Origin of the sequence: Neorhizobium lilium, assembly GCF_004053875.1 — a bacterium.
Lineage (GTDB): Bacteria > Pseudomonadota > Alphaproteobacteria > Rhizobiales > Rhizobiaceae > Neorhizobium > Neorhizobium lilii.
The window spans coordinates 112,658-169,105 of sequence record NZ_SBIP01000003.1 but is presented as its reverse complement, the minus strand read 5'-3'; the positions used below and the strand labels follow the sequence as shown (position 1 = coordinate 169,105).

The 56,448-nt window shown below is 61.3% G+C and carries 59 protein-coding genes and 1 tRNA gene (1 of these 60 running past the window's edge); 33 read left to right on the top strand and 27 right to left on the bottom strand.

Annotated elements, in window-relative coordinates:
* From cpaB to EPK99_RS13350, 3 genes are all read right to left on the bottom strand, one after another.
* Nucleotides 1–671, bottom strand: the 5' portion of a protein-coding gene (cpaB, locus tag EPK99_RS13360; RefSeq protein ID WP_128443584.1) for a Flp pilus assembly protein CpaB. The gene continues 136 nt to the left of window position 1, outside the view; 671 of the gene's 807 nt are visible here — the first part of the coding sequence; the start codon lies at nt 669–671; its stop codon lies beyond the left edge, outside the window.
* Nucleotides 672–797: 126 nt separating this feature from the next.
* Nucleotides 798–1,322, bottom strand: a complete 525-nt coding sequence (locus tag EPK99_RS13355; RefSeq protein ID WP_128443583.1) for an A24 family peptidase — start codon at nt 1,320–1,322, stop codon at nt 798–800.
* 88 nt (nt 1,323–1,410) lie between these two features.
* The gene (locus EPK99_RS13350) at nt 1,411–1,596 is read right to left on the bottom strand and encodes a Flp family type IVb pilin (protein ID WP_128443582.1); all 186 of its coding nucleotides are present in this window, start codon (nt 1,594–1,596) and stop codon (nt 1,411–1,413) included.
* Between the two features lie 440 nt (nt 1,597–2,036).
* Between EPK99_RS13350 and EPK99_RS13345 the strand changes: the two genes are divergently transcribed.
* The 7 genes from EPK99_RS13345 (at nt 2,037) to EPK99_RS13315 (ending at nt 7,383) form a co-directional block, all read left to right on the top strand.
* The gene (locus EPK99_RS13345) at nt 2,037–2,405 is read left to right on the top strand and encodes a pilus assembly protein N-terminal domain-containing protein (RefSeq protein WP_245582455.1); all 369 of its coding nucleotides are present in this window, start codon (nt 2,037–2,039) and stop codon (nt 2,403–2,405) included.
* A 114-nt stretch (nt 2,406–2,519) separates the two neighbouring features.
* Complete coding sequence (locus EPK99_RS13340; RefSeq protein ID WP_128443580.1) at nt 2,520–3,158, top strand: TadE/TadG family type IV pilus assembly protein; 639 nt, start codon at nt 2,520–2,522, stop codon at nt 3,156–3,158.
* Entirely contained in the window at nt 3,158–3,742 is a 585-nt protein-coding gene (locus tag EPK99_RS13335; protein WP_425374201.1) for a TadE/TadG family type IV pilus assembly protein, read from the top strand. Before EPK99_RS13340 ends, EPK99_RS13335 begins: the two co-directional genes overlap by 1 nt.
* Nucleotides 3,743–3,835: 93 nt before the next feature.
* Entirely contained in the window at nt 3,836–5,056 is a 1,221-nt protein-coding gene (locus EPK99_RS13330) for a phosphopentomutase (RefSeq protein ID WP_128443579.1), read from the top strand.
* Nucleotides 5,053–6,057: an adenosine deaminase gene (locus EPK99_RS13325; protein ID WP_128443578.1), complete on the top strand. Its 1,005-nt coding sequence runs from the start codon at nt 5,053–5,055 to the stop codon at nt 6,055–6,057. Before EPK99_RS13330 ends, EPK99_RS13325 begins: the two co-directional genes overlap by 4 nt.
* 59 nt (nt 6,058–6,116) lie before the next feature.
* Nucleotides 6,117–6,746, top strand: coding sequence for a uracil phosphoribosyltransferase (upp, locus tag EPK99_RS13320; RefSeq protein ID WP_128443577.1), 630 nt, complete (start codon nt 6,117–6,119; stop codon nt 6,744–6,746).
* Between the two features lie 118 nt (nt 6,747–6,864).
* Nucleotides 6,865–7,383, top strand: coding sequence for a TIGR02281 family clan AA aspartic protease (locus EPK99_RS13315; protein WP_128443576.1), 519 nt, complete (start codon nt 6,865–6,867; stop codon nt 7,381–7,383).
* Here EPK99_RS13315 and deoA read toward each other — a convergent pair whose 3' ends face one another.
* The 10 genes from deoA to EPK99_RS13265 all read right to left on the bottom strand — a co-directional run bounded on the left by deoA (nt 7,384) and on the right by EPK99_RS13265 (nt 16,890).
* Nucleotides 7,384–8,694 carry a thymidine phosphorylase gene (gene deoA / locus EPK99_RS13310; protein WP_128443575.1) on the bottom strand — a complete coding sequence of 437 codons (1,311 nt, stop codon included), beginning with the start codon at nt 8,692–8,694 and terminating at the stop codon, nt 7,384–7,386.
* Between the two features lie 4 nt (nt 8,695–8,698).
* On the bottom strand, nt 8,699–9,469 hold the full coding sequence (deoC, locus tag EPK99_RS13305; protein WP_128443574.1) for a deoxyribose-phosphate aldolase: 771 nt from the start codon (nt 9,467–9,469) through the stop codon (nt 8,699–8,701).
* A gap of 118 nt (nt 9,470–9,587) precedes the next feature.
* Nucleotides 9,588–10,376, bottom strand: a complete 789-nt coding sequence (locus tag EPK99_RS13300) for a purine-nucleoside phosphorylase (RefSeq protein WP_128443573.1) — start codon at nt 10,374–10,376, stop codon at nt 9,588–9,590.
* Nucleotides 10,373–10,780, bottom strand: coding sequence for a cytidine deaminase (locus tag EPK99_RS13295; RefSeq protein WP_128443572.1), 408 nt, complete (start codon nt 10,778–10,780; stop codon nt 10,373–10,375). The genes EPK99_RS13300 and EPK99_RS13295 overlap by 4 nt, the downstream gene beginning before the upstream one ends.
* Nucleotides 10,781–10,783: 3 nt before the next feature.
* Complete coding sequence (locus tag EPK99_RS13290; RefSeq protein ID WP_128443571.1) at nt 10,784–11,755, bottom strand: ABC transporter permease; 972 nt, start codon at nt 11,753–11,755, stop codon at nt 10,784–10,786.
* A gap of 3 nt (nt 11,756–11,758) precedes the next feature.
* On the bottom strand, nt 11,759–12,865 hold the full coding sequence (locus EPK99_RS13285) for an ABC transporter permease (RefSeq protein ID WP_128443570.1): 1,107 nt from the start codon (nt 12,863–12,865) through the stop codon (nt 11,759–11,761).
* Nucleotides 12,866–12,941: 76 nt separating this feature from the next.
* Nucleotides 12,942–14,465, bottom strand: a complete 1,524-nt coding sequence (locus tag EPK99_RS13280; protein WP_128443569.1) for an ABC transporter ATP-binding protein — start codon at nt 14,463–14,465, stop codon at nt 12,942–12,944.
* A 76-nt stretch (nt 14,466–14,541) separates the two neighbouring features.
* Nucleotides 14,542–15,534 (bottom strand): BMP family lipoprotein, encoded by a 993-nt coding sequence (locus EPK99_RS13275; RefSeq protein ID WP_128443568.1) that lies wholly within the window; start codon nt 15,532–15,534, stop codon nt 14,542–14,544.
* Nucleotides 15,535–15,772: 238 nt separating this feature from the next.
* Nucleotides 15,773–16,423: a peptide-methionine (S)-S-oxide reductase MsrA gene (gene msrA / locus EPK99_RS13270; RefSeq protein WP_128443567.1), complete on the bottom strand. Its 651-nt coding sequence runs from the start codon at nt 16,421–16,423 to the stop codon at nt 15,773–15,775.
* Nucleotides 16,424–16,563: 140 nt separating this feature from the next.
* A complete protein-coding gene (locus EPK99_RS13265) occupies nt 16,564–16,890 on the bottom strand; it encodes a hypothetical protein (RefSeq protein WP_128443566.1) in 327 nt (108 codons plus the stop codon).
* Between the two features lie 206 nt (nt 16,891–17,096).
* On the opposite strand from EPK99_RS13265, the gene EPK99_RS13260 reads away from it, so the two are divergent.
* Nucleotides 17,097–17,186, top strand: a tRNA-Ser gene (locus EPK99_RS13260).
* A 228-nt stretch (nt 17,187–17,414) separates the two neighbouring features.
* Here EPK99_RS13260 and EPK99_RS13255 read toward each other — a convergent pair.
* A complete protein-coding gene (locus tag EPK99_RS13255; RefSeq protein ID WP_128443565.1) occupies nt 17,415–17,648 on the bottom strand; it encodes a hypothetical protein in 234 nt (77 codons plus the stop codon).
* A gap of 461 nt (nt 17,649–18,109) precedes the next feature.
* Between EPK99_RS13255 and EPK99_RS13250 the strand changes: the two genes are divergently transcribed.
* Together EPK99_RS13250 and EPK99_RS13245 are read left to right on the top strand one after the other, a co-directional pair.
* Nucleotides 18,110–18,370: a hypothetical protein gene (locus EPK99_RS13250; RefSeq protein WP_128443564.1), complete on the top strand. Its 261-nt coding sequence runs from the start codon at nt 18,110–18,112 to the stop codon at nt 18,368–18,370.
* A 572-nt stretch (nt 18,371–18,942) separates the two neighbouring features.
* Entirely contained in the window at nt 18,943–19,638 is a 696-nt protein-coding gene (locus EPK99_RS13245; RefSeq protein WP_164901774.1) for a Crp/Fnr family transcriptional regulator, read from the top strand.
* Between the two features lie 14 nt (nt 19,639–19,652).
* Here EPK99_RS13245 and EPK99_RS13240 read toward each other — a convergent pair whose 3' ends face one another.
* The 9 genes from EPK99_RS13240 to EPK99_RS13200 form a co-directional block, all read right to left on the bottom strand.
* On the bottom strand, nt 19,653–20,660 hold the full coding sequence (locus tag EPK99_RS13240) for an NAD-dependent epimerase/dehydratase family protein (RefSeq protein ID WP_128443562.1): 1,008 nt from the start codon (nt 20,658–20,660) through the stop codon (nt 19,653–19,655).
* A 93-nt stretch (nt 20,661–20,753) separates the two neighbouring features.
* Nucleotides 20,754–21,149, bottom strand: a complete 396-nt coding sequence (locus EPK99_RS13235) for a response regulator (RefSeq protein ID WP_164901773.1) — start codon at nt 21,147–21,149, stop codon at nt 20,754–20,756.
* Nucleotides 21,150–21,551: 402 nt separating this feature from the next.
* Nucleotides 21,552–22,856, bottom strand: coding sequence for a nicotinate phosphoribosyltransferase (pncB, locus tag EPK99_RS13230; RefSeq protein WP_128443560.1), 1,305 nt, complete (start codon nt 22,854–22,856; stop codon nt 21,552–21,554).
* A gap of 276 nt (nt 22,857–23,132) precedes the next feature.
* Entirely contained in the window at nt 23,133–23,462 is a 330-nt protein-coding gene (locus EPK99_RS13225) for a flagellar basal body-associated FliL family protein (RefSeq protein ID WP_425374200.1), read from the bottom strand.
* A gap of 95 nt (nt 23,463–23,557) precedes the next feature.
* Complete coding sequence (locus tag EPK99_RS13220) at nt 23,558–24,508, bottom strand: 2-hydroxyacid dehydrogenase (protein ID WP_128443559.1); 951 nt, start codon at nt 24,506–24,508, stop codon at nt 23,558–23,560.
* A gap of 17 nt (nt 24,509–24,525) precedes the next feature.
* Entirely contained in the window at nt 24,526–26,154 is a 1,629-nt protein-coding gene (locus tag EPK99_RS13215) for an ABC transporter ATP-binding protein (RefSeq protein WP_128443558.1), read from the bottom strand.
* Nucleotides 26,155–26,158: 4 nt separating this feature from the next.
* Complete coding sequence (locus tag EPK99_RS13210; RefSeq protein WP_128443557.1) at nt 26,159–27,304, bottom strand: ABC transporter permease; 1,146 nt, start codon at nt 27,302–27,304, stop codon at nt 26,159–26,161.
* Nucleotides 27,304–28,383 carry a microcin C ABC transporter permease YejB gene (locus EPK99_RS13205; protein WP_128443556.1) on the bottom strand — a complete coding sequence of 360 codons (1,080 nt, stop codon included), beginning with the start codon at nt 28,381–28,383 and terminating at the stop codon, nt 27,304–27,306. Before EPK99_RS13205 ends, EPK99_RS13210 begins: the two co-directional genes overlap by 1 nt.
* A 154-nt stretch (nt 28,384–28,537) precedes the next feature.
* Nucleotides 28,538–30,376: an extracellular solute-binding protein gene (locus EPK99_RS13200; RefSeq protein ID WP_128443555.1), complete on the bottom strand. Its 1,839-nt coding sequence runs from the start codon at nt 30,374–30,376 to the stop codon at nt 28,538–28,540.
* 162 nt (nt 30,377–30,538) lie between these two features.
* Between EPK99_RS13200 and mepA the strand changes: the two genes are divergently transcribed.
* The 6 genes from mepA (at nt 30,539) to EPK99_RS13170 (ending at nt 36,502) form a co-directional block, all read left to right on the top strand.
* Complete coding sequence (gene mepA / locus EPK99_RS13195) at nt 30,539–31,591, top strand: penicillin-insensitive murein endopeptidase (RefSeq protein ID WP_128443554.1); 1,053 nt, start codon at nt 30,539–30,541, stop codon at nt 31,589–31,591.
* A 102-nt stretch (nt 31,592–31,693) separates the two neighbouring features.
* On the top strand, nt 31,694–32,068 hold the full coding sequence (locus EPK99_RS13190) for a methylglyoxal synthase (protein WP_128443553.1): 375 nt from the start codon (nt 31,694–31,696) through the stop codon (nt 32,066–32,068).
* 19 nt (nt 32,069–32,087) lie between these two features.
* A complete protein-coding gene (locus EPK99_RS13185; protein ID WP_128443552.1) occupies nt 32,088–33,113 on the top strand; it encodes a glucokinase in 1,026 nt (341 codons plus the stop codon).
* 113 nt (nt 33,114–33,226) lie between these two features.
* Complete coding sequence (locus EPK99_RS13180) at nt 33,227–35,008, top strand: ABC transporter ATP-binding protein (protein WP_128443551.1); 1,782 nt, start codon at nt 33,227–33,229, stop codon at nt 35,006–35,008.
* An 18-nt stretch (nt 35,009–35,026) separates the two neighbouring features.
* Entirely contained in the window at nt 35,027–35,845 is an 819-nt protein-coding gene (gene dapB / locus EPK99_RS13175) for a 4-hydroxy-tetrahydrodipicolinate reductase (protein ID WP_128443550.1), read from the top strand.
* A 21-nt stretch (nt 35,846–35,866) separates the two neighbouring features.
* Nucleotides 35,867–36,502: a 2,3-bisphosphoglycerate-dependent phosphoglycerate mutase gene (locus tag EPK99_RS13170; protein WP_128443549.1), complete on the top strand. Its 636-nt coding sequence runs from the start codon at nt 35,867–35,869 to the stop codon at nt 36,500–36,502.
* A gap of 11 nt (nt 36,503–36,513) precedes the next feature.
* Here the strand turns inward: EPK99_RS13170 and EPK99_RS13165 are convergent, their stop codons facing one another.
* From EPK99_RS13165 to phnF, 3 genes are read right to left on the bottom strand one after another with little or no spacing between them, the layout of a single operon-like run.
* A complete protein-coding gene (locus EPK99_RS13165) occupies nt 36,514–36,849 on the bottom strand; it encodes a BrnA antitoxin family protein (protein WP_128443548.1) in 336 nt (111 codons plus the stop codon).
* Nucleotides 36,850–36,897: 48 nt separating this feature from the next.
* Nucleotides 36,898–37,140, bottom strand: a complete 243-nt coding sequence (locus EPK99_RS13160) for a BrnT family toxin (protein ID WP_342633741.1) — start codon at nt 37,138–37,140, stop codon at nt 36,898–36,900.
* Nucleotides 37,141–37,184: 44 nt separating this feature from the next.
* Nucleotides 37,185–37,904, bottom strand: a complete 720-nt coding sequence (gene phnF / locus EPK99_RS13155; protein ID WP_128443547.1) for a phosphonate metabolism transcriptional regulator PhnF — start codon at nt 37,902–37,904, stop codon at nt 37,185–37,187.
* 103 nt (nt 37,905–38,007) lie between these two features.
* On the opposite strand from phnF, the gene phnG reads away from it, so the two are divergent.
* The 15 genes from phnG (at nt 38,008) to EPK99_RS13080 (ending at nt 50,550) form a co-directional block, all read left to right on the top strand.
* Nucleotides 38,008–38,481 (top strand): phosphonate C-P lyase system protein PhnG, encoded by a 474-nt coding sequence (gene phnG, locus EPK99_RS13150; RefSeq protein WP_128443546.1) that lies wholly within the window; start codon nt 38,008–38,010, stop codon nt 38,479–38,481.
* Nucleotides 38,478–39,089, top strand: coding sequence for a phosphonate C-P lyase system protein PhnH (phnH, locus tag EPK99_RS13145; RefSeq protein WP_128444222.1), 612 nt, complete (start codon nt 38,478–38,480; stop codon nt 39,087–39,089). Before phnG ends, phnH begins: the two co-directional genes overlap by 4 nt.
* 61 nt (nt 39,090–39,150) lie before the next feature.
* Nucleotides 39,151–40,254, top strand: a complete 1,104-nt coding sequence (locus tag EPK99_RS13140; RefSeq protein WP_128443545.1) for a carbon-phosphorus lyase complex subunit — start codon at nt 39,151–39,153, stop codon at nt 40,252–40,254.
* A complete protein-coding gene (locus EPK99_RS13135; RefSeq protein ID WP_128443544.1) occupies nt 40,251–41,144 on the top strand; it encodes an alpha-D-ribose 1-methylphosphonate 5-phosphate C-P-lyase PhnJ in 894 nt (297 codons plus the stop codon). Before EPK99_RS13140 ends, EPK99_RS13135 begins: the two co-directional genes overlap by 4 nt.
* Nucleotides 41,141–41,917 (top strand): phosphonate C-P lyase system protein PhnK, encoded by a 777-nt coding sequence (gene phnK, locus EPK99_RS13130; RefSeq protein WP_128443543.1) that lies wholly within the window; start codon nt 41,141–41,143, stop codon nt 41,915–41,917. The genes EPK99_RS13135 and phnK overlap by 4 nt, the downstream gene beginning before the upstream one ends.
* Before the next feature lie 10 nt (nt 41,918–41,927).
* Complete coding sequence (gene phnL / locus EPK99_RS13125; RefSeq protein ID WP_128443542.1) at nt 41,928–42,635, top strand: phosphonate C-P lyase system protein PhnL; 708 nt, start codon at nt 41,928–41,930, stop codon at nt 42,633–42,635.
* Nucleotides 42,632–43,249 (top strand): DapH/DapD/GlmU-related protein, encoded by a 618-nt coding sequence (locus EPK99_RS13120; RefSeq protein ID WP_128443541.1) that lies wholly within the window; start codon nt 42,632–42,634, stop codon nt 43,247–43,249. The genes phnL and EPK99_RS13120 overlap by 4 nt, the downstream gene beginning before the upstream one ends.
* A 113-nt stretch (nt 43,250–43,362) precedes the next feature.
* A complete protein-coding gene (phnC, locus tag EPK99_RS13115) occupies nt 43,363–44,220 on the top strand; it encodes a phosphonate ABC transporter ATP-binding protein (protein ID WP_128443540.1) in 858 nt (285 codons plus the stop codon).
* Between the two features lie 88 nt (nt 44,221–44,308).
* The gene (gene phnD / locus EPK99_RS13110) at nt 44,309–45,220 is read left to right on the top strand and encodes a phosphonate ABC transporter substrate-binding protein (protein WP_128443539.1); all 912 of its coding nucleotides are present in this window, start codon (nt 44,309–44,311) and stop codon (nt 45,218–45,220) included.
* A gap of 80 nt (nt 45,221–45,300) precedes the next feature.
* Nucleotides 45,301–46,251 (top strand): phosphonate ABC transporter, permease protein PhnE, encoded by a 951-nt coding sequence (gene phnE, locus EPK99_RS13105; protein WP_128443538.1) that lies wholly within the window; start codon nt 45,301–45,303, stop codon nt 46,249–46,251.
* 18 nt (nt 46,252–46,269) lie between these two features.
* Nucleotides 46,270–47,631 (top strand): phosphonate ABC transporter, permease protein PhnE, encoded by a 1,362-nt coding sequence (gene phnE, locus EPK99_RS13100; RefSeq protein ID WP_425374199.1) that lies wholly within the window; start codon nt 46,270–46,272, stop codon nt 47,629–47,631.
* Between the two features lie 106 nt (nt 47,632–47,737).
* Nucleotides 47,738–48,451: a DUF1045 domain-containing protein gene (locus EPK99_RS13095; protein WP_128443537.1), complete on the top strand. Its 714-nt coding sequence runs from the start codon at nt 47,738–47,740 to the stop codon at nt 48,449–48,451.
* Nucleotides 48,448–49,587 (top strand): alpha-D-ribose 1-methylphosphonate 5-triphosphate diphosphatase, encoded by a 1,140-nt coding sequence (locus tag EPK99_RS13090; protein WP_128443536.1) that lies wholly within the window; start codon nt 48,448–48,450, stop codon nt 49,585–49,587. Before EPK99_RS13095 ends, EPK99_RS13090 begins: the two co-directional genes overlap by 4 nt.
* A 3-nt stretch (nt 49,588–49,590) precedes the next feature.
* Nucleotides 49,591–50,178: a phosphonate metabolism protein/1,5-bisphosphokinase (PRPP-forming) PhnN gene (gene phnN / locus EPK99_RS13085; protein WP_128443535.1), complete on the top strand. Its 588-nt coding sequence runs from the start codon at nt 49,591–49,593 to the stop codon at nt 50,176–50,178.
* A gap of 81 nt (nt 50,179–50,259) precedes the next feature.
* Nucleotides 50,260–50,550, top strand: coding sequence for a hypothetical protein (locus EPK99_RS13080; RefSeq protein WP_128443534.1), 291 nt, complete (start codon nt 50,260–50,262; stop codon nt 50,548–50,550).
* 14 nt (nt 50,551–50,564) lie between these two features.
* Here EPK99_RS13080 and polA read toward each other — a convergent pair whose 3' ends face one another.
* Nucleotides 50,565–53,549 carry a DNA polymerase I gene (polA, locus tag EPK99_RS13075; protein WP_128443533.1) on the bottom strand — a complete coding sequence of 995 codons (2,985 nt, stop codon included), beginning with the start codon at nt 53,547–53,549 and terminating at the stop codon, nt 50,565–50,567.
* A gap of 396 nt (nt 53,550–53,945) precedes the next feature.
* On the opposite strand from polA, the gene EPK99_RS13070 reads away from it, so the two are divergent.
* Both EPK99_RS13070 and EPK99_RS13065 read left to right on the top strand, forming a co-directional pair.
* Entirely contained in the window at nt 53,946–54,377 is a 432-nt protein-coding gene (locus EPK99_RS13070) for a MarR family winged helix-turn-helix transcriptional regulator (protein ID WP_128443532.1), read from the top strand.
* 185 nt (nt 54,378–54,562) lie between these two features.
* Entirely contained in the window at nt 54,563–55,954 is a 1,392-nt protein-coding gene (locus tag EPK99_RS13065; RefSeq protein ID WP_128443531.1) for a M20/M25/M40 family metallo-hydrolase, read from the top strand.
* Nucleotides 55,955–56,448: the final 494 nt, after the last annotated feature.

Below are 56,448 nucleotides of genomic sequence, written 5' to 3'. Positions count from 1 at the left end.
AGCGCCAGCGTCAGGCGTTGCGCCATCTGCTGGGCGACGGTTATGACCTTGGCTTGGTCCGGCGTGAGTTCGAGCGTGGCAGTCGTGCCTACGACCGACTTGCTTCCGTCTGCCGCTTCCTGGATCTGCTGGTCGATCGCCAGCACCCGCACGTTGTTCAAGACGTTTTCGGTAAGGGGATTGCTGCCATCCTTGGGGTCGCGCACCATGATCACATCGACCCGATCGTTCGGTAGCACGAAGCCGCCGGCGCCGGTTGCAACGGAGATTTCCGTCGCGACGGCGCGCTTGCCGGATGGCAGCAGGGAAGACATGATGCGGCTGGATGAGTCCGCGATCTTTTCGGCCCGGATCGGTTCGCCCTTGAAGATCGGCATGCGCACGATCGAGCCGGCCAGCTGCTGGACGGCCTCCGGGCGGGCGTCATTGGTGATGAAACCTTCGGCTATGCCGCCCTTCGGCCACTCCATCCATTCGACGGACTTGTCGTTGAGGCGGCTGCCGACAGGAAGGCTCTCGGCGGACACCAGGACCTTTACCGTCGCCTCTTTCTCGACAATGGTTTCCACCACGCCCGGGGCTTTGACCCCGGAAATGCGCATCGCCAGCAGGCCGGCAAGGCCGGCTGCCACCACAGCGACTGCGAGGATGATTATGCGAGCGGGTTTCATTACCTTCCCCGGAGGATTCTAGTCTCTCCGAAGGATGGGCTGCAAAGGTGTAATTAAGGTTAATAACCTGCTTACGTTTCTGGTTAACGAAACGTTACTTTCCGCTGCGCATCTTGCCAGATCTGATCAACTCAGCATCTGCATGGCAAGCCCGACGATCGGCGCGTCCTGGAAGCTGAGGAAGCCGCCAATGGCGATGGCGATGGCGTAGGGGATCTTCTTTTCGCTCACAACGGAGGCAGGCAACGGAATGCCCATGGCCATCACCGTGAAAGCCTGCGCGCGCAAAAACAGGAACAGCAAAGTCAAGCCGCCGCCGACAAAGGCGATCGCGACCAGGAACACGAGCAGCGAATGGTCGAAGCCGAACCAGAGCGCCGCCGCGGTCATGAGTTTCGCATCGCCGCCACCCATGATGTTGAAGGCGAAAAGCGCAAAGCAGACGGAAAAGACGATAAGGCCAGCGACGATATTCATCCCGATTGCAGACCAGGCAAGACCGGAAAGGGGTGCAAGCAGCAGGAAAGCGATGACGATCACGGCCGAAACGCGGTTCGGAATGATCATCGTGAACAGGTCGCTGATCGCGGCCACGGCCAACGCAAGAGGCAGAACCGTCAAGATCAGTCCAGCAATGACAAAATCGGCCATTAGTTAAGCCCTCAGGACATTTCTTGTCCTCAAACGAAAAGCCGCCACTCGGGCGGCTCAACGCGGTATGAATTCGGCCGCTATAGGATCAAGGATGAGCTGCGCCGGCGGTGTTCATCTTGGTAGAGATGTTATTGAATGTGCTGCTCAGCGAATTCCCAAGCGTGGTAGCGCCAGCAATGAGGGCAACGGAAATCAAGGCAGCGATCAGGCCATATTCAATGGCAGTCGCGCCGGACTCATCTTTAATGAAACGAGCAAAAATCTTAGACATGGAACTCCTACTCCACACGGTGTTGTACAGCACTCCCCGACAACTGTTTCCGCTGTTCGGATGAGGCGAAATCTACAGCGCAAGGATTGCCAGTGGCTTAACGGAAGGGGTTACCAAGATCTTAACGAAAGCAGCAGCTTAGTTTCGGTAAACAAGTTTATAAGTAAAATATTACAATTATACTTATCGGGATTTCCGGGCGAACAGGGCTCGAAGTCCTTCCTCTTCAGCCTTTCATTGGACAGGAACCATCGACAACCTCCGGCAAGACGCCGGAAAGCGACCATTGCGCCAGCGCCAAAACGGGACGCCGGTTGTGAAGCCCAACGCGCTTAAGCTTTGATTCACCATTGCGCTGCATGCTGTCGAAAAATGATCGATCGAAGGCCGCCCTGATGGTGTTGCGCACATTCCTCGTCACACTCGCCACCCTATGCGCTATGGGCCTGGGCGGAAGCCTTCCCGCGGCCGCAGCGGACGAGCAGCTGTTGCGGGTCTTCATGAACCACGCCCGCGTGCTCAAGCTGGACCGCCCCGTGGCGAAGGTTATCGTCGGCAATGCCGAAGTCGCCGACGCGACGGTTGCCGATCCGACGACCATCGTTCTAACCGGACGCGCTTTCGGAACGACAAATCTCGTGCTGCTCGACAGCGACGGCAATGCGATCGCCGACGAGCGCATCCTTGTTTCGATCGACGAAGGCAACACGGTCCGCGTCTACCGGCAGACCTCGCGTTCCGTGCTCTCCTGCACACCCAATTGCGAGCAACACGCGACCTTCACCAATTCTGCCAGCCCATCGCCCTGACAGGCAGAGCCAAGGCCTATCGACGTCAAGGTTAAATTGCCCCCGGCACCGGAAACGGAATCTCAATAAACCCTCTCTAGGTTCCCATGCTGGAACGCATAGAGACAGGACCGCATGCGCCGGGATCATCAAGACACGTCCAACGGCTCTCCGGCACGCCAAACCGGCTGCGGGCAGATGCGCCGGTTCCTGCGCTCGCGGGACGGCGCCGCGGCTATCGAATTCGCCATCCTCGCCATTCCCTATTTCCTGATCGTCTTTGCGATCATTGAAACCTTCATCGCCTATACGGGCGAACAGCTAGTGGGCAATGCTGTCGATACCATGGCGCGCAAGCTGCGGACCGGCAACATTACCTATGCTCACAACCCGGGCACGGACAAGGACCGCACGGCCTTCCGCCAGGAATTCTGCGACGAAATTTCCATCCTGATCAAATGCAGCGCCTCGGAGGCCGCCACGCCGGACAAGCTCTGGCTCGACGTACGGAGTTTCACCAGCTTCGCTTCCATTCCCACCACCGTCCCCCGAACGCCGCCCAATTCCGCCTATGGCGAACTCGACACCTCTTCCATGGGGTATGCGCCGGGTGGTCCAAAGACCATCAACATGCTGCGCGCCTACTACAAGTGGGACGTCATCACCGACCTGATCCGGCCATACATCACCAATGTCCGCCCGGGTGACGGCTCGCGGCCCTACTACTTCCTGATCGTGGAAACTGCCGCCTTCCAGAACGAGGATTACCCGTGATGGGCAAGAGCGATCGGCGCCCGGTCCGCATGATCCTTCGTCGTTTCAAGGCGCTGTGGACGGACCGCCGCGGCGTGGGGGGCGTGGAATTCGCGCTCATCGCCCCGCTTCTGCTGTGCCTCTACATCACCGCCTTCGAGCTCACGATCGGGCTCAGTATCTCCAAGCGCACGACCCGCACCGCCAGCACGATTGCGGACCTGGTGACGCAGCAGTCTTCCGTGACGCCGACCGTGCTTTCGACGATGAAGGATGTGGCAAACAGCATCTTCGCGCCCTATTCGCCGAAGAACCTCACCCTGAAGATTACAGGCGTCACGATCGATGCCAATGGCAACCCGACGGTCGCCTGGTCCTGGGACCAGTTGAACGGCCGGCCCTATGCCGTCGGAACGGCCGTCAACGTACCGACGGACATGCGAACCCCCGACACGTTCCTGGTGCGCGCCGAAGTATCCGTCACGCATCAGCTGCTGATGGTCATGCCCGGGCTTATGCCGAGCCAGATGCAGACTATCACCATGAGCCGGCAGTATTTCTACCGGCAACGCGTCGGTTCCAGCATCACCTGCAACGGCTGCTGAGCTTCCCTTTGCCAAGCGCTCGTCGCGGCTGTATCTAGATCGGTTCGCAGCCGCTGAACCATGGCGGGCAACAACCAGATTTCAGGATCACCGATGGCCCGGGCATTCTTGTTCGTTCTCGATTCTTTCGGCGTCGGCGGCGCTTCGGATGCGGAGGACTATGGCGATCTCGGCGCAAACACGCTGGGCCATATCGCCGAATTCTGCGCCGCCGGCGCGGGCGACCGGGCTGGACTGAGACAGGGTCCGCTCAATCTCCCCAACATGTCGTCGCTCGGCCTCCTGGAGATCGCCAAGCTCGCCAGCGGCGACTATCCCCTCGGCATGCCGCTGCCCGAGCGGATCTTCGGCCTGCATGGCGCGGCGAACGAAATATCCCATGGCAAGGACACACCTTCCGGCCATTGGGAGATCGCGGGCACACCCGTCTTGTTCGACTGGGGTTATTTCCCGGCTGAAGGCGATGCCTTTGCTCCCGAGCTTGTAGAGGCCATATGCCGCGAAGGCGATATCCCCGGCATACTCGGCAATTGCCACGCATCGGGGACGGAGATCATCGCGCGGCTCGGCGCCGAGCATATTCGCAGCGGGAAGCCGATCTGCTACACATCGACCGATTCCGTTTTCCAGATCGCCGCTCACGAAACCTATTTCGGGCTGGACCGTCTGATGCAGCTTTCGCAAACGGTGCGCGGCCTGCTTGACCCGCTCAACATCGGACGCGTCATCGCCCGGCCCTTCCTGGGCGAAACACCTGAAACATTTGCGCGCACCGGCAATCGGCGCGATTTTTCCGTGCCGCCGCCGGAGCCGACGCTGCTCGACCGTCTGGTCGATGCCGGGCACGGCGTGCATGCAGTCGGCAAGATCGGCGATATCTTCGCCCATCAGGGTGTCAGCCGGGTCATCAAGGCTGGTGGCAACGAGGCCCTGATGCAGGTGACGCTGACCGCCATGGGGGACGCCGCAGACGGCGACCTCGTCTTCACCAATTTCGTGGATTTCGACATGGTCTATGGTCATCGCCGTGACGTGCCCGGCTATGCCGCCGCACTTGAAGCCTTCGATCTCGGCCTGCCCGAAGTGCACCGCCGCCTGGAGCCGGGCGATCTCGTCATCCTGACGGCCGATCACGGTTGCGATCCGACCTGGCGCGGCACGGACCATACGCGCGAGCGCGTGCCGATCATGGCGTTTGGCCCCGGTATTCGCTCCCGCGACATCGGGCTCAGGTCCACCTATGCCGATATTGGCGAAACGATTGCGGCACATCTGGGGATCGCGGCCGGCACCCATGGCAGGAGCTTCCTGTGACAGCGCATCTCCTCAAGGCCGAGATCCACTGCCATCTGGAAGGCGCTGCGCAGCCGGATCTGGCGCGCGCCCAGGCGCAGAAGTATGGCGTCGATATCAGCGGCATCCTGAACGAACGCGGCTATATCTGGTCGGACTTTTCCGAGTTCATCATCTGCTACGATGCGGTGGCGAGCCTGTTCCGGACAGCGGATGACTACGCGCTGCTGACCAGCACCTATCTTGCCGAACTTGCTGCGGCAAATACGATCTACAGCGAGCTCATCGTCTCGCCGGATCACGGCGACCGCATCGGCCTCGGCGCGGATGCCTATCTTGCGGGTATCTGCGACGGCATAGAGGCGGCTCGGGAAAGCACCGGTATCGAGGCGCGCATCATCGTGACGGGCGAGCGGCATTTCGGGCCGGACCGGGTGGTCGCCGCTGCGGACTATGCCGTGCGTTCGAGAAATCCGCTGATCACCGGCTTTAACATGGCTGGCGAAGAGCGCATGGGCCGTGTGGCCGACTATGCCCGCGCGTTCGACATCGCACGAGATGCCGGGCTGGGGCTCACCATCCATGCGGGCGAGGTCTGCGGTGCCTTCAGCGTATCCGATGCGCTCGACCTCGTGCACCCTTCGCGGATCGGGCATGGCGTGCGTGCCATCGAGGATGCGGCCCTGGTGGAGCGACTGGCCGAGCTTGGCACCGTGCTTGAGGTTTGCCCTGGTTCCAATATCGCGCTCAAGGTCTTCCCCGATTTCGAAAGCCATCCGCTACGGGCTCTGAAGGAGGCCGGGGTGCGTGTCTGTCTCAATTCCGACGACCCGCCCTTCTTCCACACATCGCTTGCGCGGGAATACGAAAACGCCTGCCGCACTATCGGCCTTGGCGAGGCGGAGATCAATGCAATGACCCGCACCGCGCTGGAAGCGGCCTTCGTGGATGAAGACACGCGTTTCCGCTTGCTGTCCCGGTTCGACGCCGAGACTGGGGAAGACGTGTCAAAACCTGCCTGAACGCTTGCGAAGCCGAGATTTTTCCCGGATGAAGAGAGAAACAACGACGAGGAAAGCTCATGGACGGCGTCACTGTCATCGATCATCCGCTGGTGCAGCACAAGTTGACGATCATGCGCAAGAAGGAGACGTCGACGGCCGGGTTCCGGCGTCTGCTGCGCGAAATCTCCATGCTGCTCTGCTACGAGGTGACGCGCGACCTCGAACTGACCATGGAAACGATCGAAACCCCGCTGGTCGAAATGCAGGCGCCGATCGTGGAAGGCAAGAAGCTGGTGTTCGCGTCCATCCTGCGCGCTGGCAACGGGCTGCTGGAAGGCATGCTCGAACTCGTGCCTTCAGCGCGTGTCTCGCATATCGGCGTCTACCGCGACCACGAAACGCTGAAGCCCGTGGAATACTACTTCAAGGCACCGGAAGACATTGCCGAGCGGCTGATCATCATCGTCGACCCCATGCTGGCGACTGGCAATTCCTCGATTGCCGCGGTCGACAAGCTCAAGGAGCGCGGCGCTCACAATATCCGCTTCCTTTGCCTGCTGGCAGCTCCGGAAGGCATCAAGAACTTCCAGAGCGTTCATCCGGACGTGCGCATCTACACCGCGTCGATCGACAGCCATCTCAACGAGCTTGGCTATATCGTGCCCGGTCTCGGCGATGCGGGCGACCGCATGTACGGCACGAAGTAATCCTTCAGGAATTGCTTACCAAGACCGAAATTTAAGCGGCCCGTTCCGGCAGAACGGGCCGCTTTCGTTATCGGCCTGCGATAGTCTCGACGAGTTTCATGAAGCCGAGAAAACTTTCATGCTCCTGCGCACCGTCATATTCGCGGCTTTTGTCGCCTTGCTCGCGACCCAGATCCCGGCCCTGATCACGTCGCAGGAGGTTGCAGCTCCTGCTATCTCCAGCGTAGACGCCGTCGCGCCCAAGCCGCAGCTGGTTGCGTCCGCCAATGGCCGGGTCCGGCTGCAGGCGGATAGCCGCGGCCATTTCAACGGCAGCTTCAGGATCAACGGAAGGCCCGTGGACGGCGTGATCGATACCGGCGCATCCATGGTTGCGATCAACGAAAGTACGGCCCGGAAGCTCGGCTTTACCGGCAATGGCCTCGATTTCCGCTACACGGTGACGACTGCCAACGGGACGACGGATGGCGCCCATGTGGTGCTGGATCGGATCGAGATCGGATCCGTGCGGGTGAAGGATGTGGACGCCATGGTGATGCGGGACAAGGCCCTGAGCGGCACGCTGGTGGGCATGAGCTTCCTGAAGAAGCTGAAATCCTACCAGGCGGAAGATGGCAGCCTGACGCTGAACCAGTGATCAGCCGATTCGCCTCAAAACGACAGGCTCTTGCGGCGGCGCTTCGTCAGCAATCGCATAAGTGCACAGGATGTCGGCCACCGCACGCTCCCCTGCCTCCTGGGTAGCCGAATGAACCGTTGCGATAGGCTGGCCCTTCGTTACCCGCGTGCCCAGCGGCAGTAGATCGGCTATCCCGACACGATGGTCGATGCCCTCATGCGCCTGCCGGCGTCCGCCCCCAAGCTCGACCACGGCCATCCCCATTGTCCGGGTCTGGCAGGAAGCGAGATAGCCGTCTCTGGGAGCCGGTACGATAAGCTGTATGGGAGCCTTGGGCAGGTAGGCGTCCGACCTCTCGCAGAAATCCCCCGGTCCGCCCAATCCATGCACCATGCGGCCGAAACGCTCCATCGCCATGCCGGAGGCTATGGTTTCAGCGGCAAGCGCCTCAGCCCCAGAAAGGTCCGCGGATAGGCCCGCCTGCACCAGGACCTCGGCCGCGAGTGCCAGAACCACGGCCTCAAGCCTGCTCCCCTTCTTCTCGCCCCTCAGGAACTGCAGGCAGTTGGTCACTTCCAGCGCATTGCCGGCTGCATCGGCCAAGGGCTCGTTCATGTCGGTGATCAGGGCGGAGGTCTTCAAGCCTGCGCCGTTCGCCACCTCGACCAGGGAATGCGCCAGAGTCTCCGCCTCCTCGACGCTCTGCATGAAGGCGCCATTGCCGAGCTTGACGTCCAGCACGAGGGTCTGGAGCCCGGCCGCAAGCTTCTTCGACAGAATGGAGGCGGTGATCATCGGTACGGATTCCACGGTGGCCGTCACGTCCCGCACCGCATAAAGGCGCCTGTCGGCCGGCGCGAGATCGGCTGTCTGCCCCACAATGGCACACCCGGCATCACGGACCACCTGACGGAAGCGAGCCTCATCGGGCTCGATGCGGTAGCCGGGGATCGACTGAAGCTTGTCCAGCGTGCCGCCCGTATGACCGAGGCCGCGCCCCGAGATCATCGGCACCGCAAGGCCGCAAGCCGCCAGGATCGGTGCGAGCATGAGGGAAACATTGTCACCGACGCCGCCCGTCGAATGCTTGTCCACCACCGGAACGGACAGATCTGCCCATTTCAGGACTGTCCCGGAATCACGCATGGCGAGCGTCAGCGCAATCGTCTCGTTTCGGGACATGTCCCGAAAGAAGACAGCCATGGCAAAGGCGGCGGCCTGTGCATCGGATACGCCACCGCGAACAAGGCTGGCGATGAAGCCCGCAATCTCGTCAGACGACAAGGCTTCTCCATCCCGCTTGCGGCGGATGATCTCCTGCGGGATCATGGGTTCAATAGCCAGCCGCGGCGCGCGCAGCGGGGTTGCCGCTCAAAACGCCCAGGATATCGTCCAGCAGGCTGGAGGCTCCAAACCGGAAAGTGGAGGGCATGATCCAGTTGGGACCCATGACCGTTTCGGCGAGGCGAAGATAGAGATCGGCATCGGCCACCGTCGAAATGCCGCCCGCGGGCTTGAAGCCGACGCGGCGTCGGGAGTCGCGGATGACCTGCAGCATAATGTCTGCGGCCTCCAGCGTCGCATTGACCGTAACCTTGCCGGTGGAGGTCTTGATGAAATCCGCACCCGCTTCGATGGCAAGGTGCGAGGCCTTGCGGATCAGCGCGCTGTCCTTCAACTCGCCTGTTTCCAGAATGGTCTTCAGGCAGGAATGCGGGCAGGCCTGGCGCACCGCCTCCACCATGGTCGTCACGGCTACCTCGTCGCCGCTCATCAGCGCCCGGTAAGGGATGACGAGGTCAATCTCGTCGGCTCCGTCTTCGACGGCGCGGCGGGTCTCGTCCAGCACTTCGCCTTCCGTCAGCGCGCCGGAGGGGAAGTTGACGACGGTCGCAATCCGCACGGAATGACCCGTGCCGAGGATTTCTCGCGCCGGAGCGACGAAGCGTGGCCAGATGCAGATGGCGGCCACATGACCGAAGGACGTCTGGGCACGCAGGCAGAGCTTCTCGATCGCAGCCTCGTCGCAGTCATCGCGCAGATTGGTGAGGTCCAGAAGAGACAGGGCGAAAGCCGCCGCCTCGCGCGGGCTATGAAGTTCCATGGTCGGCCTCCGCTTGCTTCAGACGAGTGGCCATATTTATCGTTCAACCGATTAGATGCAAGCGCGTACCCGACAAGATCTCCCCGCGGCGGCAAGCACTGGTCAGTTCCTTGCTTCGTTAAGCCAGCATTTCCTTGAGGATAGCGGCGAGCCGAACCCCGCCAATTGGTGCGACGTCCTTGGTCTCTTCGTGGCTCAATTCAGCGCCGGTCATGCCGGCTGCGTAGTTGGTGACGACCGAGGCAGCCGCGACTTTGAGCCCGAAGTAACGGGCCAGGATAACCTCGGGCACGGTCGACATGCCCACCGCATCGGCACCCAATATGCGCGCCATGCGGATTTCCGCGGGCGTTTCGAAGCTCGGACCGGAAAACCACATATAGACGCCGCTAAAGAGCGGTATGCCGCAGCGGATGGCGGCGTTGCGCATGGCAAGCGCCATGTCCGGATCATAGGCATTGGTCAAACCGACGAAGCGGCGGTCGCCTTCCTCCCCGATCAGCGGGTTCATGCCGGAATAGTTGATGTGGTCGGTGATCTGCATCACCGAACCGGGCGGCATGTCCTGCCGCACCGAGCCGGCGGAATTGGTGAGGATCAGCGAATGGACGCCGAGCCCCATCAGGACCTGGATCGGCAGGCGCATGGCCCGAGGATCGCCCTTTTCGTAAAAATGCGACCGACCCGACAGCATGATGACCGGTTCCCGGCCCAGATAGCCCGCCACCAGTTCGGCGGCGTGGCCGGTCACGCCGCTTGCCGGAAAGCCGGCAAGGTCGCCATAGGGTATCCGGACCTGGTCCGTTACCTGATCGACCAGCGTGCCGAGCCCGGAGCCCAGAACCACGGCATGGCGGGGCATCAGTCCATCCAGCCTCTCGACGAGCAGGTCGATGATGCGCCTCATCCGAGGATATCCGTCTCGAAGGCATAGGGCAGAAGTTCGGCCATGGTCACCGTCTTCTGCACGCCTGTGTCGTCGCAGAGATAGATGCGCGTATCAGGGGAGGCGAATTCCGAGATCTTCTGGCGGCAGCCGCCGCAGGGGGTGCAAAGGGCCAGCTTCTCCGCGATCACGGCAAGCTCCGTGATCTTCTTTCCGCCGCCCATGATCATCGCGCCGATCGCCGTGGGCTCCGCGCACCAGCCCTGGGGGAACGACAGGTTTTCGACATTGGCGCCGAGATAGACCTTGCCATCATCCGCGCGAAGCGCCACGCCGACAGGGAATTTGGAATAAGGCGCATAGGCCTTGCCCATGGCATTACCGGCGGCCTCGAAAAGCTCCTGGGGCGAAGTGTCCTCAGACATGAATTACCGCTCCTTGGTATAGGGGACGCCGCCTGCCTTGGGCGGCCGCGCGACACCGATGAACCCCGCCAGCAGGACGCAGGTGAGGATATAGGGCAGCGCCTGGAAGATCTGCACGGGAACCTCGCCGATCAGCGGCACGGACTTGCCCTGCATGAAGTTGGCGAAGGCATCCAGAAAGCCGAACAGAAGGCAGGCGAACATGACCGGCACCGGCTTCCATTTGGCAAATATGAGCGCTGCGAGCGCGATATAGCCCTTGCCGGCCGACATGTTGCTGATGAAGGCCGCCGATTGGGCGATCGCGAGATAAGTGCCGGCAAAGCCCGCAAGAAAGCCTGTGACGATCAAGGCCCGATACCTCAGCCAGGCCACCGATATACCCGCCGTATCGACAGCGCCCGGGTTTTCCCCCACTGCCCTCAGGCGCAGGCCGAAGCGGGTGCGGTAGAGCACCCACCAGGAGATCGGCACCATGAGGAAGGCGATGTAGGTGAGGATATTGTTGCCGGAAATGACATTGGCGTAGAGCGGCCCGATGAAGGGCACCTCGCGGATTGCATCGGCGCCCGGCAGGATGATCGGCGCGAAACGTCCTTCCGCCGGCACCTGGGGCGTGCGTCCGCCCTGCCCGTACCAAGCTTGGCCCAGCACCACGGTAAGCCCGGCTGCAACGAAGTTGAGCGCCACGCCGGACACGATCTGGTTGCCGCGATTGCTGATCGAAGCAAAGCCGTGAATGAAGGAGAAGACGATGGAGACGCCAATGCCGGCCAGTAGTCCAAGCCAGGGATTGGCGGTGAGATGGGCAACGCAGGCTGCGGCAAAGGCCGAAACCAGCATCTTGCCTTCAAGGCCGATATCGAAAATACCGGCACGCTCGGAAAACAGCCCGGCGAGCGCAGTAAACAGGAGCGGGATTGAAAGCCGGATTGCGGAGCCGAGGATGCTGATCAGGATGTCGAAATAATCCATGGCTTACTTTCCGCCTCCCACCTGCTGATAGAGACGGACGATCGCCGGGCGGAGCATGTATTCGAGCGCACCGGCAAACAGGATCACCAGACCCTGGATGACGACGATCATGTCGCGGGTGATGCTCGGCATGTCGAAGGAAAGCTCGGCGCCGCCCTGATAAAGAATACCGAACAGCAGGGCCGAGAGCACGATGCCGGCCGGGTGGTTGCGGCCCATCAGCGAGACGGCAATGCCCACGAAGCCGGCGCCGCCGACGAATTCGATCTGCAGTCGGCCCGATGCGCCCATGACCGGGTTGAGCGCCATCATGCCGGCTAGGCCTCCCGAGATCAGCATGGCGATCATGACGATCTTCGCATAGGGAATGCCGGCATAGCCCGCAGCCGACGGGCTGATGCCGAGCGTGCGCATCTCGTAGCCGAGCTTGGTCCGCCAGATCAGCACCCACACGAGAAAGCACATGACGAGCGCAATCAGGAAGGAAACATTGAGCGGCGCGGCGCCCAGCTTGCCACCGAAAAGCGCGATCAACCAATCCAGTTTCGGCAACTGGCCGCCCGGCAGAAAGGTCCGTGTTTCCGGCGCCATCTTGCCCGGTACGATCAGCAGGTGCACCAGCACGTAGTTCATCAGCGACGAGGTGATGAAATTGAACATGATCGTGGTGATGACGATATGGCTGCCGCGCTTTGCCTGCAGCCAGGCGGGGATGGCCGCACAGGCTGCACCGAAAAGGGCCGCGCCGATCACCGCGAAGGGCATTGTTACATACCAGGGCACGTAACGATCGAGCGACAGCGCCACCAGTGCTGCGCCCAGCCCCCCGAGATAGGCCTGACCTTCCGAGCCGATATTGAAGAGGCCGGCATGGATAGCCACCGCCACGGAGAGCCCGGTAAAAATGAAGCTCGTCGTATAGAACAGCGTAAACCCGATCCCCTCACCGCGTCCGAGCGCGCCGGCCACAAGCAATTGCAGGGCTTCGAACGGGTTCTCGCCGATGGCCCAGACCACAAGACCGGAGAAAAAAAGGGCGAGCATGAGGTTGATCAGCGGGATGACGCCGTAATTGATCCAGCCGGGAAGCTGAACGGAGGTCGTGCTCATGCCGCACCTCGCGCGCATCCGGCGTCCGCGCCGAGCAAAACCATTCGAAACATCGGGTTAATCATTCCGTTGGGGCTCATGCGGCAATCCCGGCCATCATCAGACCCAAAGCCTGTTCATTAGCGTCGCCGGACTTCTCGCCGACGACCTTGCCGGCGAACATGACCAGTATCCGGTCGGACAAGGAACGTACCTCGTCCAGTTCGACCGAGACCAGAAGCACCGCTTTACCCGCATCGCGCATGTCGATGATCCGCTTATGGATGAATTCGATCGCGCCGATATCGACGCCCCGCGTCGGCTGGCCGATCAAGAGCAGTTTGGGGTCGCGTTCGATCTCGCGGGCGACGACGATCTTCTGCTGGTTGCCGCCGGAAAAGTTTGCCGTGCGAAGCCGCGAATTCGGCGGGCGGATATCGTATTTGGCGATCTTCTCTTCGGCTTCCTTGCGGATGGCATCCAGATCGAGCATGGGACCGCGTCCAAAGCGCTGGTCGCGGTGATAGCCGAGGATGGCGTTCTCGTACTCCTCGAACTTCAGCACCAGGCCCATGTGATGGCGGTCTTCCGGAATATGAGCAAGACCCAGTTCCCGCAGCCGACGGGGGTCGATACCCGCGGCTGGCTTTCCGTCGATCCAGACCTCGCCGGCGGACGGCTTGCGTATTCCGGCAATGGCTTCCAGCAACTCTGATTGACCATTGCCCGCCACACCCGCAATGCCGACAATCTCGCCAGCGCGGACGTCGAAGGATACGTCGTCCACCATGACGACGCCGCGGCTGTCCTTGACGGTCAGGTTGCGCACCGACAAAAGCACGTTGCCCGGCGCAGCATCGCCTTTTTCCACACGCAACAGGACGCGACGTCCCACCATGAGTTCCGCGAGTTCCTCGACCGTGGTCTCCGCGGTCTTGCGTGTCGCCACCATTTCACCGCGGCGCATGACGGATACCGTGTCGGTGATCGCCATGATCTCGCGCAGTTTATGAGTGATGAGGATGATGGTCTTGCCCTGGTCACGCAGAACCCGCAGCACTTTGAAGAGATGGTCCGCTTCGGGCGGCGTCAGCACCCCCGTCGGCTCGTCCAGAATGAGGATCTCGGCCCCGCGATAGAGCGCCTTCAGGATTTCGACACGCTGCTGGGTGCCGACCGGCAGCTCTTCCACCACCGCGTCGGGATCAACCTCCATGCCGTAATCGTCCTCGAGCCGCTTCAGCTCCTTGCGGACGCTGCTTGTGCCTTTGGCGAGAAGCTGGCCACCCTCGGCGCCCAGCATGACGTTTTCCAGCACGGTAAAATTCTCCACCAGCATGAAATGCTGATGCACCATGCCGATACCGGACGCGATGGCTGCCTGGCTATCGCGGATCGTGGCCGGCCGGCCAGAGATACGGATCTCGCCCTGATCGGCCTGATAGAAGCCGTAGAGGATCGACATCAGGGTCGATTTGCCCGCGCCGTTCTCCCCTATGATGCCATGGATCGAGCCCTTGGCGACGGTCAGGTTGATGTTCTTGTTTGCGTGAACCGCGCCGAATTTCTTATCGATGCCGACAAGCTCGATCGCAGGATCGCTTGCAGATCCGAGGCCCAATGCTTCGCCTTTCCGCCCATGCTATGAAAAAGGGGCGCATCGCCATGCCGGCCACGCGCCCCTTGGGTCCAATGCCTCACTTGGGGCAGGAATTGTCCGTCATGTAGTCGTGAACCTTGACGGTGCCCGAAATGATGTCGGCCTTGGCCTTATCCACGGCAGCCTGCATTTCAGGCGTGATCAGCGGCTTGTTGTTCTCGTCGATGGCTGCTGCAACGCCGTCTTCCTTGACCCCCAGCGACTGCACGCCGGCGGTGAACTTGTCTTCCTTGGTGTCCTTGAAGGCGTTGTAGACAGCAAGGTCCACGCGCTTGACCATAGAGGTCAAAACGGAGCCCGGATGCAGGAAGTTCTGGTTGGAATCGACGCCGATCGAGAACTTCTTGTTGTCGGCTGCCGTCTGCAGCACGCCGAGGCCGGTTGCGCCGGCTGCCGCGTAAACGACGTCCGCGCCCTGGTCGATCTGGTTCTTGGTCAGCTCGCCGCCGCGAACCGGATCGTTCCAGGCAGCACCGGTGGTGCCGGTCATGTTCTGGAAGACCTGCGCGTCGGCCTTGACGGCCTTGACGCCCTGGACGTAGCCGCAGCCGAACTTGCGGATCAGAGGAATGTCCATGCCGCCGATAAAGCCGACCTTGCCGGTCTTGGAGGCCATTCCGGCCAAAACGCCCACAAGGTAGGAGCCCTCTTCTTCCTTATAGAGCACGGAACGAACGTTCTTCAGGTCGACGGAGGCGTCCACAATGGCGAATTTCGTGTCAGGATATTCAGCGGCAACCTTTTCCATCGCGGAGGTCCAGGCGAAGGACACTGCAACGACCGGGTTGAAGCCACGGCTCGCAAAGTTGCGAAGCGCCTGCTCGCCCTGCGTGTCGCTGGTCGGCTCGAAATCGCGATAGTCGGTCCCCGTCTCCTTCTTGTACTTCTCGGCGCCGGCATAGGCCGCCTCATTGAAGGATTTGTCGAACTTGCCGCCAGTCCCGTAGACCAAGGCGGGCTTGATATCCGCCGCAAGCGCTGTGGTCGACATGGCAGCCATGGCAAGAAGGCTCAAAAGGGTTTTCTTCATTGTGCAGCCCTGTTTTTCTATTGTTAGGTTCGTTCGCAGGCCGGCCGAGAGGCACGATCCGCGGTCACCTGCCCCCCTCTTAGAAGGCTTGGCTGGGCGGCACTCTTGCATGGACGTTGGAAAATTTCACGAGATTTTTTTCACCTGGTAGAAAACGATCATCCGGCTGACATGAAAACGAAAAAGCCTCGCATGTGACCAACATGCGAGGCTTTTCGAACAGAATGCGGTTCACCAATCAGCCGGCTGGGCAGGCAACGCCCGTTCCGCGCAGACCACAGTAACCGCCAGGGTTTTTGGCGAGATATTGTTGGTGGTAATCTTCCGCATAATAAAACTGTTCCGCCGGCGCGATCTCGGTGGTGATACGCGTCTTGCGGCCCGCCGCATCAAGCGCTGCCTGGAAAGCCTCCAAGGCCCGTCTTGCTTCTGCCTCCTGCTCCGGCGTCGTCGTATAGATGGCCGAACGATAGGTCGTGCCGATGTCATTGCCCTGGCGCATGCCCTGGGTCGGGTCGTGCTCCTCGAAGAAGATCTTCAGCAGTTGGCGGTAGGTGACCACGGACGGATCGAAGACGACCTTCACCATTTCCGCATGACCGGTGAGCCCTGTCGTGGTCTCATTATAGGTCGGATTTGGCGTGAGCCCGCCCGCATAGCCAACGGCGGTCACGTAAACGCCAGGGGTTTTCCAGAACAGCCGCTCGGCGCCCCAGAAACATCCCATGCCGAAATAGGCGACTTCGAACCCTTGCGGATAAGGCCCGTCCAGGGGCTTGCCGTTGACGAAATGCGTGTCTGCCGTCGTCACCGGCGCATCGCGGCCGGGAAGAGCCGCATCCGCAGACGGCATGACCGTCTTCTTGTTGAACATGTCGATCAGGAACATTCTTGCCTCCTACAGCATGCCGCGCAAAGTTGCGTATCGGTTTTGCGTCAATGATATGTAACAAAACAAAGACTTATAGCGCTAAGCGAACCCGAAAGATTGCAACACGCTTTAGCTCAGTGGCTCCGCGCCCTTGCTGCCTATGCTGAAAACCGTCCCGCGAAAGGCTCCCTCCTGTAGCCGGCGATCCAGAAGATCAGGGCAAGCAGGAGGAAAACGGCGAAAGCGGGCTGGGCCAGTATGGGCGCGATATAGGGCCGCCATATGTCTGCACTGATATAGTGATCGGCACCAAGCTCCGCCAGGGTCAGGCTTTCCGGATCCAGGCTCAGCCAGGCATTGCCAAGGCTGGTGAGTGTGAGTCTGGAGCCCGATACCGACTGAATAGAATCGACCGTGCCGGCGATAATGGCTGCAAGGAGCGCGAAAAAGCTCAAGCCATGCAAGAAGAACCGCACTGCCGCCACAAGGTCCTCCTCCGCGCTCCGAGACCGGACGATCCGCCCGTCAATCAAGATAGCGGGCAAGATAACGATGCCTCTTCTTCTTGGCAATGACGGCGATTACAGCGGTGACTGTCAAAAATCCTTCAGATTCCGGTTGATCCCAGGAAATTCATCGGTATATATCGCGCCGACCGCTGCTTCGCCTCTGGCATGCAGCCCTTATCAAAGGACAGGTGGCCGAGTGGTTGAAGGCGCACGCCTGGAAAGTGTGTATACGTGAGAGCGTATCGCGGGTTCGAATCCCGCTCTGTCCGCCATATCTTTTCCGGAACACATCGAAATCTCAATTGGGTTTAAGACGGCTCGGAGCGCTTCCCCACTTTCATCCGTGGCTTGCTGCGAATGATGACGAACGCTGGTGTAGTTTTGTCACGCCTTCGGTCGCAGCCGAATGGCAGTCGCGATATCGAGTTCTAAGCATTGTCAGAACGCAAAACGCCCGCCAATCCATTCAAGGAGAGGCGGGCGCTTCGCCGGGGTATCTCTTAGGGCCACTGACCGCTGACTAGGCACCCAATGGCTTCCCAACCGCTATATTCATACCAGGCATAGTTAGGGTCTTTGCACCCCTGGGCAAAACTAGCCGTCTGCACCATAGAGGACTTCGCCACATGCTCGGCTCCTAGCGGTGCGGCGATGCGCGGGATTGATGCCGAGGCGCTAGATACCGCAAGCGCGACCACGGCGGCGGCGGTGAGACCAATTTTGAATTTCTTCATAGCTAATCCTTTCCTCTTCCCCAGCCACACACACTTCAACGCAATGGCGCTAACGCCGTCAACTAGTACAGATGGCCTACCTCGCTGGTCTGCGGGAGTTCCCGAGCCTTCCATGGACTTAACGAGAACGTCGGAGAGTTTTTGAAGATTGCGCGCCATGCCTTCCCCACGTCCTAAATCGGATGATGGAAAACATTGCGAACGACCTTGAACAGATCAAGCAAGCAAGAAAGGAAAGAGAAACAAGGCAGGTGAACGACTGCGAACAATGGCGGTTAGAAATTCAACGGACGCTCTGTCCGCCATATTTCCTTTTTCCATTTCCTATTTAACTAGGTTGCAACGCAAGACGTCGTGCCGGCGTACTCGCCTTTAAAGCTTTGACAATTTATGCGCGCCGCGCTCTTTGCAGAAGCGGCATTCTGACCGGTGCCACCGCTAGCTGTGCCAAAGGAGCTCGTATGTCCAACGCCCCGAAAACCGAACACTCCGAGTTCTCCGGCGAGTTCGAGGACGACGGTATCACCGTTCTCGTCGATATCTTCCGGCCCGCCGGGACCAATGGCGACTGGACGATGGAAGTCATCTCCCAGACCGAAGTCGTCACCTCCTGGGAAGAGCCATTCGCGACGGATAACGATGCCTGGCAGGAGTTTCTGGCCACGGCAGAACGCGATGGCCTGAAGAGCTTCCTGGAAGACTCGGATCCCTCCGTGCATTGACGGGCAAGTCTACGGAACGTAGGCCACCGTCGCCATGTCCTAACCTTTCCAACCTTTGTCTCGGCAGAAATCTTCGGCAGCCTTGATTCCCGTGTTTCTATCGGGGAAAGGGCCAAGCAGCTTGATCTCCTGCCGGAAGCTTACAAGGACCGATTTCGTAAGGACATCATAGATGATCCTCATCCCTGGTTCGTACGGGCCCGACTGCATCATGCTGCTCTCCGCTTGAAAGCAGCAGTCCGATGCTTATTCCCAATGCCACGGCTCACGTTCTTCATGCCATGGTACGGTAGCGTACAAAGGGTCTTTGTCCAGTGCAGCAAGCATGCAGACAGGAGATGGTTGGGGAGGTTATGCTGCATCCAAGTCTTCAAGCAGATCCTGACATATGTCGAAAACACCCTCGGCATATTTGACAAACCCGTGCTGCACTCTTTCGTTCCTGCATCCGATGACTAACGAGGCGACGCTGCCGCCCTTCGGAGCAGGGGCAAGGGCAATGCAACGAATTTGCGCCTTGGGTTTTATCATTACATCCGTTGATGAATGTTTTGAGCCCGGAGCCATCGCCGATGTCCTTCACCGACAACACCCTTCTCGCCAGGTTGCGGCAGGAGGAACTGCAAGTCTTCGCGTCCGCGCTTGAGCGTATCGAACTTGCGCGCGGGGAAAACCTTCACGAACCCTTTCAGCCCATTGGCTTCGTCTATTTCTTTGAAAGTGGCCTTTCATCCGAAATCGCCCGCAATCCTCAAGGCAAGGGCATCGAGGTGGGCTGTGTCGGGCGCGAGGGGTTCTCGGGGCTGCCGCTCGTTTTGGGAGTCGATCGAAGCCCGCATCACTCTTTCATCCAGGCAGATGCCGTCGCGTGGCGCATCAGCGCCACCGAGCTTCACAAGGCTATGGAAGCCAGCCCGCCGCTGGCAAAACTTCTTTTTCGCTACATCCATGTCTTCATGATCCAGATCGCCTCCGCGGCGCTGGCGGACGGACGCTACGGCGTGCAACAGCGGCTTGCCCGGTGGCTGCTCATGTCGCAAGACCGACTGGGCAACGAACTGCCCCTGACGCATGATTTTCTGGGGCTGATGCTCGGCGTACGGCGCCCGAGCGTGACCGATGCGCTTCATTTGCTGGAAGGCAAGCACCTGATCAAGGCGGAACGGGGCCTGATCACCGTGCGCGATCGAAAGGGCCTGGAAGAGCTTGCGGGCGACGCCTACGGCGTGCCGGAGGCCGAGTATCGGCGCCTCATCCTGGAAGCATGACGAACGACCGGCTGCTAACCGATATCCTGCCGATGCTGGCTATACCATTCCAGAAAGGCGCCCACCCCTTCGGCAAGCGAGATCTCCGGCTTCTTTCCGGTCAGCGCGACCAGCAGATCGGGGCTCGCGAATGTGCGCGGCACGTCGCCCTTCTGCATAGGTAGCATTCTGCGCTTCGCGGGTTTGCCCATCAACCTCTCGATGGTCTCGATGAAATCGAGAAGGCCGACAGGCTGCCCGCCGCCGATATTGACGAGCCGGAAGGGTGCCTGATGCGACAGGGTGTCGATGTCAGGTACGCGATTGTCTTCGGACGGCAAGATCCTGGACAGGTCGATGATGGAGTCTACCAGATCGTCGATATAGGTGAAGTCCCGGCTCATCTTGCCTTCGCCGTAGATCTCGATCTCGTCGCCTTCGGTCATCGCCTTGACGAATTTGAAGAGCGCCATGTCCGGCCGGCCCCAGGGGCCGTAGACCGTGAAGAAGCGGAAGGCCGTCGTCGGAATCTTGTGCAGATGGGCGTAGCTGTGCGCCATCAGTTCCGTCGATTTCTTGGTCGCCGCATAGAAGGTCAGCGGTTCGTCGGCCTTGTCCGTTTCGTGGAACGGAATGCCGGGATTGGCGCCATAGACCGAGGAGGTCGAGGCAAGCATGAGGTGACCGACGCCGATATCGCGCGCCGCTTCAAGGATGTTCCACGAGCCGACAAGATTGGAGTCGAGATAGGCTTTTGGATTTTCCAGGCTGTAGCGCACGCCTGCCTGGGCTGCGAGATGGATGATCACGTCAGGACGGAAAGCGGAAACGTTATCCTTTACAAGCTCCCCGTCTTCCAGCATGCCCATGACGGCATGAAAGGACGGAAACTGGACCAGCGCCGCATTGCGCGCTTCCTTCAGACGCAGGCTGTAATACGGCGTCATCCCGTCGAAGCCGACGACCTCATGCCCCTCTTCCAGCAGGCGCCGCGCCAGATGAAAACCGATGAAGCCTGCAGTTCCGGTGATGAAATATCGCATGGATGATCCCGCCGTCGCCCTTACCCACTGCTCCCTTAGCCCGGCCTTCCAAGGAAGGGTAGTGTTTTGTCTCAACCACCCAATCGGTGCCGATCAATGAAAGAGCCGGAGCCTTGCTGGTGGCGTACCAGGTCTCCCATTCTTACGGTCCACCGCAAACTGGATGAGATCCATGGACGCCTGGTCCGTCAGGGGCTTGGCCATAACGCCGACGACGCCTGCGAGGCCCGAGGAGACGAGACCGGGATTGCCGGTGATCATGATGACCACGATGCCGAACTGAGCGAGGGTTTCGGCAATCGCAGGACCCGTTTCGCCATCCGCCAGTCGCACATCGACAAACGCTATATCCGTTTCGCGCGTGTAATTCAGCGCGACTTTCATATCCGGCGCAATGCCCACCACGTCATGACCGCTGCGGTGGACAGCATCTTCGATGTCCATGGCAACCAGCAGACTGTCCTCGACGATCAGGAAACGATATTCCACAAGGAGCCCTCCAAAAATCTGAGTGACAAATAGATAAGGATGCTGGCGTGGCAAGTGTCGATTGCCGCCCGCGCTGGTTTTTGCCTCATTATGGTGTACGGGCCTACGGCTCCGGCCCGGCTTGCCTTCCTAGAGTGGTTCAGGGCTAAATGGAAACAGTTCTGTTGGCTCAAGCGGGAGCAGATGCGAGGAGAGCGGCGCCGTGTCGTAGCCATAGCATACGGCCAAGCCGCTCGACATGGCAGATGACCCGCTTCAGCCAACCCGAAGGGCCGGGTGCTTTTGCGCCATTATCTTCGGCTTTCGTCTCGGCCATACCAGTGAGGTATGCCCTTCGCCGAAAGCCTTGATCCTGACGCAAAATCTCTCCTGCAGAACGATTCCATTTAGCCCTGAACCACTCTAGACGAAGACCGCCTGATCGACGCGATCTTCCTGGCCGAAAAATTTGAGATACCGTTCTACTTCGGCAGGCTCGCCGGTCGCCTTCTGCGGATTGTCGGATAGCTTGACCGCCGGGCGACCATTCGCGTCGCTGACCTTGCAGACGATGGAGATCGGCTTCAGGCCATCGATCTCCTTCGGCGCGCAGCCCGAAAAGTCGTTGGTGAGATTGGTGCCCCAGCCGAAGCTCATGCGGACGCGGCCTTCGAAGTGGCGATAGGTATCGACGATCGCCTCGACATCCATGCCGTCCGAGAAGATGAGCAGTTTTTCCTTCGGGTCGCGGCCCATCTTCTTCCACCATTCGATGATCTTCTCGCCGCCCTCGATCGGCGGCGCGCTGTCCGGGCGGAAGCCGGTCCAGTCGGCGACCCAGTCCGGCGCATCGCGAAGGAAGGCAGCGGTGCCGTAGGCATCGGGCAGAACGATCAGCAGATTGCCGTGATAAAGCCGGTTCCAGTCCTTCAGGACCTGGTATGGCGCGGCGCGCAGTTCCTCGTCGCTATTGGCAAGCGCCGCCGCCACCATGGGCAGCTCATGCGCATTGGTGCCGACCGCTTCGAGATCGGAATCCATCGCCAGCAGGACATTGCTCGTGCCGGTGAAGGCCGGGCCGATGCCTTCCTTCAACGCTTCGACGCACCAGCGCTGCCAGAGGAAGCTGTGCCGACGACGCGTGCCGAAATCGGAGATGCGCAAGCCGGGCAGAGTGCGCAGGCGCTCTACCTTTTCCCACATCTTGGCCTTGGCGCGGGCATAGAGCACGTCCAGCGTGAAATAGCCCAGCGACCGCATGGCGGCGCGGGAGCGCATTTCGTTGATAATGGCGAGTGCTGGAATTTCCCACATGGTCGTGTCCATCCACTTGCCGTGGAAGGTCAGCTCATACTGACCGTCATGTTTGGACAGCTCATATTCCGGCAGCTTATAGGTGGATAGCCAATTGAGGAACTCCGGCTCGAAGATCTGCTTGCGGCCGTAGAAGGTGTTGCCGGCGAGCCAGATCATCTCCTTCTTCGACAGCGAGACGGTGCGGGCGTGATCGAGCTGTTCGCGCAGAGCCCCTTCGTCGATCTCTTCGGCCAGCTTGACGCGGGTGGTGCGGTTGATCAGCGAAAAAGTGGCGTTGACCTCCGGATAGAGCTTCCAGATCATCTGCAGCATGAGGAGCTTGTAGAAGTCCGTGTCGATCAGACTGCGAATGATGGGGTCTAGCTTCCAGGTGTGGTTGTAGACCCGGCTCGCAATATCGGTCTTCGTCATGCCTGCCCCTGGTCCGATCCTCCCGGGATCAGCTCTGCCGATTTACCTAAAGCGTGTCGCGATCTTTCAGATTCGCTTCCACGCTTTAAGCCTTTTGTTTTATCGCATGTCGTTTACGCAAAACCGATACACACTTTTGCGCGACATGCTGTAGTGGATGCCTCAGGTGCACCTCCGGGCGCATCTTATGGGAAATTAGGCTGGAGAAGTCCAGACAGCAAATCGGCCGCAACGACGACGGCCGATGGCAGTTTCAGAATGCACGGGGCAATACGGTTAGTTGCCCGTCTGGCCGTTGCTTCCAGATGCAGCCGGCGGCACGGCGGCCGGATTGGCAGACGGCGTAGCGTTGGGATTGGCCGGAGTATTGTCGCCTGCGGGCGGCGTTGCGGTGCGTTCAGCCGGCGGCGCAGTCGATTCACCCCACCACTCGGCACCGCCCCAGGCGACGGCGGCAAGCACAAGGCCCGCCACCAGAACCATCAGCACCGGCCTTCCCGTGCTTCCCTGCCTTGCCTCGGTCGCGCTCATGGGCTGTTCGGGCAGCGTACCGGGCGGGGTCGTGCCCCGGGTCTGACCTGCCTTCGGATCCAGATTGCTGTTCATGACCTTGCTCCTTGCGGGCCGGATCGTCCAGCCGATGCACGACAAACGAGCACTACTGGTTAAGGTTCCCTCAAGGTGTCAGGGATGAGCCAAGATCAGTAGCCGGATTTCCGATCCACGACATGAAGCAGCGGTTCGCCCGCCTCATGCCGGTCCATCTGCTCCTCGGCATTGCGGAACAGCGCCTTGACGTCGGAGGCCGAAGCCGCATGCGGCGTGATCAGAACATGCTCCATCCCCCATAGCGGGCTTTGCACTTCCAGCGGCTCCTTCTCGAACACATCCAGCGACGCTCCCGACAGGACGTCGCTGTTGAGGGCTGCCACAAGATCCGGCTCGACCTGACTGCCTCCGCGGCCGGCATTGATGAAAACGGGGCCGCCCAAGGCGCCCTTCTTGCGGAGCTTGCCGAACAGGGAAGCATTGAAGAGACCGCGCGTATCCGGCGTCAGCGGCAGAAGACCGACCAGGATGTCCGTCCTGCCCAGGAAGGCGTCGAGGCCGTCTGCATCGTAGGTCTCGATGCCTTCGATCGCCTTGCTGCTGCGCGACCAGCCGATCACGTCAAAGCCCATGATCTTCAGCTTTTGCGCCGCATCCTGACCGAGCACACCCAGCCCCATGACGCCGACCGTCACGTCGCTTGCCTGCGGCTGCGGCTGTTCGCGCCACTGGCGTACCCGCTGCTGCCTGAGATAGGCCGGCACCTGCCGCAGATGGGACAGGCATTGCAGCACGATCCATTCGCTCATGCGGGTGGTCAGGGTGTGGTCTACGAAGCGGACGATCGGGATTTCCGGCAGGTCAGGCAGCGTGAGGATCGAGTCCACGCCGGCGCCGCCGGAAAACAGAACCTCGAGATTGGGTGCCCGGCGGAACAGATCCGAATCCGGCTTCCAGAGCAATGCATAGCGTGCGCCGGAAAGGTCGGCCGACTTGTCGGAGGCATGCAGGACCTGACGCCCCTTGAACGCATCCGTCAGTGCGCTGTCCACCTCGCGGCGCTCGAACTTGAGATCGATGACGACTGCACCTTTATCCGACACGACGATTCCCCTTGCGTTTATTGGCCGATGACTTCGTGCTCCACGGCTTCGAGATTGAAGGCCGCGGCCATAAGCGCCCGGGTATAATCTTCCCTGGGAGCGCGGAATATCCGCTCTGCCGGCCCCTCTTCCACGACCTTGCCCAGCCGCATGACGATGACGTGGTTGGCGAGCGCCTTCACAACTTTCAGGTCGTGGCTGATGAAAAGGTAGGCGAGATCGTGCTTTTTCTGCAGGTCGCGCAACAGGTCCACCACCTGCGCCTGAACGGTCATGTCAAGGGCCGACGTGGGCTCGTCGAGCATGACGAAACGCGGCTTCAGCACCATGGCGCGGGCGATGGCGATGCGCTGCCGCTGGCCACCCGAGAATTCATGCGGATAGCGCCAGCGGGTAGCGGTGTCGAGCCCCACTTCCCCAAGTGCCCAGGCAACGCGTTCGTCGCGTTCGTCGGCAGAAAGCGCCCGTTCGTGCACCTTCAGCCCTTCGGCAATGATATCGCCCACGGACATGCGCGGGCTGAGCGAGCCGTAAGGATCCTGGAACACGACCTGAAGCTTGTCGCGCAGGGGCCGCATCTGGCGGAAGCTGTAGTTTTCGATCTCGTTGCCGATGAAAGCGATCCGCCCCCTGGAGGCGATCAGGCGGGCAAGGGCGAGACCCAGCGTCGTCTTGCCGGAGCCGGATTCGCCGACCACGCCCAGCGTCTGCCCGGCGCGCAGGGTCAGATCGACACCGTCGACGGCCTTCACATGATCGACCACCCGGCGCATGAAGCCAGCCTTGATGGGAAACCAGACGCGGATGTCCTTGCCTTCCATGACGACAGGACTGTCGGGATCGACCGGCGGCGGTTCGCCCCGCGGCTCCGAGGCAAGGAGATGCTGCGTGTACGGGTGCTGGGGCTTTGCAAAAACATCCTCGACCGTGCCGGTCTCGACGATCTTGCCCTTGGTCATGACGCAGACGCGATCGGCGAACTTGCGTACGATGCCGAGATCGTGGGTGATGAACAGCATGGACATGCCATGCTGGCCCTTCAGATCCTTCAAAAGCTCGAGGATCTGCGCCTGCACGGTCACGTCGAGCGCCGTCGTCGGCTCGTCGGCGATCAGCAGCTTTGGACGGTTGGCGAGCGCCATGGCGATCATCACCCGTTGCCGCTGCCCGCCGGACAACTCGTGCGGATAGGCCGACAGCCGCTTCTCGGGATCGCGGATGCCAACCTGATTGAGCAGTTCGAGCGTTCTTGTGCGGACCGCGCGACCGGAGATGCCCTTGTGAAGTTCGACAACCTCGCCAATCTGCCGCTCCACCGTATGAAGTGGGTTGAGCGATGTCATCGGCTCCTGGAAGATCATGGTGATATCGTCGCCGCGGACTTTGCGCAGTTCTGGCTCCGTCGCAGCAAGCAGGTCGCGGCCCTCGAAAAGGATCTGCCCGGAAGGGTGGCTGGCCGCCGGATAAGGCAGGAGCTTCAGGATCGAATTGGCGGTGACGGATTTGCCGGAGCCCGACTCGCCGACAAGGGCCAGGACCTCCCCCGGCAGGATATCGAAGGAGACCCGATCGACGGCAAGGCTGACATTGCCGCCCTGATGGAAGGCAACCGACAGATCGCGAATGGACAGCAGCGTTTCTGTCATGGCCTCACCCGAATGTCTTTCTGGGGTCGAAGGCATCGCGGACCGCCTCGCCGATGAAGATCAGCAGCGAGAGCATGATCGACATGGTGAAAAAGGCGGAAAAGCCGAGCCAGGGCGCCTGGAGATTGTTCTTGCCCTGCTGGATCATTTCCCCCAGCGAAGGCGAGCCGGGCGGCATGCCGAAACCCAGAAAGTCGAGCGAGGTCAGGGTTGCGATCGATCCGGACAGGATGAAGGGCAGGAAGGTCAGCGTTGCGACCATGGCGTTCGGCAGCAGATGGCGTGACATGATGGTGAGGTTGCCGACCCCAAGCGCGCGGGCGGCGCGCACATATTCGAAATTGCGGGCGCGCAGGAATTCGGCCCGCACCACGCCGACCAGGCTGACCCAGGAGAAGAGGAGAAGGATGCCGAGCAGAATGAAGAAGCCCGGCGGCAGGATGGAGGCGATGATCAGCAGGATGTAGAGCACCGGCATGGCCGACCAGATCTCGATGAAACGCTGCATCAGCAAGTCCGTCCAGCCACCGAAATAGCCCTGTACGGCACCAGCCCCGATGCCGATTATGGCTGAGCAGATGGTGAGCGCCAGTCCGAACAGGACGGAGATCCGGAAGCCGTAGATCGTGCGGGCCATGACGTCGCGCGCCTGGTCGTCCGTGCCCAGCCAGTTGAGATTGCCGAGGATGCAGTTCGGATCCTGATCCTTCTGCGGATAGGCGGCACAGCGTTCCTCCTTGTCCATCAGCCAGAAGGGCTTGGTCGGAGCCGAATGCGGAATGTTCGAATTGACCGTCTGGTAGGAATAGCGGATCGGCGGCCAGATCATCCAGCCGTTCGCCTCGATCTCCTGAGCGATGTAATCCGACCGGTAGTCGGTTGTTGCCAGGAAACCGCCGAACTTCTCTTCCGGATAATCCACGAAGACGGGATAGAGAATCTCGCCCTTGTAGGAGGCGACGATCGGCCGGTCGTTGGCAATGAATTCCGCGCACAGGCTGAGCACGAAGAGCACCATGAACAACCAGAACGACCAATAGCCACGCTTGTTGGCCCGGAAATTGGCGAGCCGCCTGCGATTGGTCGGCGTGATCCAGGGACGCTTCTGCGGCGGCGCCTTGGGCAATGTTGCTGTAGAGGACGCCTCCATCAGACATCCCTCCGCTCGAAGTCGATGCGCGGATCGATCCAGGTATAGATGAGGTCGGAGACGAGGTTCACGAAAAGGCCGAGCAGCGAAAAGATGAAGAGCGTGCCGAACACGATCGGATAATCACGGTTGAGAATAGCGAGATAGCCAAGCCGTCCCAGGCCATCCAGCGAGAAGATGTTCTCGATCAGCAGCGAGCCGGTGAAGAAGGCCGAGATGAAGGCGCTCGGGAAGCCGGCGATGACGATCAGCATGGCATTGCGGAAGACATGGCCGTAGAGAACCTGCCGCTCCGTCAGGCCCTTGGCGCGGGCGGTGGTGACGTACTGCTTCTTGATCTCGTCGATAAAGGAATTCTTGGTGAGCAGGGTCGTCGTTGCGAAGGCCGACAGCGACATGGCGATCAGCGGCAGCGCGAGATGCCAGAAATAGTCGATGATCTTCTGCCACCAGGAGAGGTCGGCAAAATTATCCGAGACAAGGCCGCGCAGCGGAAACCAGTTGAAGAAGGAGCCGCCGGCAAACAACACGATCAGCAGGATGCCGAACAGGAAGCTCGGGACGGCATAGCCGACGATGATGACGCCCGAGGTCCAGACGTCGAAGGTGGAGCCGTCCTTGACGGCCTTGCGGATGCCGAGCGGGATGGAGATCAGGTACGAAGCCAGCAGGATCCAGATGCCGAGCGAAATGGAGACCGGCATCTTGTCGATGATGAGGTCCAGCACCGGCGTGTTGCGGAAGAAGCTTTCGCCAAAGTCGAAGCGGATATAGTTCCACATCATCTGCAGGAAGCGGGTCAGAGGCGGCTTGTCGAAGCCGAACTGCTTTTCGAGCTTCTTGATGAATTCCGGATCCAGCCCCTGGGCACCACGGTATCGGCTGTCCTCGCCGCCACCCTGGTTCGCCATGTCGGCGCTGCCGGACAGGCGGTCTCCGCTGTCCTGGCCCTGGAGCTGGGCAATCACCTGCTCGACCGGTCCGCCGGGTGCGAACTGCACGACGAGAAAGGAAATCGCCATGATGCCAACAATGGTTGGTATCATCAGCAGGACGCGACGGAGAATATAGGCGCCCATCAGGCGGCTCCAACGCTTGTCGCCGAGGATTGCCGCGCATGTTTCTCAGCCAAAATCAAAAACCGTTTCCCTGTACCATGCGAATCACAGCGCTTATTTGGACCAGTTGCCGGCTAGTGGTGCAAGCCTCACTTGCTCACCATACTTGCCCACTTTACTTGTTGGCCTGCTTCGACCACCAGCTCTCGGGAAAGCCTATACCGTATTCCGGCAGCGTTTCAGGTCGGGCGATGCGGTTCCAATAGGCGATCTTTGCTTCGCCCGAATAGAAGAGCGGCACCACATAATGGTTGGCGAGCAGAACGCGGTCCAAAGCTTTTACCGCGGCCAACTGATCGTCGCGATTAGGCGCAGAGGTGATTTTACCAATCAGCGCATCGATGGCCGGATCGGCGATACCCGCATAATTTCGCGATCCCTGCCGCTCTGCGGATCGTGAGCCCCAATATTCCGCCTGTTCGTTGCCCGGGTTCATCGTTTCCGCCCAGACCGCCCAGATGACGTCGTAATCGAAGCTCCGGGTGCGGTTGACATACTGCGAGGCATCTACGGTGCGGATGCGTGCTTCGATGCCGATCTTCTTCAAGCTGGCAACATACGGATTGACGGAACGCTCCTGCGAGGCGCTGCTGAGCAGGATTTCGAAGCTCAACGGCTGGCCTGTCTTTGCGTTGACCATGCGGTTGCCTTTCAGCTCCCAGCCGGCTTCCTTCAGCAGGCCGATTGCCGTGCGGAAGTTATCGCGAACCTTGTTCGCATCGCCGCCGATCGGATTGGCATAAGGCGTGGTGAACACCTGCGGCGGGATCTTGTCCTTCAGCTCCTGGAGAATTTCCAGCTCTCGGCCCTGCGGCAGACCGGATGAGGCAAGCTCCGTGCCCCAGAAAAAGCTGTCGACGCGCTTGAGGCCGTTATAAGCAAGGTCTCGATTGAGGCTCTCAAAATCGAAGGCATAGTTCAGCGCCTCGCGCACACGCGCGTCCTTGAAGATGTCGCGGCGCAAGTTGGGAACCATCGCCTGCATGATCCCGGTCGCCTTGAACGGATTGGACAAAGCCTCCTTTGTCACACGGCCATCCTTCACCGCGTCGAAGTCATAACGGGTCGCCCAACGGCTGGAGCTGTTTTCCTGGCGATAATCGATAGTGCCGGCCCGGAAGGCTTCGAACTCGACGTCGGCATCGGAAAAATAGGTGTAGCCGATAATCCGGAAATTATTCTGGCCCCGGTTGATTGGCAGGTCCTTGCCCCAATAATCGTCCCGCAGTTCGTAGCGGATGGTGGACCCGGGCTGAAGCGACGCGATCTTGTACGGTCCCGACCCCAGTGGCGGCTCGAGCGTCGTGCGCGAAACATCGCGTTGCTTGCCCTGCGCATCCTGCCCCTCCCACCAGTGCTTCGGCAGGATCGGGAAGTCGCCGACGATGGAGGGGAGCTCCCGGTTGTTCTTTTCATCGAACCGGAACGTCACCTCGCGATCGCCGGTCTTTTCGGCCCCGGTAACGTGGCGATAGTAGCCGGAATACATGGCGCTGTGCTCTTTGAACTTCTCCAGGCTGAAGATCACGTCTTCCGGCGTGACAGGCTGCCCGTCCGCCCATTTCGCTTCCGGCCTCAGCCGGAACGTAGCCGACGACACATCATCCGGATAGGATATGGCGTCCGCCAGAAGGCCATACGTGCCAAAGACCTCGTCTTCGGATTTCTTCATCAGCGTGTCGTAGGCGAGAGAAAGCCCGGCAGCCGCAGCTCCCCGGTCGATCACCAAATTTAGATTGTCGAACGTGCCTTCGTCCGCAAGACGCAGTTCGCCCGACTTCGGCGCGTCAGGATTCACATAGGGAAGCTGTTTGAAGTCGGCCGGCAGCTTCAGATCGCCGATGACCGCGATTCCGTGCCGCCATTTCGGTTCCTCTGCATGCGATGCGGCAAACCCGAAGACCGTTGCCGTTAGAGCAATCGCGAAACCCGACACGAGACGAGCGACAAGCATTCAGACCCCTTCCACATTCGTTTGTTCCGGCAAGCATAGGGTAAAAGCAGGCAAAAAATAGGAGCCGTGCCTCACAACCGTCTTATCTGCAAACATATCTCTGTTTCACCAAGCCTGTTTTTCCCACTACACTGCAGGCGACAGATGATTTGGCGGACAGGCATGAGAGCGACTTCAGGAATTGCATTCAAATTGGCGGCCGCAGCGCTCGCCATCGGCATTCTCGGCAGCAGCGGAGCACAAGCACAGGATGCAGCTACAGCAAAGCAGCTGTTCGGCTCCGTCAAGCTGCCGACCCGGTCCGATCCGGAGCCGCTCGGCTTCTACGCCAAGGGCTGCATGGCGGGCGCAGTCGCCCTCCCCACTGACGGACCCACCTGGCAGGCCATGCGCCTGTCGCGCAACCGCCGCTGGGGCAACCCGGCGATGATCGGCTTTCTGGAGCAGTTCTCCCGCGACGCCGCCAGGCTCGGCTGGGGATCGGGCATATTGGTTGGGGACATTTCCCAGCCCCGCGGCGGCCCGATGATCACCGGCCATGCCTCGCACCAGATTGGGCTCGATGCCGATATCTGGTTCACGCCCAAGCCGGCGCAGCCGCTGAGCATTCAGCAGCGCGAGGACATGCCCTTCACATCCATGCTCGACAAGAGCAAGTTCCTGACTGTCGATCCAAAGCGCTGGGGCAGCACCAACGCCAAGCTGATCATGCAGGCGGCAAGCTATCCGCAGGTGGAGCGGGTCTTCGTCAATCCGGCCATCAAGAAGAAGCTGTGCGAGACCTGGACAGGTGATCGCAGCCTGCTCGGCAAGGTGCGGCCGATCTACGGCCACGACGAGCATTTTCATGTCCGACTGTCCTGCCCGCCCGGCTCCGCCACCTGCCAGAAGCAGGCGGAATCGCCGGCCAGCGACGACTGCAACAGCAAGGCCTTTGCCTGGTGGTTCACCAAGGAACCCTGGGCGCCACCGCCAAAGCCCGACCCCAACAAGAAGCCGGTCAAGCCCCGGCAGGTCATGCTGTCCGACCTGCCCAAGGCCTGCGCCGCCGTTCTCGCCGCGCCTTCGCGTGCCGAAGCGGACGCGACCTATGGTGGAAACACCATGGCCTATTCGCAAGAGCCGCCGGTTCCGGCTGCCGCAAAAAGCATCGACGCCGCAGTCACAGAACCTGCGGCCGACATTCCGTTACCGCAGCAAAGGCCGAACAGGTAGGGACTTGCCGTCGCGGAGTTTCCGCGGATGCCATCTTTCCAACCGGTTCCGGGCAGGCTAGAAGGCCAGCACAATCGATTGAATGTCTGGCGAGGAACCTTCATGTCTGTCCCACCCTGCATTGCGCTGATCGCGCATGACCAGAAAAAGGACGACATGGCGGAATTTGCGCGGCAGCATCAGGCGGCGCTGTCGCGTTTTCGCTTGGTGGCAACCGGCACCACCGGCGGCCGCGTTCAGGAGGCATGTCCTGGATTACAGGTTACCCGCCTCAAGAGCGGCCCTCTCGGCGGCGATCAGCAGATCGGCGCGATGATCGCCACCGGCGAAGTCAACATGCTCATCTTCTTCATCGATCCGCTCAGTGCCATGCCTCACGACGTCGACGTCAAGGCGTTGACGCGGCTGGCTACCCTCTACGATATTCCCATGGCGCTGAACCGGGCCACTGCCGCCAAGTTCATCGACTTCCAATAGGAAGGATTGCATCCGCCTCATGTCCGACGCCCATATCCAAGCCATGCCCTTTCCCATCCTGATCGGCGATATAGGCGGCACCAATGCCCGCTTCTCCATCCTTGCCGACGAGCATGGCGAGCCCCATGAGTTTCCCACGGTACAGACCGCGGAGTTCCCCACGATCGATGACGCCATCCGGCAGGTCGTGCTTGATGGAACGGCCGTGCGGCCTCGGTCGGCGATCCTTGCCGTTGCTGGGCCGATCGACGGCGACGAGATCGACCTGACCAATTGCGACTGGGTCGTGCGCCCGAAGACGATGATTTCCGAACTCGGCTTCGAGGATGTGCTTGTCGTCAACGATTTCGAAGCGCAGGCGCTTGCTATCTCAGGACTTCCGGAGCAGTACCGCGAAAGCCTGGGGACGGCCGGAGAGCCGCATGTGGCCTCGCGCGTCGTGCTTGGCCCAGGCACCGGCCTTGGCGTTGCCGGCCTCCTTCATGCGCGCGAGGCCTGGTTTCCGGTTCCCGGAGAAGGCGGCCATGTGGATGTCGGACCACGCTCCGAACGCGATTTCGAGATCTTTCCGCATCTCGAGCCGATCGAGGGGCGTATTTCCGCCGAGCAACTGCTGTGCGGCCGCGGCCTCGTCAACATTTACCGGGCTATCTGCCTTGCGGATGGGATCGAACCGGCGCTCAGCATACCGGCCGACGTGACGGCCCACGGCCTCAAGGGCGAGAACCTGCAGGCTGCGGAAACGCTGTCCCTGTTCGTGACCTATCTCGGACGGTTGGCCGGCGACATGGCGCTGATCTTCATGGCACGTGGCGGCGTGTATCTTGCGGGCGGGATTTCGCAGAAGATCATTCCGGCGCTTAAAGGTCCCGAATTCCGCGCAGGCTTCGAGGACAAGGCTCCCCATACGGAACTGATGAAGACGATACCGACCTTCGTCGTCACCCACCCGCAGGCAGCGCTTGCGGGCCTTGCCAGCTTTGCGCGCAAGCCATCGGCTTATGGAATTTCGACCGAAGGGCGCCGCTGGCGGCTCGAAAGATAATAGGCCGGAATGCAACAGCCGCAGCTAATCAGGATGCGTCGGTTGGCAAAGGGCGCGCCAAGGGTTTAATAGGCCTATCCCTCCGGCATACGAGCCCAAGGCAGGAAAGCAGATTGAAAGACACAAAGAGGCACGTCGATTCCGTCACCGTCGTCAGCGTGCTGAAACGGGTGATCGCCGAAAACGGCCGCGACCATGTCCGCGGCTATGCCTTCGCGATCTTCTGTCTCATCGCCGTCGCGCTTTCCACTGCCTTCACGGCGTGGATCATGGAATCCGTGGTCAACGAGGCTTTCGCGAACCGCAACGCAGACGTGGTCTGGCTGATCTGCGGCTCGATCCTGGCTGCCTTCATCGTACGCGGGTTCGCGACCTATGGCCAGGCGGTGACGCTGTCGAAGATCGGCAACAACATCGTCGCCCGATACCAGCGCCGGCTCTATTCCCACCTGATGACGCTGTCCGTCGGCTATTTTGCCGAAGCCCGTTCCGCTTATCTGGCGGCGCAGGTCAGCCAGAACGTCAACGGCATCCGCGACGTGCTCAACCTGACGGTGACCTCCACGGCGAGGGACCTGCTCACTCTGGTGTCGCTGATCGGCGTCATGGTGGCCAAGGATTGGGTGCTCTCGCTGATCGTGTTCGGCGTTGCGCCGCCGCTTCTCTACGCCTTGCGGTATGTGTCCAAGCGTCTGCGCGCCGCCACCCGCGAATCCGTCGAGGTCAACAGCCGGGTGCTGGGCGCCATGCAGGAGACGATCCAGGGTATCGCGATCGTCAAGGCCTTCACCATGGAGCAGGAGCTCGAGAACAAGGTCAACGGCATCATCGACACGGCCGAGCGACGCGCAAACCGGATCGCCCGGCTTTCCGAGCGCACCTCGCCTCTGACCGAGACCTTCGCAGGCTTTGCCATCTCCAGCGTGCTTGCCTATGCGGCCTTCCGATCGATCTACAACAACGTGCCGCCGGGTGCCTTCTTCGCCTTCGTGACAGCTCTCCTGATGGCCTACGATCCTGCCCGCCGGCTGGCCAAGCTGCAGGTCCAGATCGACCGCGCAGTGGTCAACGCGCAGATGATCTACGCTCTGCTCGACACACAGCCGGCGCAGCGCGAGACGCCGGATGCCAAGGACCTCGTTGTGACAGAGGCCCGTGTCGAGCTACGCGATGTCGTCTTTTCCTATGCGAATGGCGGACAGATCCTGCGCGGCCTCAACCTCGTGGCCGAAGGCGGACAGACAACGGCGCTCGTCGGTCCCTCCGGTGCTGGCAAATCGACGATCATCAACCTCATTCCGCGGTTCTACGACCCGACCGAAGGACAGATCCTGATCGACGGCCAGAACATAGCTGAGGTCACCAAGACCTCGCTCCGGCGGCAGCTCGCCTATGTCTCGCAACAGCCTTATCTGTTCGAGGGGTCCATCCGCGACAATATCCGCTACGGCCTTCCAACCGCCAGCGATGCCGATGTGGAGCAGGCGGCAAGGCTCGCCTATGCGCATGACTTCATCCTCGCGCAGCCGCAGGGCTACGATACGCCTGTCGGCGAAAATGGCATCACGCTGTCCGGCGGGCAGCGCCAGCGTCTGTCGATCGCCCGCGCCCTAGTGCGCAATGCGCCGATCCTGCTTCTGGACGAAGCGACCTCCGCGCTCGACAACGAATCGGAAGCCGCCGTGCAGAAGGCGCTCGACGTTGCCATGCGCGGCCGCACCGTTGTCGTCATCGCGCACCGCCTATCGACGGTCGTCAAGGCAGACAAGATCATCGTCATGCACGATGGCCGCGTCGTGGAAGAAGGCAGCCATGCGGTGCTTGCGCAGCGAAAGGACGGGCTTTACGCTCGCCTCAACAATCTGCAAGCGCCCGCCATCGGCATAGAAATCTGACAGCAAGGAACGTCCCGCATGACCGCACCAGACATGAAGCTCGTGGTCGTCGGCGCGGCGGGCCGTATGGGCCAGACGCTGATCCGTGTCATCCAGGAAACCGACGGCGTCATGCTTCACGCAGCGATTGAACGGGAAGGCTCGGCCTTTATCGGCAAGGATGCCGGCGAGCTTGCCGGCGCGGGCACGATGGGTGTGGCCGTGACCAGCGATCCACTAGAGGCCTTTCTCCATGCCGAGGGCGTGCTGGATTTCACAGCACCGGCCGCAAGCATCGGTTTTGCCGGCCTTGCCGCACAGGCCCGCATCGTCCACGTCATCGGCACCACCGGGTGCTCGACGGAGGACGAGGCGAAGTTCGAGGCAGCCGCCCGGCATGCACGCATCGTCAAATCGGGCAATATGAGCCTCGGTGTCAATCTGCTCTCTGTGCTGACGCAGCAGGCTGCAAAATCGCTTCCGTCCAAGGGCTGGGACATCGAGATCGTCGAAATGCACCACAAGCACAAGGTGGATGCGCCGTCCGGCACGGCGCTGCTGCTCGGCGAAGCCGCGGCGCGCGGTCGGGACGTGGATCTGGCAAGCCGGTCGGTGCGGGTCCGCGACGGACATACGGGTGCGCGGGAGAGCGGCACGATCGGCTTTGCCACCCTGCGCGGCGGTTCCGTCGTCGGCGATCATTCCGTCATTCTGGCGGGCGAAGGAGAGTTGCTGACCCTTTCCCACAGCGCGCGAGACCGTTCGATCTTTGCGCGCGGCGCCGTTGCAGCGGCACTCTGGGCGCGAGATCAGAAACCTGGATTTTACTCCATGCTCGACGTTCTCGGGCTTTCCTAGACATTCATTCGGAGGAATATGATGAGCGGTACCCTTGTCCTCGTTCGGCACGGCCAGAGCGAGTGGAACCTGAAGAACCTGTTTACCGGCTGGCGCGATCCGGAATTGACCCCCCTTGGCATCCAGGAAGCCGAGACCGGCGGGAAGGCGCTCGCCGATACCGGCATCAAGTTCGACATCGCCTTCACCTCGGTGCTGAAGCGCGCCCAGGATACGTTGAAGATCGTGCTCGACAAGGTCGGCCAGCCCGATCTCGAGACCATCCGCGACCAGGCGCTCAACGAGCGCGACTACGGCGATCTCTCCGGGCTCAACAAGGACGATGCGCGGGAAAAATGGGGCGAGGAACAGGTGCATATCTGGCGCCGCTCCTATGACGTACCGCCGCCTGGCGGTGAGAGCCTGCGCGACACCGGTGCCCGCGTCTGGCCCTACTACCTGACCGAGATCCTGCCGCGCGTGCTGCGCGGGGAGACGGTGCTGGTGGCGGCGCATGGCAATTCGCTGCGCTCGCTCGTCATGGTGCTCGACCGCCTGAGCAAGGAGGAGATCCTCAAGCTCAACCTCGCAACCGGCGTGCCGATGGTCTACACGCTCAACGCCGATTCGACCGTCGCCTCCAAGGCCGTCCTCGGCGACATGTCCGGCGCCCATTGAGTGTCATTGATCTACCGGGCCTGCTTGCCACTCCGGACCGACGCCAGCATTTCGCGGCGAAGTATGGCGTTCATGCGGGCCTGATAGCCTTTTCCCTGTGACTTCAGCCACTCCAGCACGTCCGCATCGACACGGGCAGTAATCTGCTGCTTGACCGGACGGTAAAGCCGTCCTCGCGCCATATGTTCAAGTTTGTCGTCAGCTAGGGCGGCAATATCACTGTAATCGATTTCCTCATCGGGAAGTTGCGACAGAGCCTCGAGTTCCGCCTTCTGCTTGTCCGTCAGGGGCGGAAGGTTATCGAGATCTACCTCATAGCGGATATTTTCAGCGCTCTTCTTCCTCATATCGTCGCCTTTCCTTTCGGTCGGCCATACGTGCCGAAATAATACGGATCACTTCAACTGGCTGATCATCGCCCTCTCCGTCGTCGTAGACTGTGTGGGCAACCAAGAGCACGGTGAACCATCTACCGTACCAAGGGCCTGCCAGTGCAGTTCGCCCTCTTCCACGCGGTCCTGTTCGATCAGGACGAAAGGATCTGCAAACACGCGCACAGCCGTTTCGAAGCTGACGCGATGCTTTTTGACATTGGCTTCCGCCTTATTGCGGTTCCACTCGAAACGCCTCAGGTTCATTACAAAAACATAATTATTCTTACGGCGTTATGCAACTGCCGTCGTCAGTTCTCGATGGTGAACTGCACCAGATCCGCGGGAAAGCGGGTGACGGAATATTGCACCGGCGCGCCGTCCATATCGCAATTGAGAGCGCGGGTGACGAGCACGATCGCGCCGGGCGAAAGCCCCAGGTCGGCAAGATCCTGGGCATCTGCGTGGACGGCGCTGATCTCCGTCACGGCGCGCACGTAATCCTTGACCCCGAATGCCTCGAAGGCGGCCGTGATCGAACCGGTTTTCGCATAAGCCTCGGCAATTCCACCAAACCGGTTCGCCGCAAACCATGACGAGGCTCGCGACACTGGCCGCCGGTCCGCCTTTCTCAAGGTTTCCAACCGGATCACCTTCGATCCGGCTGGAAGCTTCAGCCGCCCTGCGATATCCGGCGATGGCGTTTCTTGGGAGGAAGCGAGCAGCAGTCCCTCCTTCTCCCGTGCCTGGTCGCCTATGCCTTGTGTAAAGCGTGTCCGGCGCGAAATCGGAAAGTTGATCCGCTCCTTGCGTTCGATCAATGTTCCGCGCCCCTGGACGGCTCGCACTATGCCCTCCTCCGCCAGCGCCGCCAGGGCGCTTCGGACCGTGTGACGGTTCACGCCGAATTCCGATGCCAGCGTCAGTTCCGGTGGCACCTTGCCCTCCCGATCGTAATTGCCATCGGCGATCGACGTCCGGATACGATCAGCGATCTGTCGCCAGAGCGCGACGCCGTTTTGCCTTTGCACGATCAATTCCAGGTCCCTTTGTCATACGCTTGTTATGTCGGCGCGATACGGCTATGTTAACTTGTCTAGTTGTCTATATCAATAGACATTTAAGGTTGTGATCATGGATATTGCAAAAGAAGCGATGCCGCAGTCCGAACAGCATGGCCGTCAACGCGCGGCCAGCCTGCTGGCGAAGGCGAGCGGTCAAGAATTGCAGGGCGCGTGGGACGCTCTTGCCGAGAAGCCGACCGTGAGGCCGGTGCGTGGTCCTGAAACGGGCTTGGTCATGGTGCGCGGGCGCATCGGTGGGGGCGGTGCCCCATTCAATCTCGGCGAAGCGACGGTGACGCGCGCGACCGTGCTGCTTTCCTCCGGCACGGCCGGCCATGCACAGGCGCTCGGCACATCCAAGGAAAAGGTGCGGCTGACAGCGGTTTTCGACGCCCTCTGGCAGGAACAGGCGACACGGCAATGGGTGGAGGCGAACTTGCTTACCCCGGTCGAAATCCGCGTCGCCGCCGAGGATGCGCAGAAAGCGCAAGAGACCGCTGCAACGCGCGTAGATTTCTTCACCATGGTTCGAGGAGAAGACTGATGATCGACAGCGAAGCGCTGAGCGGCGGGTTTACGCATCCCGTCTTCCAATCCCAAAGCGCGTTCCGGATGCTGATGGACGGCATGGCCCGACCGGGAACGATCCAGACGGTTGCCACGGACGTGGGGCAGCCCGAGCCGTTGCGGACCGCAGCTGGCGCGATTGCCTTGACGCTCTGCGATCACGAGACGCCGGTCTGGCTGAGCGCCGGCCTGGGGAAGTCGGTAGTCGGCGAATGGATCGGCTTTCACACAGGCGCGCCTTTGACGCGGGAAAAGGCGGAGGCGCGCTTTGCATTCCTGGAGCCGGGTATCACGCCCGCTTCATTCGGCCTGTTTGCGCTCGGCAGCCAGGAATATCCCGACCGTTCGACCACGCTTGTGCTGGAAGTGGCGGCCCTTCGCCTAGAGGCCGGATCAGGACAGAAGCTCACCTTGAGCGGCCCCGGCATCCTTCAGTCGCGCGAGATCTGGATCGATGGACTGCCGGACAGCTTCAGCCGGCTCTGGATCGACAACCGAGCGCTCTTTCCGCGTGGCGTCGATGTAATCCTGACCGCAGGCCGGGATCTCCTCTGCCTGCCCCGCACCACCAAAATCGCCGCGTGATGCGCAGCGGCACCCACGGTCGCACGCGGCGACAGGACGAGATCAGAGCAGGAGAATAGGCATGTATGTTGCAGTCAAAGGCGGCGAGGCCGCCATCAACAACGCCCACAGGCTGCTTGCCGACCGCCGCCGCGGCGACCGCTCCCTGCCGTCCCTGACGATCGAGCAGATCGTGGAACAGCTGGGCCTGGCGGTGGATCGCGTCATGGCCGAAGCCTCGCTTTACGACCCGGCGCTTGCGGCACTTGCCGTGCGCCAGTCGCGCGGCGACATGATCGAGGCGATCTTCCTGCTGCGGGCCTATCGCACCACGCTGCCGCGCTTCGGCGCTTCGGTTCCGGTCGATACGGCAGGCATGCAGGTGGAGCGACGCGTCTCGGCCACCTACAAGGACCTGCCGGGCGGACAGCTTCTCGGGCCGACCTTCGACTATACCCACCGGCTGCTAGACCCGTCGCTGCTGGAAGACCTGCCGGTGGACGAGCCAGCACGCCGTCCGGCGCCCGACGAAGACATCATGCGGGTCTCGGACATTCTCGCGCATGAGGGGCTGATCGAATCCGACGGAGAGTTCCCCGACGATCACGAGGCGGGGGATATTACCCGTGAGCCGATGGAATTTCCCATGCCGCGGGATCTTCGCCTGCAGGCGCTTGCGCGTGGCGACGAAGGCTTCCTCCTGGCGCTGGCCTATTCCACCCAGCGTGGTTTCGGCCGCAATCATCCGTTTGTCGGCGAAATCCGCATCGGCGAGGTGGAGCTGGAAATGGACGTGCCGGAAATGGGCTTCTCCGTCTCGCTAGGCCGCATCAAGGTGACCGAGTGCCAGATGGTCAACCAGTTCAAGGGATCGGCAAAGGCGCCGCCGCAGTTCACGCGCGGCTATGGCCTCGTCTTCGGCCAGAGCGAGCGCAAGGCCATGTCCATGTCGCTGGTGGACCGGGCATTGCGCGCAGAGGAGTTGGGGGAGGACATCACCGCCCCGGCGCAGGACGAGGAATTCGTGATCTCCCATTCGGACAATGTCCAGGCGACCGGCTTCGTCGAGCACCTGAAGCTGCCGCACTACGTGGATTTCCAGGCGGAACTCGCCCTGGTGCGCAGAATGCGGGCCGAGATCGCGACCCGAAACAATGACGGCGGCATGCAGGAGGCTGCGGAATGACCGAACTCGCCAGCTACAACTTTGCCTATCTCGACGAACAGACCAAGCGGATGATCCGCCGCGCGATCCTGAAGGCCATCGCCATTCCGGGTTACCAGGTGCCTTTCGCCTCGCGCGAAATGCCGATGCCCTACGGCTGGGGAACGGGTGGCGTGCAGGTCACGGCCTCGATCATCGGGCCAGACGACGTGCTGAAGGTCATTGACCAGGGTGCCGACGATACGACCAATGCCGTGTCCATCCGCGCCTTCTTCCAGAAGGTCGCAGACGTGGCGGTCACGACCCATACGCAGGATGCGACCATCATCCAGACCCGCCACCGCATTCCCGAGCAGACGCTCCGCGAAGGCCAGGTTCTGGTCTATCAGGTGCCGATCCCCGAGCCGCTGCGCTTCCTTGAACCGCGCGAGACCGAAACGCGCAAAATGCACGCTTTGGAAGAATACGGGCTGATGCACGTGAAGCTCTACGAGGATATCGCCCGCCACGGCCGTATCTCCACCACCTACGCCTATCCGGTAAAGGTTGCTAGCCGCTACGTGATGGACCCTTCGCCGACGCCGAAATTCGACAATCCGAAGATGCACATGTACGAAGCGCTGCAGCTGTTCGGCGCCGGGCGCGAAAAGCGCATCTATGCCGTGCCGCCCTATACCGAAGTCGTCAGCCTGGATTTCGAGGACCACCCGTTCGAGATCCAGACATTCTCCCAGAACTGCGCGCTCTGCAACGCTCACGGCGTCTATCTTGACGAAGTGGTGCTGGACGACAAGGGCGGGCGCATGTTCGTCTGCTCCGACACCGACAATTGCGAGGACCGGCGCGCGCACGGCCATGTGGGAGAAATGCTGGCGCAGGATCCACCCTTGGGCAAGGAGGCCGCGGAATGACCGATACCCCTCTTTTCAAAGTCAGCGGCTTTTCGAAATTCTACGGCAACCGCATCGGCTGCAAGGACGTGTCCTTCGAACTCTGGCCGGGCGAAGTGCTGGCGATCGTCGGCGAATCCGGGTCTGGCAAGACCACGCTGCTCAACTGCCTGTCGACCCGGCTTATGCCGACGGCCGGCAGCGTCGAATACCGCATGCGCGACGGCCAATTCCGTGATCTCTACCACATGAGCGAAGCCGAGCGGCGCTTCCTGATGCGCACCGACTGGGGCTTCGTCCACCAGAACCCGGCAGACGGCCTGCGCATGACGGTTTCGGCCGGCGCCAATGTCGGCGAACGCCTGATGGCGATCGGCGACCGGCACTATGGCAAGATCCGCGAAACGGCAACTGACTGGCTGACGCGGGTTGAGATTTCCACGGACCGTATAGACGATCAGCCCCGCTCCTTCTCCGGCGGCATGCGCCAGCGCCTGCAGATCGCCCGCAACCTCGTCACCGGTCCGCGCCTCGTGTTCATGGACGAGCCCACCGGCGGTCTCGACGTCTCGGTCCAGGCGCGCCTGCTCGACCTGCTGCGCGGCCTCGTCAACGATCTGGGCCTCGCGGCCATCGTGGTGACCCACGACCTTGCGGTCGCGCGCCTGCTGTCGCACCGGATGATGGTGATGAAGGACGGCTATGTGATCGAGCACGGGCTGACCGACCGCGTGCTCGACGACCCGCGCGAGCCCTACACGCAGTTGCTCGTTTCTTCCATTCTCCAGGTATAAGGGCGCTCCGATGGCCACTCCCCTCGTCGTTTCGGAAGTCTTCAAGAGCTTCACCATGCACCTGCGCGACGGCCTCAAGCTGCCGGTCGTCAACGATGTCAACTTCTCCGTGGCAAGCGGCGAATGCGTCGTGCTCGGCGGCCCGTCCGGCATCGGCAAGAGCTCGATCCTGAAAATGCTGTACGGCAACTATGCCGTGGATGCCGGCCAGATCCTGGTCGATCACCGGGGCCGGATTGTCGATATCGCCAATGTCGATCCGCGCACCGTGCTCGAAGTGCGCCGCCATACCATGGGGTATGTCAGCCAGTTCTTGCGCACCGTTCCCCGCGTTGCGGCCGTCGACGTGGTGGCCGAGCCCCTGGTGGCAAGAGGCGTCGATGCCGCCGAAGCCCGCGACAGGGCATCCGAACTGCTGGCCCAGCTCAACCTGCCGCGCGAATTGTGGAACCTGCCGCCGGCCACTTTTTCGGGCGGCGAACAGCAGCGCGTCAACATTGCCCGCGGCTTCATCACCGATCACCGCATCCTGCTGCTCGACGAACCGACGGCTTCGCTCGACGCCGCCAACCGCAAAGTGGTCGTGTCGATGATCGCCGACAAGAAAGCTCAAGGCGTGGCGATGCTCGGCATTTTTCACGACGAGGAAGTGCGCGAGGCCGTCGCCGACCGCATTCTCGACGTCAGCGCGTTTTCGCCTCGAAGGGCCGCCGCATGAGCCGGGTACTTTCGGAAACGCCCAGCATTCACGAGACGGCGGTGGTGGAGGAAAGCACGATCGGCCGCTACACCAAGGTGGCCGAATTCTGCCGTATCCGCGAAACCGAGATCGGCGACTATTCCTATGTCATGGAGCACGGCCATCTCTGGAACACCAGGATCGGCAAATTTTCCAATATCGCTTCCTTCGTGCGCATGAACGCGACCAACCATCCCATGGAGCGCGCAACGCTGCACCACTTCACCTACCGGGCCGGCGATTACTGGCCGGGGCAGGAAGACGACGAGGGGAATTTCTTCGCAGCACGCAGGGCAAAGCCGGTCATCATCGGCCACGATACCTGGATCGGCCATGGAGCGACCATTCTTCCCGGCGTCACGGTCGGCAATGGCGCGGTGATCGGCACAGGCGCCGTCGTCTCCAAGGACGTTGCTCCTTACACGGTCGTCGGCGGGGTCCCGGCCAAACTCATCCGGGAGCGGTTTTCACAAGCCACCGGAGAGGCAATGGACCGTCTTGGCTGGTGGGATTGGGACCATTCTCGGCTGCGGACGGCGCTTGACGATTTTCGCGCCCTGTCGGCTGAAGAATTTCTGTCACGTTATGCCTGAGCGTCAGGCGCGTCAGGCATTTTGAAATGTAATAGAAACGACATGTAACCGACATTCAAGGTTCATCTGGGCGCGCTATTCGACTCTCGCAGAAGCTGGACAGGCGAGAGAGCATGACGTTCGAACTGAAAAACCTGACCCGCCGTTTCGGTGACAGAACTGCGGTGGATGCAGTTACCGTCGAGATCCCCCAGGGCCAGATGGTCGGGGTGATCGGCCGCTCCGGCGCCGGTAAATCGACGCTGCTGCGGATGATCAACCGCCTGCAGGACCCCAGCTCCGGTTCCATCCGTTTCGGCGAACTGGAAGTTTCTGCCCTTAAGGGTGCGGCGCTGCGCCGGTGGCAGCGCGACTGCGCAATGATATTTCAGCAATTCAACCTCGTGCCGCGCCTCGACGTGATGACCAATGTGCTGCTCGGGCGTCTCAACCATCGCTCGACGGCGATGAGCATGCTCAGCATCTTTACCCGCGAAGAGCGCATCATGGCGATTGCCGCCCTGGAACGGCTCGGCATCGAGCAGACCGCCCTTCAGCCTGCAGGAACGCTTTCCGGCGGCCAGCAGCAGCGCGTCGCGATTGCCCGGGCGCTGATGCAGTCGCCGAAAATGCTGCTTGCCGACGAGCCTATCGCCTCGCTCGATCCGCTCAACGCCAAGATCGTGATGGATGCGCTGCGCGACATCAACGAGCGCGAAGGCATTACCGTCATCACCAACCTTCACACGCTCGACACGGCCCGCAATTATTGTGACCGGATCATCGGCATGGCCGGCGGTCGCGTGGTGTTCGACGGACCGGCATCGGCGCTGACCGCGACGGCCGTTTGCGAGATCTACGGCTCCGACAAGGATGGCGCCGGCATCGACGAGAGCATGACCTCGACGAGCATCAACATTCCCGCCGCGGCACAGGCTGCCGGCGCTTTGCAATCTGCCGCTGTCGGGACCTTGGCGGGCGCCAGGGCCTGAGCCGCACCAGGATCGTAAGCCCGCGTAAAGGGCGACACGTCTTCACCACGAAAGACCCCGGGCAAACCGGTCAATCAGGAGAGAAACCATGCTGAAGAACATGCTTTTTGCAGCGACCGCGCTTGTCGCGCTCGCAAGCGGCGCCGCCGCTCAGGCCGCCGACCTCAAGGAACTGCGGATCGGCATTCTCGGCGGCGAGAACGAAGCCGACCGCCTGCGCAACTATGCCTGCCTATCCGACCACCTGAAAAAGGAATTCGGCTTCGAGAAGGTTTCGCTCTTCCCGGCTGCCGACTATGACGGCGTGATCCAGGGCCTGCTCGGCGGCACTCTCGACGTCGCCAGCCTCGGCGCTTCCGGCTATGCTGCCGTTTCCCTGAAGGACCCCAAGGCCGTTACGCCTATCCTGACGACGCAGCAGAAGGACGGTTCGACCGGCTACTACTCGATCGGCCTGGCGCTGAAGTCCTCCGGCATCAAGTCGATCAAGGATGCCAAGGGCAAGAAGCTTGGCTACGCCGATCCGGACTCCACTTCCGGCTATCTGATCCCGCTGACACAGATCCCGAAGACCACGGGTGAGCCCAACGAGAAGTTCTTCGCCTCGACGCAGTTCAACGGCGGTCACGAAAATAACCTGCTCGCTGCCTATGACGGCAAGGTCGATGTTGCCGTGGACGATTCGTCGGGCATCGGCGATTTCAAGGACGGCTTCACCTCCGGGACCTTCCACAAGGTTGTTGCCAAGGGTTCTATCGACCCCAACAAGCTGATCGAAGTCTGGCGCTCACCGCTTATCCCGAACGGCCCGGTCGTTGTGCGCAACGGGCTTGGCCAGGAGTGGACGAAGAAGCTTGCCGATTTCTACCTGGCACTGCCGAAGACCGACGCAAAGTGCTTCAACGCCATCGAAGGTGGCGATTTCACGGGTTATGTCCCGGTGAAGCATGAGTTCTACAGCGCCATCATCGATGCCCGCAAGGCGGCTATCGGCGGCTGATGCCTCACATATAGGAAGGGCGGTCGGCAACGGCCGCCCTTTCCTTATGAACGCAGGCCTTGAGGATCGACGGAACATTCATGACCACGACCGAAATGCAGCCGACGGGCCATGAGATCGTTACTGCCTGGGACCGTATGGTCGCCAAGCGGCGCGTCTACACGCTGATCGGCCTCGGGATCCTTCTCGTTGCCCTGATCAGTTCCATGCGCTTTGCCGACGAGAGCAATGCCGGACATTTCTTCGAGCGCCTGCCGCATCTGTTCGACTTCCTGAGCTGGCTGATCCCGAAAGAGTGGTCGGATGTCTGGCGGGCTCTGTTCGACATTGCGAGCCCCAACGACAAGGGCGGCGAAGAGTATAATTTCGCCAAGGGACGGGTCTATGTCTCCGGCGGCTTCTACATTCCCGAATATTTTGAGCTGATGCTCACCACGATCAATATCGCGATCGTTTCCACCATTGTCGGCTTCGTGTTTGCCGTGCCGATGAGCTTTCTCGCAGCCCGCAATTTCAGCCCGTCCACGCCGCTGCGGCTTGTCGCCAAGCGGGTCATGGAAGTGCTGCGTGCCTTCCCGGAAATCGTCATCGCCGGACTGTTCGCCGCCGTCCTTTCCATCGGGCCGGTCGCGGCCATCATCGCCGTCAGCCTTCACACCATCGGCGCGCTCGGCAAGCTCTTCTACGAAGTGGTGGAAAATGCCGACATGAAGTCGGACGACGGGCTGCGGGCGGTCGGCGCCAACTGGTTCGAGCGTGTTCGCTTCGCCGCCGTGCCTCAGGTGCTGCCCAACTTCACCTCCTACGCGCTGCTGCGCCTTGAGATCAACGTGCGCACCTCGACCATCATCGGCGCAGTCGGCGGCGGTGGCATCGGCGAGGAACTGAAGCTCTCGATCTCCCGCGGTTTCGGCGCAAAGACCGTGGCGCTCGTGCTTCTGCTGTTCGTGACCATCGTTGCTGTCGATCAGTTCTCCGCCTGGCTGCGCCGTAAACTGGTCGGCGAACACGCCTTCCTTCTCCAGCATTGAACGCCGAGGACCGTCGCGATGACCTTGTCCATGATCCATGAGAGCCGGCGCCACGAGATCGAGGAACGCTACCCCCATTACTTCAAGCGCTCCTTCCGCCAGCGCTTCGGGTTTGCCCTTGTCGTGGCCGGGACCCTGCTCTACGGCGTCTATGCGATGTGGTTTTTCGATCTGCCGCGGCTTGTGGCGGAAGCTCAATGGCAGCGTTTCGGCATCTACCTCACGCAATGGGTCAGCTATGACGTGCAGCCGGAGCTGCGCCTCAAGGACGATGGCAGTATCGAGACCCGCTATCCTCGTTTCTCGGTGCTGGGTGACGATCCGCACCCTGACTGGATCGTGACCAACCCCGAAGGTGGGCTCACCGTCCTCGTCAGCGGCACCAGCCGCAGCGTGGCCGTCAGCCGCGGCCAGGCCGTCGTCAACGCCTATGGGCAAAGCGTCACTGTGGATCTCAGCGGCGAGAACCCGCGCGTCATCGGCCAGGCGCCACCCTGGATGACGGTCTATGACGACAACGTGCTTGCCAGTTTCGGATTTTCGGGGGACGCCAGCATCTCGTCCGACCGGGTGCGGGTCCGCAAGCGCTTCCTCGGCTGGGCTAACTTCGTCTTCGATACCCACTCGCCCTTCTTCGGGAAGCCGGCGGGAGAGGTCATCAGCCTGATCGCTTCCGGTCCCCGCCTCGACCCGGCGCAATCCAATCTCTCGCTCGCCTGGGACAATATCTGGTACAACAATGCCTGGCAGCACGGCGACGTCTGGACCAAGCTGTTCCAGACGATCGTGATGGCCTTTCTCGGCACGCTGCTCGGCGCATTGGTAGCTTTCCCGCTTGCGTTTTTCGCCGCCCGAAACATCACGCCCAACCGGTTTCTCAACCAGGTGCTGAAGCGCATGTTCGATTTCCTGCGCTCCGTGGACATGCTGATCTGGGCTCTGTTTCTCACCCGCGCTTTTGGACCCGGACCGCTTGCCGGCAGCGGCGCGATTTTCCTCACCGAGACCGGCACGCTCGGCAAGCTCTACTCGGAAGGACTCGAAAACATCGATGACAAGCCGCGCGAGGGCATCAAGTCCACCGGGGCCTCCACCGCGCTCGTCCACCGTTACGGGGTTATGCCGCAGATCGTGCCGGTCATGGTCAGCCAGACGCTCTATCAGTGGGAATCGAACGTCCGCGGCGCCACCATCATCGGGGCTGTCGGTGCCGGCGGCATCGGCCTGAAGCTCTGGGAGGCCATGCGCACCAATTCCAACTGGGCCAATGTCGGCTACATGGTGCTTCTCATCCTCCTCGTCGTGTTTATTTTCGACGCTGCCTCCAATGCCCTGCGGCACCGGCTGATGGGCACCAACAAGGCATCCATGCGACATTGAGAAATCGCTTCGGCATCATCATTCTGTCATGTAAATCTTCTAGCGCATCCCATGCCCGAACCGCCTCTGCGGCTTACGGCCCTCCCCGAACGTCCGGACGATCATCGTGCGCTATGCCCTCTACTTTTCGCCTTCTGCGACCCATCCGCTGAGTAAAGCTGCGGCCGAGTGGCTCGGGCGCGACGCCTTTACCGGCGAGACGCATCCGGTGCCGGAGGTGCCAGGGATAGAGCCTGAAACAGTGCATGCGCTGACTGCCGATCCGCGCCGCTACGGCTTCCACGCGACGTTGAAAGCGCCCTTTGCGCTCGCCGAAGGACGCCAGGAATCGGAGCTTGTCGCCGCGTTCGAGGCTTTCGCTGCGCGCACCCCTGCATTCGAGGTTCCGCGGGCGGTGGTCGGCCAGCTCGGGCGCTTCTTTGCCCTGGTTCCCGACCAGGTCTATCCGCGACTGCAGGACGTCGCCTTTCAGGTCGTCCAAGAATTCGAGCCTTTCCGCGCACCCTTGAGCGAGACCGACCTGGCTAGGCGCAATCCGGAAAAGCTTAACCCCGCGGAGCGCGCCAATCTGGAGCGCTGGGGCTATCCTTACGTCAACGACGACTTCCGCTTTCACATGACGTTGACGGGGCAGGTCGATCCGGAGCTTGCGCCCGCCATGCGCCGCGAGCTGGAGCGTCGCTTTGCTGCCTTCAACGGACAGCCGCTTTCGATCGATGGGCTTGCGCTCTTCGTCGAGCCTGCGCGTGGCGAGCCCTTCCATGTTCATCGCTGGCTGCCGCTGGCGACTTCCGCAGACAATAGAGAGACCATGCCATGACCGCCGAACTTGCCTTCACCAATGCCCGCATCGTGCTGGAGGACAGCATCGTGTCCGGCTCCGTGCTCGTCCGCGACGGCAAGATCGTCGACATTTCCGAAGGTAATGTCCGCACGGGCGAGGATCTGGAAGGCGATTACCTCATCCCCGGCCTGGTGGAACTTCACACCGACCATCTCGAACAACATTATTCGCCGCGTCCCGGCGTGCGCTGGAACATGACGGCTGCGATCCAGGCCCATGACGCGCAGGTCGCATCGTCCGGCATCACCACCGTATTCGACTGCCTGCGCATGGGCGCCGACGAGGATGGCGGCTTCGAGCGTGGCGAGATGCGCGGCATGGCGGATGCCATCCAGGCGGCCGAGCGCGAGGGCCGGCTGCGCTCCAACCACCTGATCCACCTGCGCTGCGAAGTTTCGGCCGACAATGTGCTGGAGCATTTCTCGGATTTCGAGACGGACCCATTCGTTCGGCTCGTCTCGCTGATGGACCATGCGCCTGGCCAGCGGCAGTTCCAGACCATGGACCAGTATATTTTCTACTACCAGAAGAAGCGCGGCCTCAGCGACGACGTCTTCGCCGAGTTCATCGCACGCCGGCAGGCGGAATCGGCGCGCAACTCCACGCCGCACCGGCTTGCCATTGCCAAGGTCTGCTCCGAGCGCAGCATCACGGTTGCGAGCCATGACGACGCGACACTCTCGCATGTCGGCGAAGCGATCGAGAACGGCGTGAAGATTGCGGAGTTTCCGACCAGCTTCGATGCCGCCAAGGCCTCGCACGAGGCGGGCATGAGCGTGCTCATGGGTGCGCCGAACGTCGTGCGCGGCAAATCGCATTCGGGCAATATCGCCGCCCGAGACCTCGCCGAAAAAGGCGTGCTCGACGTCTTGTCGTCCGATTACGTGCCGCTCAGCCTGCTCTATGCGCCCTTCGTGCTGGCTGACGAAGTGGAAGGCGTGAGCCTGCCGCAGGCGCTCGCCATGGTCACGGCGACGCCGGCGAAAAGCGTCGGCCTCAACGACCGTGGCCGTATCGCCCCGGGCCTGCGCGCCGATCTCGTGCGCGTCCACCGCCAGGAAGGCGTGCCGGTGGCACGGGCTATCTGGCGGGAAGGCCGGCGGGTGGCCTGATCCATGGCTTCCGAAGCACTCGAACCGCGGCCGAAAGGCTGCATGGTGGCGGTGGTCGGCCCAAGCGGCGCCGGCAAGGACACGCTGCTCGCCCATGCCGCCCGCTTCTTCGAAGACCGCGAGGACATGATCTTCGTGCGCAGGATCATCACCCGCGATCCTGCTGCCGGCGGCGAAGTGCATGACGGCGTGACCGAGAGCGAGTTCGAGATGCTCAAGGCTGCCGGCCGGTTTGCCGTGTGCTGGGAAGCGCATGGTCTGCGCTACGGCATTCCGGTGGAAACACGCGACGCGGTGGACAAGGGCCGGCTCGTCATCGCCAACGGCTCCCGCTCGGCGCTCGGCCTGTTCAGGCAAGCCTTTCCGTCGCTCGTGGTGATCAATGTGACGGCACGTCCTGAGGTTCTGGCGTATAGGCTGGAGGCCCGCGGTCGCGAGAGCCGACAGGATATCCTGCAGCGGCTTCAGCGTAGCGCGCTTGGTGTTACGGGTGATTACCGTGTCGTCACCATCGACAATAGCGGCTCGATCGAACAATCGGGGGCGGCCATGATCGAGGCGCTCACCAATTGCTTGCCGGTAAAAGCCTGATCGACAGTGAAAACTCGAACGCATCGCTTTAAACTTACGTTGCGGCCTCTATCTGCCTCTACTAACCTAGAGGCGGGCATCATGACCGAGACCAACTCACGGAACGGAGACAAGACGGAGGGGTCCATCCAACCGGATCTCGAAGCACGGGTGGTCGTGCTGGAAATCGTATCTATGACTGCGCTGGCGCTAGCGCTCGATACGTCAGAGACTGCGGATGCGGAACACGCCCGCGGCATAGCAAGCCTTATTCTCGATACCGTTCGGCAGCGTTGTCACGAAGTGGGCATGGACGAGCCGGCGCGGCTTTCGGCCTGCTCCTATGCGGACGAGCTTTTGTCTACGGCGCTGGTGTCGCTCTATCCCGAGTAGTCCTGACGAACCCGTCAGTGCGCCTCATCCCAGTTGACGGCGGCGCGGGCATCCACCTTCAGCGGCACCTTCATGGCGATGGCCGGCATGGCTGCCTGCTCCATCGTCGTCACCACGACCGGCAGCGTCCGCTCGATCTCGGCGTCCTCGACCTCGAAAATCAGCTCGTCATGTACCTGAAGAAGCATGCGTGCTTTTTCCTCAAGGCCTGCCTGGGCAAGCGCCGATTCCATCCTTGCCATGGCGCGGCGAATGATGTCGGCAGCCGAGCCCTGGATGGGAGCGTTGATTGCCGCCCGTTCGTTGAAGGCCCTGACCGACGGATTGGAAGAGCGGATTTCCGGATAATGCGCCCGCCGTCCGAAAATGGTTTCCACATAGCCATGCTCGCGCACAAAGCTCTTGGTGTTTTCCATATAGTCGCGAATGCCGGGAAAGCGCTCGAAATACCTTTTGATGTATTCTCCCGCTTCCGACCGCTCGATCGACAGCTGGTTGGCGAGGCCAAAAGCGGAAATGCCGTAGATGATGCCGAAGTTGATGGCCTTGGCGCGGCGTCGGATATCGGCCGGCATGCCCTCGACCGGGACGCCGAACATTTCCGACGCGGTCATGGAATGGATGTCGATGCCCTCGGCAAAGGCTTGGCGCAGCTGCGGGATATCCGCCACATGCGCGAGCACACGGAGCTCGATCTGGCTGTAATCCGCCGACACCAGCTTGTGCCCGGGGGTTGAGATGAAGGCTGCCCGGATCTTTCGACCCTCCGTCGTCCGGATCGGGATGTTCTGCAGGTTCGGTTCCACGGACGAGAGACGTCCGGTCGTGGTGGAGGCCAGCGAATAGGAGGTGTGGACGCGCTTTGTCTGCGGATGCACATAGCCCGGCAGTGCATCCGTATAGGTGGACTTGAGCTTGGTCAGCTGGCGCCAATCGACGATCTTGCGCGGCAGCTCGTGGACGGCGGCCAGTTCTTCGAGCACCTGTGCGGAGGTCGACCATTGGCCGGTCTTGGTCTTGGCGCCGCCGGACAGACCCATCTTCCCGAACAGGATGTCGCCTAGCTGCTTCGGCGAGCCTATGGTGAACTTTTCGCCGGCGAGCTGGAAGATCTCGTCCTCCACGGCCGCTGCCTTCTGGGCAAGCTCGCCGGACAGCCGGGAGAGGATCTGCCGGTCGATGGTGATGCCGCGCTCCTCCATCTCTGCCAGCGTCGCGACCATGGGCCGCTCAAGACGCTCGTAGACGGTGGTCAGCTTTTCCGACGCCAGCCGCGGCTTCAGTACCAGCCAGATGCGCATGGTCAGGTCCACCTTCTCGGCGGCATAGGCCATGGCCCTTTCGATATCGACCTTGTCGAAGCTGAGACCGGACTTGCCGCTGCCGGCCACGTCCTTCCAGGTCATGGGCACGTGGCCGAGCCAGCGCTCCGAAAGGGAATCGAGCCCCTGTCCGCCCTTGCCGGCTTCCAGCACGTAAGACATCAGCATGACGTCATCGTAGCTTTGGAGTGTGATGCCGTAGCGCTTCAGCAGCAGATAGGCGAATTTCAGATTGTGGCCGAGCTTGAGGACTGAAGGGTTCTCCAGAAGCGGTTTCAGTCGATCCAAAGCTTCTCTTATTGTCAGCTGGTTATCGGCCCTGCCGCCGCCCAAAAGATCGCCTTCTCCGGTCTTATGGTCGAGCGGGATATAGGCCGAGCGGATCTCACCGCCGGATGGTGCATGGGTGTTGTCCAGCAGCGCCAGCGATATCCCTGCCAGCTCCCCCTGCATGGGGTCGATCGAATTGCCTTCTGCCTCGACGGCAAGGATGCCGGTATCCAGCGCGCCTCTTATCCAGTCGTCCAGCTCCTCGATCTCGCGGATCGTGACATAGCAGGACCGGTCAATCTTGGCGGTTGCGAAGGCCTCGGCGCGCGTCTTGGCGAGATCGGCGGGACGCATGTCCTTGCCGAGTTCCGTTCCGGTCTGCTGCGACCTGGCAGTCCTTGGGGCTGCCGGCGCGGCGACCGAACTTGAGCCCGCCTGTTCCGGATCAAGATCGGGGCCGCGCGCAGTTGCACCGCTCTCCACGGTAATGACCGCAGGCTCTATGGCCTCGGCATCGCAGGCGCAGGCGGCGGCCACACGGCGGGTCAGGGTGCCGAATTCCATCGCCTTCAGGAAGGCGACCAGCTTTGGACCGTCCTGCGGCTCGAGCACCAGTGCCTCAAGATCGAGACCAAGCGGGACATCCGTCCTCAATTCCACCAGACGGCGCGACAGGCGTGCCTGCTCCGCATGGGCGACGATGTTTTCCCGCCGCTTGACCTGCTTGATCTCGCCTGCCCGCTCAAGAAGCGTGTCGAGATCGCCGAATTCCTCCAGAAGCTGCGCCGCCGTCTTGGGGCCGATGCCGGGAATACCTGGCACGTTGTCCACGGTGTCGCCGACCATGGCCTGCAGGTCGATCATTTTTTCAGGGCCGACGCCCCATTTCTCGATGACCTCGGCCACGCCGATCTGCTTGTCCTTCATGCTGTCGTACATGTGGACATTGGAGGTCACCAGCTGCATCAGATCCTTGTCGGACGAGATGATGGTGACGTCGGCGCCGGCCGCTTCGGCCTTGCGGGCATAGGTGGCGATGATGTCGTCGGCCTCGAAGCCTTCCGTCTCGATGCAGGGAAGGTTGAACGCGCGCGTGGCTTGGCGGATCAGCCCGAACTGCGGCACCAGTTCCTCCGGCGGTGCAGAACGGTTTGCCTTGTAGGCGTCGTAGATGTCCTTGCGGAACGTCTTCGACGCATAGTCGAAGATGACGGCGAAATGGCTGGGCGTGACGCCGACGGAGGTGTCGCGGGCATCCGTCAACAGCTTCCACAGCATATTGCAGAAGCCGGAGACGGCTCCAACGGGAAGACCGTCGGATTTCCGGGTCAATGGCGGGAGCGCATGGAAAGCTCTGAAGATGAAGCCGGAGCCGTCCACGAGGAAGAGATGATCGCCTTTTTTCATGGGCACTGGAATAGCGCGGGGCCGCTACCGCGTCCACGAAAACTTGGCCCCGACCGTGTCGACAGGCTCACTGGAACGTTACCGATTTGTAATCGCAGCTTCCCTTGAATTGCCGTATTCGGGCTCTCATTTTCAATTCACCGGCGACTGATCACGCCGCAGTCTGGAAGCCGGCTCGTCCCCCGCCGCACCAGACTGGACAAAGGCCTATCCCCCTCTCCGGGCCTTTGTCCTCCCATCCGACCGCCACGGCCCGTGCCCCCTCCCAGGCCGTGGCGGTTTGTTTCCCCCAGAACATCACGTGCCCACTGCGCAGGCTTGGCGAAAGCATGCCATGCGATGTATCCTTCCAGACCTGCAAATAGCTCGCGCATTCGAGGAATGGACCCCAGGGACATGGCATTCGATCGCTCCCAATCGGCGACCTATCTGGCCGGACAGATGGCGAAGAGCTTTGCGCGCTCGCTGCAAAAGCGTTCGACCATACTTGGTTTTTCGCCCGGACAATTTCCGGTCCTGCTCGAACTGTGGCAGCAGGACGGGCTAACCCAGAAGCAATTGCTGGATAAGCTCGAAGTAGAGCAGGCCACCCTTGCAAATACGCTGGCGCGCATGGAGCGCGACGGGCTCATCGCCCGACACCCTCACCCCGGTGACAAGCGCGCGCAGATCATCACGCTGACTGAGCTCGGCCGCGATTTGGAGCGACAGGCGCTGGACGCTGCCGCAGAAGCGGATGCCGCCATGTTCCAAGGCTTCCGGCGCTTCGAGCGCGAACTGATGATTGAATATATGAAGGTGATCATCGAGAACGCGCGCAAGCTCTGACCAAGCTGCGGGGAAGCTGAATCTCTCTGACAACAAGGCTCGACCGTATCCGTCCGTTCGGAAATGGCTCTGGGAGCCTGTCTTTTTCATTGTATCGGCAGCCTGCGGCTTGTTAACTGCTGGCCGTGGAGCCGTATTACGCCGCTTGTCGGCGCTGCTCCCCGTCCCGAAGACAGGATATTTCCATGACCGATCTTTCCGCCGTTCTTGCCCGCGCCGATGAAAACATGCCCCAGAGCCTGGAAAGGCTCTTCGACCTCGTGCGCATCAAGTCTATTTCCACCGATCCTGCTTACAGCGCGGATTGCCGCAAGGCCGCCGAATGGCTGGCGGCCGAACTGAATGCACTCGGCTTCGAAGCCTCCGTTCGCGACACCACCGGCCATCCCATGGTCGTCGGGCATCATGCGGGGTCGAACGCGGATGCACCGCATGTGCTCTTCTACGGTCACTATGACGTCCAGCCGATCGACCCGATCGAGCTTTGGGAGGACGATCCGTTCGATTCGAAGCTCAAGGAGTTCGGCAACGGCCGCAAGGTCATCACCGGGCGCGGAACGGCGGACGACAAGGGGCAGTTGCTGACCTTCGTGGAAGCATGCCGCGCCTATAAGGACGTGCATGGCAGCCTGCCGGTACGGGTAACAATCCTGTTCGAGGGCGAGGAAGAATCCGGCTCGCCATCGCTGAAGCCCTTTCTCGACGCGCATGCCGAGGAGTTGAAGGCCGACTATGCGCTCGTCTGCGACACGGGCATGTGGGATGGCGAGACGCCGGCGATCACGGCCTCTCTGCGGGGACTGGTCGGGGAAGAAATCATCGTCAAGGCTGCGAGCCGCGACCTGCATTCGGGCATGTATGGCGGCGCTGCGGCCAATCCGATCCAGATCCTGTCCAAGATCCTCGCCGGGCTGCACGACGAAAACGGCCGTGTGACGCTGGAAGGCTTCTACGACGGTGTCGAGGAAACGCCCTCCAACCTTAAGGCATCGTGGGAAGCGATGACGGGCGGCGACGTTGATCTTCTGGAAGAGGTTGGTCTGTCTGAATTGTCGGGCGAGAAGGGCCGCTCCATACTGGAGCTTATCTGGGCGCGACCGACCTGCGAGTTCAACGGCATTACCGGCGGCTACACAGGCCAGGGCTTCAAGACGGTCATCGCCGCGCAGGCCTCGGCCAAGGTTTCCTGCCGGCTGGTAGGCGATCAGGACCCCGAAAAGATCCGCGCGAGCTTCCGCGCCTATGTCCGTTCGAAGATCCCGGCTGATTGCTCCGTGGAGTTCATCGAGCACGGCGGTTCGCCGGCTATCCAGCTCGGCTATGATTCGCCGCTGCTGACCAAGGCCAAGACAGCGCTGTCCGACGAGTGGCCGAAGCCGGCCGTGATCGTGGGCGTCGGTGGCTCTATTCCGATCGTCGGGGACTTCCAGAAGCTGCTCGGCATGGAATCCCTGTTGGTCGGCTTCGGCCTCAACGACGACCGGATTCACTCCCCCAACGAGAAATACGACCTGACCTCGTACCACAAGGGCATCCGGTCCTGGGCACGCATTCTCGCGGCGCTGGCCAAAAAGTAGAGGCCAACGAAACAGAAAGGGCTCCGCATTGCTGCGAAGCCCTTTCCTGCCTCACGCCTTTGCAGGCTACGGCTAAAACAAAAAGGCCGGGGCAAGCCCGACCTTTCCACTCCTATTCATGCGTGCCAGTACATCCGTGGTCACAGCCAAATAGGTCAGGCATTTCCGACGCGGCCGCTGACGACCCTTCCGGATCTGCGCGGCTCTAGCGATCATCATCCCAGTGAAAGGTTAACGCGTCGTTAACGCGACCTCGTCAACCGTCTCGGGATGGCACGGTTTCCCGTATTTACCTTTACCAGGTGAAGCGGCCGATAAACTTGCGCATCTTCACAAGATGCGCCGGAAACTCCATTAAGCCTGAAATGGGAAGCATTTGCTTTGATTACAAGCCCTGCCATGAGCGACTAGCCTCGAAGGTGTCAGGCTGGCTACGGCGCAGGCATTGCGCCAGAATACAGAAAGCCCGGCGCGGGAGGAGGTGCGCCGGGCTT

Coding starts and splice junctions, on each gene's coding strand:
- EPK99_RS13330 (WP_128443579.1), top strand. CDS start 3,836: ATGGCCCGGGCATTCTTGTTCGTTCTCGATTCTTTCGGCGTCGGCGGC.
- EPK99_RS13070 (WP_128443532.1), top strand. CDS start 53,946: ATGGCATTCGATCGCTCCCAATCGGCGACCTATCTGGCCGGACAGATG.
- upp (WP_128443577.1), top strand. CDS start 6,117: ATGGACGGCGTCACTGTCATCGATCATCCGCTGGTGCAGCACAAGTTG.
- phnL (WP_128443542.1), top strand. CDS start 41,928: ATGGCCACTCCCCTCGTCGTTTCGGAAGTCTTCAAGAGCTTCACCATG.
- EPK99_RS13245 (WP_164901774.1), top strand. CDS start 18,943: ATGTCCTTCACCGACAACACCCTTCTCGCCAGGTTGCGGCAGGAGGAA.
- EPK99_RS13335 (WP_425374201.1), top strand. CDS start 3,158: ATGGGCAAGAGCGATCGGCGCCCGGTCCGCATGATCCTTCGTCGTTTC.
- EPK99_RS13225 (WP_425374200.1), bottom strand. CDS start 23,462: ATGAACAGCAATCTGGATCCGAAGGCAGGTCAGACCCGGGGCACGACC.
- EPK99_RS13340 (WP_128443580.1), top strand. CDS start 2,520: ATGCGCCGGGATCATCAAGACACGTCCAACGGCTCTCCGGCACGCCAA.
- EPK99_RS13190 (WP_128443553.1), top strand. CDS start 31,694: ATGTCTGTCCCACCCTGCATTGCGCTGATCGCGCATGACCAGAAAAAG.
- EPK99_RS13250 (WP_128443564.1), top strand. CDS start 18,110: ATGTCCAACGCCCCGAAAACCGAACACTCCGAGTTCTCCGGCGAGTTC.
- EPK99_RS13080 (WP_128443534.1), top strand. CDS start 50,260: ATGACCGAGACCAACTCACGGAACGGAGACAAGACGGAGGGGTCCATC.
- EPK99_RS13285 (WP_128443570.1), bottom strand. CDS start 12,865: ATGAGCACGACCTCCGTTCAGCTTCCCGGCTGGATCAATTACGGCGTC.
- EPK99_RS13170 (WP_128443549.1), top strand. CDS start 35,867: ATGAGCGGTACCCTTGTCCTCGTTCGGCACGGCCAGAGCGAGTGGAAC.
- polA (WP_128443533.1), bottom strand. CDS start 53,549: ATGAAAAAAGGCGATCATCTCTTCCTCGTGGACGGCTCCGGCTTCATC.
- EPK99_RS13210 (WP_128443557.1), bottom strand. CDS start 27,304: ATGGAGGCGTCCTCTACAGCAACATTGCCCAAGGCGCCGCCGCAGAAG.
- EPK99_RS13215 (WP_128443558.1), bottom strand. CDS start 26,154: ATGACAGAAACGCTGCTGTCCATTCGCGATCTGTCGGTTGCCTTCCAT.
- EPK99_RS13350 (WP_128443582.1), bottom strand. CDS start 1,596: ATGTCTAAGATTTTTGCTCGTTTCATTAAAGATGAGTCCGGCGCGACT.
- EPK99_RS13160 (WP_342633741.1), bottom strand. CDS start 37,140: ATGAACCTGAGGCGTTTCGAGTGGAACCGCAATAAGGCGGAAGCCAAT.
- EPK99_RS13205 (WP_128443556.1), bottom strand. CDS start 28,383: ATGGGCGCCTATATTCTCCGTCGCGTCCTGCTGATGATACCAACCATT.
- phnE (WP_128443538.1), top strand. CDS start 45,301: ATGACCACGACCGAAATGCAGCCGACGGGCCATGAGATCGTTACTGCC.
- EPK99_RS13165 (WP_128443548.1), bottom strand. CDS start 36,849: ATGAGGAAGAAGAGCGCTGAAAATATCCGCTATGAGGTAGATCTCGAT.
- EPK99_RS13295 (WP_128443572.1), bottom strand. CDS start 10,780: ATGTCTGAGGACACTTCGCCCCAGGAGCTTTTCGAGGCCGCCGGTAAT.
- EPK99_RS13185 (WP_128443552.1), top strand. CDS start 32,088: ATGTCCGACGCCCATATCCAAGCCATGCCCTTTCCCATCCTGATCGGC.
- EPK99_RS13135 (WP_128443544.1), top strand. CDS start 40,251: ATGACCGAACTCGCCAGCTACAACTTTGCCTATCTCGACGAACAGACC.
- deoC (WP_128443574.1), bottom strand. CDS start 9,469: ATGGAACTTCATAGCCCGCGCGAGGCGGCGGCTTTCGCCCTGTCTCTT.
- phnD (WP_128443539.1), top strand. CDS start 44,309: ATGCTGAAGAACATGCTTTTTGCAGCGACCGCGCTTGTCGCGCTCGCA.
- pncB (WP_128443560.1), bottom strand. CDS start 22,856: ATGACGAAGACCGATATTGCGAGCCGGGTCTACAACCACACCTGGAAG.
- mepA (WP_128443554.1), top strand. CDS start 30,539: ATGAGAGCGACTTCAGGAATTGCATTCAAATTGGCGGCCGCAGCGCTC.
- msrA (WP_128443567.1), bottom strand. CDS start 16,423: ATGTTCCTGATCGACATGTTCAACAAGAAGACGGTCATGCCGTCTGCG.
- EPK99_RS13120 (WP_128443541.1), top strand. CDS start 42,632: ATGAGCCGGGTACTTTCGGAAACGCCCAGCATTCACGAGACGGCGGTG.
- deoA (WP_128443575.1), bottom strand. CDS start 8,694: ATGATCCCGCAGGAGATCATCCGCCGCAAGCGGGATGGAGAAGCCTTG.
- EPK99_RS13300 (WP_128443573.1), bottom strand. CDS start 10,376: ATGAGGCGCATCATCGACCTGCTCGTCGAGAGGCTGGATGGACTGATG.
- EPK99_RS13345 (WP_245582455.1), top strand. CDS start 2,037: ATGGGCCTGGGCGGAAGCCTTCCCGCGGCCGCAGCGGACGAGCAGCTG.
- EPK99_RS13255 (WP_128443565.1), bottom strand. CDS start 17,648: ATGAAGAAATTCAAAATTGGTCTCACCGCCGCCGCCGTGGTCGCGCTT.
- phnK (WP_128443543.1), top strand. CDS start 41,141: ATGACCGATACCCCTCTTTTCAAAGTCAGCGGCTTTTCGAAATTCTAC.
- EPK99_RS13200 (WP_128443555.1), bottom strand. CDS start 30,376: ATGCTTGTCGCTCGTCTCGTGTCGGGTTTCGCGATTGCTCTAACGGCA.
- phnE (WP_425374199.1), top strand. CDS start 46,270: ATGACCTTGTCCATGATCCATGAGAGCCGGCGCCACGAGATCGAGGAA.
- EPK99_RS13065 (WP_128443531.1), top strand. CDS start 54,563: ATGACCGATCTTTCCGCCGTTCTTGCCCGCGCCGATGAAAACATGCCC.
- EPK99_RS13140 (WP_128443545.1), top strand. CDS start 39,151: ATGTATGTTGCAGTCAAAGGCGGCGAGGCCGCCATCAACAACGCCCAC.
- EPK99_RS13090 (WP_128443536.1), top strand. CDS start 48,448: ATGACCGCCGAACTTGCCTTCACCAATGCCCGCATCGTGCTGGAGGAC.
- EPK99_RS13275 (WP_128443568.1), bottom strand. CDS start 15,534: ATGAAGAAAACCCTTTTGAGCCTTCTTGCCATGGCTGCCATGTCGACC.
- phnG (WP_128443546.1), top strand. CDS start 38,008: ATGGATATTGCAAAAGAAGCGATGCCGCAGTCCGAACAGCATGGCCGT.
- EPK99_RS13315 (WP_128443576.1), top strand. CDS start 6,865: ATGCTCCTGCGCACCGTCATATTCGCGGCTTTTGTCGCCTTGCTCGCG.
- phnN (WP_128443535.1), top strand. CDS start 49,591: ATGGCTTCCGAAGCACTCGAACCGCGGCCGAAAGGCTGCATGGTGGCG.
- EPK99_RS13290 (WP_128443571.1), bottom strand. CDS start 11,755: ATGGATTATTTCGACATCCTGATCAGCATCCTCGGCTCCGCAATCCGG.
- EPK99_RS13240 (WP_128443562.1), bottom strand. CDS start 20,660: ATGCGATATTTCATCACCGGAACTGCAGGCTTCATCGGTTTTCATCTG.
- EPK99_RS13355 (WP_128443583.1), bottom strand. CDS start 1,322: ATGGCCGATTTTGTCATTGCTGGACTGATCTTGACGGTTCTGCCTCTT.
- phnC (WP_128443540.1), top strand. CDS start 43,363: ATGACGTTCGAACTGAAAAACCTGACCCGCCGTTTCGGTGACAGAACT.
- dapB (WP_128443550.1), top strand. CDS start 35,027: ATGACCGCACCAGACATGAAGCTCGTGGTCGTCGGCGCGGCGGGCCGT.